Genomic DNA, 56,665 nt, shown 5'->3' with positions numbered 1-56,665 from the left:
GACGCCGGCCGCCCGTTCCTGGAACTGATGAAGCTGGCGGGCTATTGCGGCATCGAGAATCCGGACCCCGCCACCAGCGTGCCGGGCGCCGCCATCATCGCCGGCGTGGGCGAGGTCTGCGGCGTGCGGTGCATGATCGTGGTCAACGACTCCGGCATCAGCGCCGGCGCCATGCAGGCCATGACGGCCCAGAAGGTGATGCGCTGCCAGGAGATCGCGCTGGCCAACCGGCTGCCCTTCATCCAGCTGGTCGAGAGCGCCGGCGGCAACCTGAAGAAGTACCGGGCCGAGCGCTTCGTTCACGGCGGCGGCATGTTCTACAACCTGGCGAAGCTGTCGGCCGCCGGGATTCCGGTGATCTCGCTGGTGCACGGTTCTTCGACCGCGGGCGGCGCCTATCTGCCCGGCCTGTCCGACTACGTCGTCATGGTGCGCAACCAGGCCCATGCCTTCCTGGCCGGCCCGGCCTTGCTGCAGGCCGCGACCGGAGAGGTCGCCACGGAGGAAGAGCTGGGCGGGGCGGCGATGCATGCGTCGGTGTCGGGCCTGGCCGATTATGTGGCCGAGAACGACCGCGAGGCCATACTGCAGGTGCGGGACATCGTGCGCGCCTTCGGTTGGGCGGAAACGGAGCAGGACCGCCCCGAGGTTCCGCCCCGGCACGACGTCCAGGACCTGCTGGGCATCATGCCGGCCGACTACCGGGTGCCGGTGGAGATGCGCGAAGTGATCGCGCGCCTGACAGACGGCTCGGACTTCCACGAGTTCAAGCGCGACTACGGGCCGGCCACGGTGTGCGGCTATGGCGTGCTGCACGGCACGCCCATCGGGCTGCTGACCAACAACGGTCCGCTCGATACGGCCGGTTCGGCCAAGGCCGCGCAGTTCATACAACTGTGCTCGCAGCTGGGCAGGCCCATCGTGTTCCTGCAGAACATCACGGGGTTCGTGGTGGGGCGCGCGCACGAAGAGGCGGGCATGATCAAGCACGGCGCCAAGCTCATCCAGGCGCTGTCCAACGCCGGCGTGCCCCGTCTGACCGTGCTCTGCGGCGCCTCGTTCGGCGCCGGCAACTATGGCATGTGCGGGCGCGCATTCAAGCCGGACTTCCTGTTTTCGTGGCCGAACGCGCGCACCGCCGTCATGGGCGGCGAGCAGGCGGCCATGACCATGCGGCGGGTGGCCGAGAACAGCGCCAGGCGCGCCGGCGCCGAGCCGGACCTTGCCGCGCTGGAAGCGGAAAGCCGGGAAATCGTGCAGACCTTCGATTTGCAGTCCAGCGCCGTGCACACCAGCAGCCTGCTGCTGGACGACGGCGTGATCGACCCGCGCGCCACCCGGGACGTACTGGGAGTGGCGCTGGCCGCATGCACGCGGTCGGCAAAACGCGACGTTCATCCGATCCAGTTCGGCGTCGCCAGATTCTAACGAGGAGATTCCATGTTTACCCACGAGCACATCGCGTTGCAGGACGGCGTACGCCAGTTGATCGACAAAGAGATCAATCCCTATCTGGACCAGTGGGAAGAAGCGGAGATTTTTCCTGCCCATGAAGTGTTCAAGAAGCTGGGCAAGGCGGGATACCTGGGCGTGAACAAGCCCGTCGAATTCGGCGGGATGGGGCTGGACTACTCCTATGAGATCGCGTTCTGCGAGGCGATAGGCTCGGTGCGCGCCGGCGGCGTCGGCATGGCGATCGCCGTGCAGACCGACATGGCCACGCCCGCGCTTGCGCGCTTCGGCAACGACGCGGTGCGCGAGCAGTTCCTGCAGCCGTCCATCGCGGGAGACTACGTGGCCTGCCTGGGCGTGTCCGAAACCGGGGCGGGCTCGGACGTCGCGTCGCTGAAGACCACCGCGCGCAAGGACGGCGACGACTACGTCATCAGCGGCTCCAAGATGTGGATAACCAACGCCACGCAGGCGGACTGGATGTGCCTGCTCGCCAATACCAGCGACGACAAGCCGCACCGGAACAAATCGCTGATCTGCCTGCCGCTCAAGCAGGACAACGGCAAGCCCGTGCCCGGCGTCACCATGAACAAGATCAAAAAGGTGGGCATGTGGTCCTCGGACACCGCGCAGGTGTTCTTCGATGAAGTGCGCGTGCCGCAGCGCTACCGCATCGGCGAAGAGGGCATGGGCTTCACCTACCAGATGCGCCAGTTCCAGGAAGAGCGCCTGAGCGGCGCGACGCGGCGCGTGACCGCCCTGACCGACGTGATCAACGACACGATCGACTACACGCGCCAGCGCCAGGTCTTCGGCAAGCCGCTGCTGGACAACCAGGCCGTGCATTTCCGGCTGGCGGAGCTGAAGACCGAGGTCGAAATGCTGCGTGCCATGGTTTACCGCGCGGCGCGCGTGCACATGGAAGGCGGCGACATGACGGAGCTGGCGTCGATGGCCAAGCTCAAGGCGGGCCGCCTGTGCCGCGAGGTCACGGACTCCTGCCTGCAGTACTGGGGCGGCATGGGCTTCACCTGGGAGAACGCGGTCTCGCGCGCCTGGCGCGACCTGCGCCTGATCTCCATTGGCGGCGGCGCCGACGAGATCATGCTCACCATCATTTGCAAGCACATGGGCATCCTGCCCGCGCGCGCGGCCTGAGGCCGCAGGGGTGGACAGATGAGATTCGATACCTTGCTCGTCGCCAACCGGGGCGAAATCGCGCTGCGGGTGATCCGGGCGGCGCGCGCCCAGGGCCTGCGCACGGTCGCGGTGTACTCGGACGCGGACGCGGAATCGCGCCACGTGCGCGAGGCCGACATGGCGGTGCACATCGGCGCGGCGCCGGCCCACGCCAGCTATCGCAACGTGGAGGCCCTGCTGCGCGCCTGCGCGCTGAGCGGCGCGCAGGCGGTGCATCCCGGCTATGGTTTTCTGTCCGAGAACGCGGCGTTCGCCCGCGCCGTGACGCAAGCCGGCCTGATCTTCGTGGGGCCGTCCGCCGAGGTCATCGACCTGATGGGCAACAAGGCGCGCGCCAAGGAGGCGCTGAGGCATGCCGACGTGCCGACCGTGCCGGGCGCGCAAGGCCTGAGCGACGACAGGGAACTGGCGGCGCGCGCCCGCGCCATAGGCTATCCGGTGCTGCTGAAGGCGGCCGCCGGCGGCGGCGGACGCGGCATGCGGCTGGCCCGGGACGAAGCAGAGCTGGCGCAGGCGCTGCCGCTGGCCCGCTCCGAAGCGCTGGGGGCGTTCGGCTCGGACGAGCTGATCCTGGAGAAGGCCATTCTCGGGGCGCGCCACGTCGAGATCCAGGTGCTGTGCGACGAACACGGCAATGCCCTGCATCTGGGCGAACGGGATTGCTCGCTGCAGCGGCGCTACCAGAAGCTGGTGGAGGAAAGCCCGTCGCCGGCCGTGTCGCCGGCGCTGCGCGAGCGCATGGGCGCGGTGGCGGTGCGCGCATGCCAGGCGATCGGCTATGTGGGCGCGGGCACGCTGGAATTCCTGGTGGACGCGGCGGGCGACTTCTACTTCATGGAGATGAACACCCGGCTGCAGGTCGAGCATGGCGTGACCGAACTGGTCACCGGCATAGACCTGGTGCAATGGCAGCTCAGGGTGGCCCAGGGCGAGCCGCTGGGCCTGCGGCAGGAGGACGTGCGCAGCCGCGGCCACGCGATGGAGCTGCGCGTCTGCGCGGAAGACCCGGGCGCGGGCTTCGTGCCGCAGGTCGGCACGGTGCTCAGGTGGGTGGAACCTCCCGGCCTGCGCGTAGATACCGCGCTGGAGGACGGGCTGGAGATCACGCCGCACTATGACTCGATGCTGGCCAAGTACCTGGCATGGGGCGAAACGCGGGAGGAATGCATCCGCAAGCTGATGCGGGCCTGCGAGGCCGGCGGCCTGCTGGGCGTCCGGTCGAACCTGCATTTCCTGGCGCGCGCCATCGATCATCCGGAATTCCGCGACGGCGGCGTGACGACAGGTTTTCTGGCCGGCCAGGACATGACGTCCGGGCATTGGCGCGCGCAGCCTTCCGAGCATGCGCTGGCCGCCGCGGCGCTGGCGCTGGCCGGATGGCCGGCGGCGCACGCCCGTCCCTGTCTTGCGGCGCAGGGCGAGGTGGCGCTGGACGACGCCTCGGACGGGGCGTCGAGGCTGCTGCGCATTTCGCAGCAGGCCGATGGCGGCCTGTCGGTGGATGCGTGGGAGGGGCACGTCGCCGAAGGCGAATGCAGGCGGGTCCGGATCGAGGCCGCGCATCGGCGCGGCGACGATCTTGCCCTGGTCGTGGGCGGTCTGCGACGCAGCCTGCGCGTGGCCATGGAAGGGGCGGACGCGGCCTGGGTGCAGGACGGCGCAAGCGTCTGGCGCTTCCTGCGGGCCACGCGCTTCGCCGGCCGCGACGACGGGCAGGCCGGGCAGGCGCGGACGTTGCGCGCGCCGATGAGCGGAAGGGTGATCGGCGTCGAGGTCCGCGACGGCGACCGCGTGACGGCGCAGCAGACCGTGCTGGTGCTGGAGTCCATGAAGATGGAAATGTCGATCGCCGCGGGGGCGGCGGGCATCGTGGCAAGGGTGGCCGTCGCCGCGGGCGACCAGGTCAGCACCGGACAGGTATTGATGGAGGTGCAGCAATGAGCGCGAACCACAACCCGGCCGGCCAGCGCCGGCCCAAGGGCCCCGTGCACGTCGGGTGCGCATCGGGATTCTGGGGCGACTCCCAGATCGCGATTCCGCAACTGCTCACCGCTGAAAAGCTGGACTACATCGTCTTCGACTATCTGGCGGAAACGACCATGTCCCTGCTGCAGCGGGCGCGCATGCGCAGTCCCGAGCTGGGTTATGCGACCGACTTCGTCAGCGTGCTGCGCCCGCACCTGAAAACACTGCTGGAGCGCGGCGTGCGGCTGGTGTCGAACGCCGGCGGCCTGAACCCCGAGGCATGCCGCGACGCCATCCTGGCCTATGCCCGGGAACAAGGCCTGGCGCCGCGCATCGCCGTCGTCACCGGCGACGACGTGACCGCGCTGCAGGCCGAATTCACCGATGCGCAGGGCCGCCACCTGCCCGACCTGGACGGCTTCGGGCCGCTGCTGTCGGCCAACGCCTATCTGGGCGCCTATCCCATTGTCCAGGCGCTGGCCCTGGACGCGGACATCGTGATCACGGGCCGCGCCGTGGACAGCGCCTGCGCGCTGGCCGTGGCGATACACGAGTTCGACTGGACCGCTTCGGACTACGACAAGCTGGCGCAGGCCAGCCTGGCGGGCCACCTGATCGAATGCGGTCCGCAGGCGACCGGCGGACTCTTCACCGACTGGGAGACGGTGCCGGACTGGGCCAATATCGGCTATCCGATAGTGGTGCTGGACCGGGACGGCGGGTTCGACCTGACCAAGCCGCCGGCGACCGGCGGCCTCGTGAGTCGGGCCACGGTCGCCGAGCAGCTGCTGTACGAGATCGGCGATCCGTCCGCGTACGAGCTGCCCGACGTGATCTGCGACCTGCGGCAGGTTTGCATCCGAGAGACGGGGCCGGACCGCGTGCGCGTCGAGGGCGCGCGCGGGCGGGCGCCGTCCACCCGGTACAAGATCACCGCGACGGGCCATGCCGGCTACCAGATCGGCATCATGATGGCGATCCGCGGGCAGCGGGCGCGCGCGAAAGCGCTGCGCACGGCCGACGAGCTGCTGCGGCGCACGCGCAGGCTGCTCGCGGCCAACGGCATGTCCGACTACATCTCGACCGTGGTGGAGCTGCTGGGGGCGGAAGCCATGTACGGCGGCAATGCGCGCGAGAACGACAGCCGCGAGGTGATCTTGCGCATCGCCGCCTCGCACGCCGAGCGCAGAGGCCTGGAATTCCTGCAGAAGGAGTCCGCGTCGGCCGGCACCTCGATGGGGCCGGGCACGCGCAGCCACTTCGGCGGCCGCGCCGATATCCAGGCCATCATCAAGACGGGATCGTTCTACATCGCCAAGCAGTGCGTGCCGATCTGGCTGGACTGCGGCGACGTGCATGCCGAGGTCGCCGTGCCGGACAACGGCGAGGACCGTCCCGTCGCCGCGTCCGGTACGCAGCCGGCGGCTGCGCCGGCGCCGGCAGGCGCGAACAGCGTGCGGGTGCCGCTGGCCCGGCTCGCCTACGCCCGCAGCGGCGACAAGGGCGACGATTCGAACATCGGCGTGATCGCGCGCCGCGAGGCTTACTGGCCCGTGCTGCTGCGCGAGCTGACCGCCGAACGGGTGCGCGAGTACTTCAGCCATCTGGTCCAGGGCGAAGTGTCGCGCTTCGAGCTTCCGGGAACGGGGGCGGTGAACTTCGTGCTGCGGCGCGCGCTGGGAGGCGGCGGTTCGTCCAGCCTGCGCTCGGACCCCTTGGGCAAGTCGTACGCCCAGATGCTGCTGGACCTGGAGATTCCTTGTCCCGGCGAAATCCTGCAATAGCGGGAGCCAGAGAGTGGGAGGAGACTACAAATGGAACAGACCCGCAGGGCATTCATCCAACTGGCCGGAGCCGGCGCGCTGCTGGCGGTTTGCGGCGGCGCGCGTGCGCAGGCGCTGGACCGGACCGTTCACGTGACCGTGGCCTACGGCGCGGGCGGCGCCACCGACACCATCATCCGCTACGTTGCGGACAGGATACGGGACCAGGTGGGCAGCCCCATCATCATCGAGAACCGGCCCGGGGCCGACGGCAATATCGCGGCCGAGTATGTATTGCGGCAGGGCGGCGACGGCTACAACCTGCTGGTGTCCGGGCCGTCCACGCACGCGGCCAACGCCAGCATCTACAAGTCCCTGGCCTACGACCCCGAGCGCGACTTCACGCCGCTGACGACGCTGGCCACCACGCCGTACTTCCTGGTGGTTAACCCGCAGCGCGTCAAGGCGCAGACCCTGCAGGCCTTCATCGCGGACGCGCGGGCTTCCAAGGGCAGCCTGAGCTTCGCCAGCGCCAACGTCGGCGGCCGCATCGCCGGCGAGCGCTTTCGCGCGATGGCCGGCCTCAATGCGGTGAACATTCCGTATCGCGCCAGCACGCAGGCCATGACCGACCTGCTGGGCGGCCAGTACGACTTCTATTTTTGCGACGCCGTGACCGCCAGCCCGCAGTTGCGCGCCGGCAAGATCCGCGCCCTGGCGGTGTCTACCGCCGAGCGCGTGCCCGCCTTTCCGGACGTGCCGACCGTGGCGGAGCTCGGCTACCCGGGCTTCGACGTGTCGTCGTGGATCGCGATCTGGGCCGCCGCCTCCACGCCGCCGGCGGTCGCGCAGCGCCTGGCGGCCTGGATCAACGGCGCGCTCGACAACCCGGAAGGCCGCCGCTTCCTGACCGACCGCGCGCTGGTCCCGCAGCCGGGATCGCCCGAGGATCTGCGCGCGATCCAGCGGCGGGACACGGTGGAGTGGGGCAAGGTGATCGTGGCCGCCGGGATGCAGCAGCGCTAGGCAACCGGTCAGGACGGGACGAAGAGTTCGCTGAGCTTGCGGGCGCCGTCGGAGGTGTCCCCCGCGCGCATGTAGAGGTGGTAGCTGGCCGAAGGCAGGGTGGGCAGGCCGAGCTCTTCACCCACCACTTTGAGGCCGGGCGTGAGCATCTCGATAGTGCGCGGCGTGATGCCCAGGCCGGCCCGCAAGGCGGCGCGCACGCCGGCCAGCGTGGGCGTTTGGAAGGCATTGCGCCAGGGGCGGTTCTCCTGTTCCAGGCGGTTGAGCGCCATGCGACGGAAGACGCAGGGCGCGTCCACCAGCACCAGAGGCAAGGGGAGGTTTTGTTGATGATGGAAATGCGTGCCCGAAATCCAGACGACGGGCGAGGTCCGAAACGTGATGCGAGGGAACTCGTCGAACTGTTCGAGTTCCAGCAGCAGGTCGATGTCGCCGCGGCGCAGCGCCGAGGCCAGCCAGCGACTGCGATTGACCTGAATCTCGATGCGCATGCCGGGGTAGGTGCGCGCGCACAGCGCCAGATAGTCGGGCAGGATCGTGTCCACGGCGTCGGCGCAGACGCCGATGCGCGTGGGCGCGGCGAAGACGCTCTGGTTCATCGCGCGGCAGGTCTCGTCGTTCAGCGCCAGCATGCGCCGCGCGTACTCGCGCAGGCGCACGCCCTGTTCGGTGAGGCGCTTGTGCCGTCCCACGCGCACCAGCAGCTTGCAGTCCAGCAGCCGTTCGAGCCGCTGCATCTGTTGCGAGACGGCGGCCTGGGTGCGGAATACCTGGTCGGCCGCGCCCGCGAAATTCTCGCGGTCGGCCACCGCCAGGAACGTCCTGAGCAAGCCTATGTCCAGATCGCGCACCGCCATGAGATTTCCTTATGTGCCAGTGTACGCAGACGATTATCCGGGGCGCCGGGCGTCGGGCACAAGCCCAGCCTTTCCCCCAATCCAGGGAGACTGCCGTGAATGCCTTCATCGATCCGAATCCTTTGCACGAGGTCTATGAGGGCCTGCACGTGCTCGACCTGTCGCAGGGCATCGCAGGCCCTTATTGCGCGCAGATCCTGGGCCAGATGGGCGCGCAGGTGACGAAAGTGGAGCCCTTGCACGGAGACTGGGGACGCAGCATGGGCGTGCCGCGCGGCGGCTTCAGCGCCATTGCGCTGGCTTTCAACCGGGGCAAGCGCAGCCTGGCGCTGGACGCGCAAACCGATGCCGGGCGCGAGGTGCTGCACAGGCTGGCGGCGCGCGCCGACGTCGTGGTGCAGAGCTTCCGTCCCGGCGTGGCGGACCGGCTGGGCCTGGGCTATGCGACGCTGCGCGACCTCAATCCGCGCCTGGTCTATGCCTCGATCTCGGGATTCGGCCTGTCGGGACCGTATGCCGACCGCCCGGGCACCGATTCCGTCGTGCAGGCGCTGACCGGCCTGACCACGGCGAACTGCGACGGCGCGGGGCTGCCGCAGCGGGTCAAGCCGTTCATCGGCGACCTGTCCTGCGGCGTCTACACCGCCAATGCGATCGGGGGCGCCTTGTTCGCGCGCGAGCGTGGACAATCCGGCCGGCACATCGACGTCAGCCTGCTGGCCACCATGGCGGCGCTGCAGAACAGCTCGCTCATCGACCACGCATTGCGCCGCGGCGAGCCGGCCACCAGCGTCACCTATCCCCAGGGGATCTTCAGCACGCAGGACGGCTATGTGCTGGTGTTCGCCATGAACAACGCCATGTTCGCGGCCATCTGCCGGGTGATCGGGCGCGACGACTGGCTGACGGACCCGCGCATGGACACGCCGCAGCGCCGCATACAGGTCGGCGACGAGATCAACGCGGGGGTGGCGCAGATCCTGCGCACGCGTTCCACCGCCTACTGGACCCAGTGCTTCCGCGACAACGACATCCTGTATGGCGAGGTCAAGGACTACGACCAGTTCCAGGAGGACGAGCAGGTGCGGCACCTGGGCCTGGTGCAGACCCTGAGCCAGCCCGGCCTGGGCGACGTGCCCTTCGTCGGCCTGCCGGGCGTGCATCCCGCGAGCGGTTCGGCCGGCGGGCGCGTGCCGGCGGTGGGCGAGGACACGCAGGCCGTGCTGCGGGAACTGGATTACTCGCCGGCCGACATCCGCGCGCTGGCGCAGCAGGGGATCATTCAACCGGCGGCGCAGGCCGCCGCAGCGCACTGAAGGAGCCGTACACATGAACCTGGCGCAATCTAACGGGGCGGCCGACGCGCCGCTGCTCACCCGGCGCGACGGCGCGGTTTTCCACCTGACCCTGAACCGGCCCGAGACGCGCAATCCGCTGGGCGGCGAAATGGTCGAGCGGCTGGAGGACGCGCTCGGCCAGGCCGAAGCCGACCCGGCCGTGAGGGTCGTGGCGATCGGCGCGGCGGGGCCGGCGTTCAGCGCCGGCGGCAACCTGGGCAACGTCGCGGACCGGATCGCCGCGCGTCCCGACGCCGACGGACAGGACCCGGTGGCGCTGGGCAACCGGCGCTATGGACGCTTCCTGGAACGCTTCGCCGGCTGCTCCAAGATCACCGTGGTGCTGGCGCAGGGGGCGGCCATGGGCGGCGGCGCGGGCCTGGTCTGCGCCGCCGATATCGCCGCCGGCTTGCGCGGGGCGCGCTTCGGCTTTCCCGAAGTCTCGATCGGCCTGGTGCCGGCGCAGATCCTGCCGTTCGTCGCGGCCCGCATCGGCGTGCAGGCGGCCCGCCGGATGATGCTGACCGGCGAGCGCATCGACGCCGATGCGGCGCGCGCCATCGGCCTGCTCGACTACGTTTTCGATGCCGGGCAGGACTGGGAGGAGGGCGTGGCCGGCATGCTGCGGCGCTGCGTGGACGCCGCGCCCCGCGCCGCCGGGCAGACCAAGCGGATGCTGCGGGGACTGTTCGGCCAGCAGCGCTGGCACGAGGAAGAACTGGGCGCCTATCTGGATTCGGCGTCGCGGTGTTTCGCCAGCCAGCTGCGCAGCGAGGCGATCGAGGGAATCGCTGCGGCCAAGGCCAGGCGGCGGCCGGATTGGGACGCGGCGCCGTCGGTTTCCTGACGCTTTCGACGGTATTGCTTTGTTACCATCTCCGCGGCCTGGAGTATGCTACTGACCGCAATCATTCCAGAGCGAGGAGAACAATCAATGAAGCCCACCCCCCGCAGCGCGATGCGCCGCGCCCTGCTGCAAGGCGCCGTGGCGCTGGCCGCGACCCTGCCTTTCTGCGCGCCCGCCGGCGCCGCCGCCGACTTCCCGACCAAGCCGCTGCGCTTCGTCGTGCCCTATCCGCCCGGCGGTCCGCTGGACACCATGGCCCGCATGCTGGCCGAGAAGGTGCGCGGCTCGCTGGGCCAGCCCGTCATCGTCGAGAACCGCTCGGGCGCGGGCGGCAATATCGGCGCCGACCTGGTGGCCAAGGCGCCGGCCGACGGTTATACGCTGGTGATGGGCGCGGTCGCGACCCACGCGATCAACCCCTGGCTGTTCGCCAACCTGCCGTACGACCCGGTGAAGGACTTCGCGCCCGTCACCATCGTGGCCTCGGTGCCCAACGTGCTGGTGATGAACCTGGAGTTCGCCCAGAAGAACAAGATCGAAAAACTGTCCGACCTGATCGCCTACGCCAAGCAGAATCCCGGCAAACTGAACTACGGCTCGGGCGGCAACGGCAGCGCCGGCCACCTGTCGGGCGAGCTGCTGAAGGCGCGCGCCGGCATCAAGGTCGAGCACATTCCCTACCAGGGCGCGGCCCCGGCCCAGCTGGCGCTGCTGTCGGGCCAGTCGGACTTCATGTTCGACAACCTGGCGGCCTCGGCGCCGCTGATCAAGGACGGCAAGGTCAAGGCGCTGGCCGTCACCACGGCCCAGCGTTCCTCGCTGCTGGCCGACGTGCCGACGGTGGAGGAATCGGGCGTCAAGGGCTTCGACCTGGGCACCTGGTTCGGCGTGTTCACCACGGGCGGCACGCCCGCCCCGGTGGTCGCCAAGCTGAACCAGGCCTACGCCGAAGCGATGCAGCAGCCCGACGTCAAGCAGCGCCTGCTGACGATGGGCTCGGAAGCCGGCCCGATGACGCCCGAGGCGTTCGCCGCCTTCGTCAAGAGCGAGAAGGCGAAGTACCAGGAGATCGTGAAGATCTCGGGCGCCAGCCTGAACTGAGCGCTGGGGGGAGCTGATGGGTTTCGCGCGATTCGCGTCGGCATTTTTGCCGGCGGCTGGCCGCGCTACACCCATCCTACGCCTTCGGCCCCCCTGACGTAGGATGGGTGTAGCGCGAGATCCCTTGGGCAAGAACCCGAATGCAGCGCGCGCGAAACCCATCGGACGCCGCCACGACTACACCCCCAGATACCGCTGCGCCAGCTCCGGCTGCGCGGCGAGTTCCGCGGGGCTGCCCTGCCAGACCACGCGGCCTTTTTCCAGCACGTGGTGGCGGTCGACCAGCGTGGCCATTTCCTTCAGGTTCTTGTCGATCACCAGGATGGTCTGGCCTTCCTCTTTCAGGCGGCGCAGGCAGTTCCAGATTTCCTGGCGGATCAGCGGCGCCAGCCCCTCGGTGGCTTCGTCCAGCACCAGCAGGCGCGGGTTGATGAGCAGCGCGCGGCCCACGGCCAGCATCTGCTGTTCGCCGCCGGACAGGGTGCGGGCCGACTGCGCGCGGCGTTCCTTCAGGCGCGGGAACAGCTCGAATACGCGCTCCACGTGCCAGCCCGCGCGGGTATTGCGGGCGGTGGCGACCAGGTTTTCCTCCACCGACAGCGAACCGAAAACGCGGCGGCCTTCGGGCACCAGGCCGATGCCCAGCTGCGCGATGCGGTGCGGGGGCAGGCCGGCGATGGGCTTGCCGTCGAGCAGGATGGCGCCGTCCTGGGCCGGCAGCATGCCCATGAGGGTCTTGACCGTGGTGGTCTTGCCCATGCCGTTGCGGCCGATCAGGGACACGACCTGGCGCGGCGCGATCTCGAGGTCCACGCCGAACAGCACTTTGCTTGCGCCGTAGCCGGCCTGCAATGCCTGGATTTGCAGCATCATTCCTCCTCGCCCAGATAGGCGGCGCGCACGTCGGGGTGGCGGCGCACCTCGTCCGGCGTGCCGGTGAAGATCGTCTTGCCGTAGACCAGCACGGTGATGCGGTCGGCCAGCGCGAAGACCGCGTCCATGTCGTGCTCCACCAGCAGGATGGCGTAGCGGCCCTTGAGTTCCCGCAGCAGCGCGGTCATGCGCTGCGATTCCTCCGCGCCCATGCCGGCCATGGGCTCGTCCAGGAGCAGCACCGACGCGTTCAGTGACAGCGCCATCGCCAGCTCCAGCTGGCGTTTCTCGCCGTGGGCCAGCGCCGAGACGCGCACGTCGCCGCGTCCGCCCAGGCCGACGCGTTCCAGCGCCTGGCGCGCGGGCTCGCGCAGCGGCGGCAGGCGGCGCGCGTTCTTCCAAAGATTGAAGCCGCCCGGGCTGTGCGCCTGCACCGCCATGGCGACGTTGTCCTCGGCGCTGAAGTCGGGATAGAGCTGGCTGATCTGGAAGGAACGGGCCAGCCCGGCGGCCGGCCGCTTGTGCGCCGGCATGCGGGTGATGTCGTGGCCGTCGAGCAGGATGCTGCCGGCGTCCGGCAGGATCTCGCCGCTGATCTGCGACAGCAGCGTGGTCTTGCCCGCGCCGTTGGGGCCGATCAGCGCATGCAGTTCGCCCGGCCGCACGGCCAGGTTGACGCCCTGCGTGGCGTGCACGGCGCCGAAGCGCTTCTGCAGGTCGCGGATCTCGAGTTTGGGTTGCTCAGCCATGATGCTTGCCTCCCGCCAGCCAGCCGTACACGCCGCGCTTGCCGAACAGCACCACCAGCACCAGCACCGGGCCCAGGATCAGCATCCAGTGCTCGGTCCAGGCCGTGGCGACCTGCTCCAGCCCCAGGTACACGGCCACGCCCAGCACCGGCCCGAAGATCGAGCCCATGCCGCCCAGGATGACCATGGCCATCAGTTCGCCGGATTTCTGCCACGCGGCCATGTCCGGACTGACGAAGAGCGCGTAGTTGGCCCACAGCGCGCCGGCCAGGCCGGTGCCGGCGGCCGACAGCACGAAGGCGGTGAGGCGGTAGCGCAGCGGCGCCAGGCCCAGGCCGACGCTGCGCCGCGGGTTCTGCTTGATGCTCTGCAGCGCCATGCCGAAAGGCGAATCGACGATGCGCCGGCAGGCCAGCACCCAGGCCGTCAGGAGCGCCAGGCAGACGTAGTAGAACGTGGCGGGATGGTTCATGTCCAGCCCGGGCAGGGTATTGCGCGCGTCGATCGACAGGCCGTCGTCGCCGCCGTAGACCATCAGGCCCACGAGGATGAAATACAGCATCTGCCCGAACGCCAGCGTGATCATGATGAACTGCACGCCCGAGGTGCGCAGCGACAGGAATCCCACCACCAGCCCGGCCAGCGCCGCGGCCGCGACGGCCAGCGGCCACATCACCAGCGCGGCTTCGCTGCCGCTCCAGCCGAACAGCGTATCGCCCTGGCTCATGTGAAAGCCGACGATGCCGATCACGTAGCCGCCCAGGCCGAAGAAGGCGGCGTGGCCGAAGCTGACCATGGCGCCGTAGCCCAGGATCAGGTCCAGGCTGACCGCGGCGATGGCGTAGATGAGAAAGCGGGTCATCAGGTTGACCAGGAAGGTCTCGCCCGTGGCCGACGCGATGGCCGGCACCAGGGCGAACAGCAGGAACCCGATCGTGTTGACGATCATTTTTCGAGTCATGGGTTTCGTTCCTAACGCTGGGCGGGCACCAGCCCGCGCGGCTTGAACAGCAGCACGATGGCCATCAGGATGTAGATGCTGGCCGACACCAGGCTGGAGCTGGCGGAATCGGACAGCTCGGGCGGCAGCAGCCGCGACATCCAGAACGGGATGTAGGCGCGTCCCAGCGCGTCGGTCATGCCGATCATGAGCGAGCCCGCCAGCGCGCCGCGCACCGAGCCCACGCCGCCCACCACGATGACCACGAAGGTCGTGATCAGGATGCGTTCGCCCATGCCGATCTCCACCGCCAGCAGGGGCGCGGCCATGACGCCGGCAAAGCCGCACAGCAGGGCGCCCAGCGTGAAGATCAGCGTGAACAGGCGCTGGATGTTCACGCCCAGCGCGTCGACCATCTCGCCGTCGTCGGCGCCGGCGCGCACCAGCATGCCGACGCGGGTGCGCGAGATCAGCAGCCACAGCCCGATCGCCACCAGCACGCCGGCGCCGATGAAGGCCAGCCGCATCACCGGATAGTTCAGGCCCGGCAGCAGCGCCACCGACCCCGACAGGAACGGCGGGATGTCCATGAAGGGCGGGCTGCGGCCGAACAGCACCGTGACCAGCTCGTTGGTGAACAGCGTCAGGCCCAGCGTGGCCAGCACCTGGTCCAGGTGGTCGCGGCGGTACAGGTGGCGGATCACCAGCAGCTCGACCACCAGGCCGTACAGGGCCGCGCCGGCGAGCGCGGCCAGCAGCGCCGCGGCGAACGAGCCGGTGGCGGCCGCGGCGCTGGCCGCGCAGAACGCGCCCACCATGTAGAACGAGCCGTGCGTGAGGTTGATGACGTTCATGATGCCGAACACCAGCGTCAAGCCCGCCGACAACAGGAACAGCAAGGCGCTGTATTGCAGGCCGTTCAAGACCTGCTCCAGGAACATCAGCATGGAAACTCCTTGTGGAGCGGGGCGGGGGGCGGCCGCGGCCGGCCCCCGTCCTGGCCTACATCTTGCATTGCGCCGCGTGCACGTCGGTGTGGTCGCGGGCGATGACCTTGAGGTTCTTGTAGGTCAGCTTGCCGTCCGGCCCGGCTTCGATGTGCAGCAGATACCAGTCCTGGACCGGATGCTGGTTGGGCCCGAACTTGAACTTGCCGCGCACGCTGGGGAAGTCGGCGCGGCGCAGCGCGGCGCGGAAGTCGTCGGCGCGGCCGGCGACGTCGCCGGCCACGGCCTTCAGCGCCGAGCCGATCAGGTTGGCGGTGTCGTAGGCCTGCGCGGCGTAGGCCGTGGGTGCGCGGTTGTAGGCCTTGGTGAAGGCTTCGACGAAGTGCTTGTTCTGCGGATTGTCCAGGTCGGCGCTCCACAGCGAGCTGAGGTAGAAGCCCGCGCCGGCGTTGCCGGTGGCGGCCAGCATGCGGTCGTCCATGGAGTAGATCGGCGTGATCATCTTGATCTGGCCGGCCAGTCCGGAATTGGCGAACTGCTTGGTCAGGTTGATGCCCGCGCCGCCCGGATGGAACTGGAAGATGGCGTCGGGCTTGAGCGAGCGGATGCGCGCCAGCTCCACCGAGAAGTCGGCCTGTTCCAGCTTGGTGTAGATCTCGTCGGCGATCTCGCCCTTGTAGGTGCGCTTGAAGCCGGCTACCGCGTCGCGTCCGGCCTGGTAGTTGGGCGCCATGATGACCACCCGCTTGGCGCCCAGCTCATTGGCCGCGATGCCCGCGGTGTCGGCGTAGGAGTCGTTCTGGAAGGCCACCGAGAAGTAGTTCGGGTTGCAGGCCTTGCCGGCGTAGTTCGACGGGCCGGCGTTGAGGCTGACGTAGAAGGCGCCGGCGTTCAGCACGGTGGGGCCGACCGCCGCCATCACGTTCGAGAAATTGATGCCAGTGAACAGGCGCACGCCGCTTTGCACCATCTTGTCGGCGATCTGCTTGGCGTTGGCGGGCTTGAGCGCATCGTCCTCCACGCGCAGGTCGACCGGCACGCCGCCCAGCTTGCCGCCGCCTTCCTTGATGGCCAGCATGAAGGCGTCGCGCTCGTCCTCGCCGATGTAGCCGGCCGGCGTGGACAGCGTGCCGATGAAGCCGATCTCCACCGGCTTGGTCTGCGCGGAGGCGGCGAACGAGGACAGCGCCAGCGCGAGGGCGGCGGCCGCGCCGCCTAAGGTCTTTTTCATGGTTGTCTCCTGAGTCTGTTTTTGTGTTTACTGCGCCGTATTCCCCGCGAGGCAGTTTTCCACTTTCCAGCCGTACAGCCACTGCAACGCGTCGTAGAACTGGGACTGGCTGCGGCCGGTCCACAGCATGTTGCGCACGGTGCGTTCGACGCCCCGCGCGTGATAGAGCCTGCCCATCTCGCGGGTGGACCACACCACGCGCGCGCTGCGCGGGATGCGGACCGACTCGTAGAGGCGGAAGGCGGCTTGCAGGTCGTGGCCGCATCGGCGCACGGCCTCGCCCAGCGTCACCGCGTCCTCCAGCGCCATGCAGGCGCCCTGGGCCATGTACTGGGTCATGGGGTGGGCGGCGTCGCCCAGCAGCGTGGCGCGTCCCTGGCCCCAGCGTTCCACGGGCTCGCGGTCGGCGGTGGCCCAGCGTTTCCAGGAGGTGGGGCGGTCCAGCATCTGGCGCGGGCGCGGATGGATGCCCTCGAAGTAGGACAGCACCTCTTCCTTGCTGCCCTCGCGCACGCCCCATTGCTCCTGTTCGCGGCTGTGGAAGGTGACCACCAGGTTGTATTGCAGCCCGCCGCGCAAGGGGTAGTGCACCAGGTGGCAGTGCGGGCCGGCCCACAGCACCGGCGCGTTGATGCGCAGCTCTTCGGGCATGTTCTCGCGGTCGACCACGGCGCGGTAGACGACGTGGCCGGTCACGCGGGCCGGGTCGCCCACCATGTGTTCGCGGATCACGGACTTCACGCCGTCGGCGCCCACCAGCGCGTCGGCGCGGTAGCGGTTGCCTTCGGTGTCCGTCACTTCCACGCCCTTGCCGTCCTGCGACATGGCGGCGATCTGGGTGGAGGTGCGAAAGCGGATCAGCGGATTCTGCTGCACCGCCTCCAGTATCGACAGATGGATGTCGGCGCGGTGGATGACGGCGTAGGGGCCGCCGAAGCGCTCGCGGAACGCCTCGCCGGTGTCGATGCGCACCACTTCGTGGGCATCGACCGCGTCCATCATGATGATGTGGTCGGTGAACACGGCGCGTCCGCGCGCCGCCGCGCCCACGCCCAGCGCGTCCAGCGCCGCGAAGGCATTGGGGCCGAGCTGGATGCCGGCGCCGATCTCGCCGATATGGGCGGCCTGCTCCAGCAGCTGCACCGCGACGCCCTGGCGGGTCAGCGCCAGCGCGGCGGCCAGGCCGCCGATGCCGCCGCCGACGACGATGACGGATTGTCCGGTGGCTTGAGGGTTATTGCTTGCGTTCATGTTCGGCTTGCGCTCCGTTCAGTCCTGGCCGCCCAGGAAGGCGCCTTGCTGCCGCAGCTGGGCCTGCAGGGCGGAAATGGATATATCGGCCGGCGCGACGCCGGCGCGCAGCGCCATCGCCGCGGCGGTGCCCGCCGCTTCGCCCATCACGAAACAGCTGCCGCTCACGCGCGCGGCGGATTGGCCTTCGTGCGTCATGGACGCGCAGCGCCCGGCCACCAGCACGTTGTCCGCCACGTCCGGGCCGGGGCGCGGCACCAGCATGCGAAACGGCAGCTGGTTGTAGCCGCGCGATTGCGGAATGGGCGGCCACAGCCACTGCACGTCGCCGGCGGTATGCATTTCCAGCGGCCAGCCGTTGACGCCGATGCAGTCCTCGAAGTCGGCGCAGCCCAGCACGTCGTTCTTGCTCAGCACCGCGGCGCCCACGAGCCGGCGCGTTTCGCGGATGCCGAGCTGGGGCGCGATGTCCAGCACATAGGCCTGCTCGAAGCCGGGCACTTTGGCGCGCAGGAACGCGAGGTACTGCACGATCTGGCGGCGGCCTTCCAGCTCGCCGGCCGACAGCGAGTCGGCGTCGGTGCCGTCGGCCGCGCTGCCGTCGGCGTTGGCCAGCTGGGTGACGTTGACGCGCCATTCGTAGTCGTGCTTTTGCGGCCGCACGATGGCGCCGCGGCGCGGAAACGTGAACTCGCCGCTGGCGGCGGCCTGGTCCATCAGCTGCGGAATGGTTTTCCACGCCTCCCGGGCGCGCGCGCCGTCCACGTTGCCGACCTTGAACATCAGCGTGGGATAAAGCATGCGGCCGCGCTCATCGCCCTTTTCGAAAGGCAGGCCGGCCCAGCGCGCGATCTCGGCGTCGCCGGAGCAATCGATGAAGATGCGGGCCCGCACCGCGCAGCGCCCCGACTTGGTTTCCAGGAACAGCGCATCGGCCCGCCCGTCCTCGCCGCGCGACAGCCCCGTGGCCAGGGCATGGAACAGCACCTGCGCGCCGCTGGCCTGGACCATGTCGTCGGCGGCGCATTTGAAGGCCGAGATGTCGTAGGCCTGGGCGTGGATCTTGCCGAGGATGAGATGCGGGTCGTTCAGGCCGTCCATGGCGCGCATGCGGTCGAGCAGCTCGTCGGTCATGCCGTGCACGACCTGGCGGATGTCGCCGCGGACATTGGCGTGCAGCCCGCAGAAATTCGACACGCCGGCGGCCGTACCCATGCCGCCGAGAAATCCGTAGCGCTCCGCCAGCAGCACGCGGGCGCCGTTGCGCGCCGCGCTGGCGGCGGCCAGCAGGCCGGCCGGTCCGCCGCCCAGCACGACGACGTCGAATTCGCCGTACAGCGGGGTCTGGCGGGCGGGTTCGGTGATGACCATCTGGTTCTCCTTGCGGGGGCCGGCGGCGCGTCCGTCGCCTTACTGCGCCTTGATGCCGAGCTTGCGGATCAGCGGCGCCCAGCGATTGAGCTCATCGTCCATATAGGCGCGGAATTCGGCCGGCGTGTCGCCCACCGGGTCCATGAACTGGGCCTGCAGCCGCTTGGCGACTTCGGGGTCGCGCACTGCCTGGATCAGGGCGTCGGACAGCTTCTTGCGCACGTCGGCGGGCGCCCTGGACGAGATCACGAAACCGATCCACGCCGAGCCTTCGATGTCCGGCACGCCGGCCTCGGCCAGCGTCGGGATGTCGGGCAGCAGGGCCGAGCGTTTGGAGGAGGTGACGGCCAGCGCCTTCAGGCGGCCGTCCTTCACCATGGGCATGACGGCGATGGGCGGCAGCGCGGCGAATTGCGTATCGCCCGACAGCAGCGAACTGAGCGCGGCCGGCGAGGACGGATAGGGAACGTGGGTGGCGCGCGCGCCGATTTGCTGCAGCATCAGCTCCACGGCCAGGTGCGAAACCGTGCCCGCGCCCGGCGACGGAAAGTTGTACTTGTCGGGGTTCTGCTTGAGCGCCTGCAGCAGCTGGCCCACGCTGCCGATGCCGGCCGCGGCGGGCACCACCAGCACGTTGGGCTGGTGCACCGCCAGCGTGAGCGGCGACAGGTCGGTGGCCGGCGCGTAGGGCAGCTTGTCGAAAAGCAGCGTGTTGTTGACCAGCGGCCCCGTGATGGACACGCCGAAGGTGTAGCCGTCGGGCTTGGCGTTGGCGATGGCGTAGGTGCCGATGTTGCCGCTGGCGCCCGGCTTGTTCTCGATGACGATGGCCTGGCCCAGAATGGCGCCGGCCTTCTCGCCGACGATGCGGGCCACCTGGTCGGGGCTGGAGCCCGGGCCGAACGGCACGATGGCCTTGAGCGGCTGGGCCGGCCAGGTTTGCGCATGCGCCGCGGCCAGCGGCGCCAGGGCGGCAAGCGCAAGCGCCAGCGCGCGGCGGGCGATGCGGCGCACGGGCAGGGCGAGGGCGGCCGGCGTCGAGAACTCAGGCATGGGTGTCTCCTCCCAGGTCTTGCATGGTGTCGAAGTACGTCTGCTCGTTGGCGATGAAGGCGGCGACCATCGCGCGGTAGGTGGCGTCGACCACCTGTTCCAGATTGGCGAAGCCCCGGTTGTGCGTCACGGCCAGCCGCCGCGCCTTGTCGTAGACCTGGGCCTGGCGGGCCGGCGCGCTGACCTGGAAGGCGTCGCGCTTGAAGCGCGCGGCGTCCTTGACGTACATGGCGCGTTCGGCGATCAGCTTCACGATCTCCTCGTCCAGCCGGTCGATGTTGGCGCGCACCTCGGCCAGCGTGGCGCACAGCGGCCGGTAGGCGGGATCGGTGTAGGCGCGCAGCGGCGCGCCCTGGGCGTCGGGTTCCCGGTTCGTCACTGGATGTAGTCCGGTTGGCGCGCCGGCGCGGCCTGCTGGAAGGCCGGGTGCGCGTTGCAGTGTTCGTGGACGCGCAGCACGCGCGGGTAGGGCGACAGGTCGCAGCCCATGCGCTGGGCGTTCGCCACCTGCGGCACCAGGCAGCAGTCGGCCAGCGTCGGCGCATCGCCGAAGCAGTACGCGCCGTGGCCGTGGCGGGCCAGCAGCGCCTCCACGGCGCCCAGGCCTTCGGCGATCCAGTGCCGGTACCAGTCGTTCCTCTGCTCCTCGGTCGCGCCCAGCACGTCCTTCAGATAGCGCAGGATGCGCATGTTGTTGACGGGATGGATGTCGCAGGAGATGGCGTCGGACAGCTCCAGCACGCGCGCGCGCTGCACGGTGTCGGCCGGGATCAGGCGCGGCTCGGGATGCGTGGCGTCCAGGTAGTCGATGATGGCCAGCGACTGCGACAGCCGGAACTCGCCGTCGACCAGCAGCGGCACGCCGGCCGAAGGATTCAGGGCCACGTAGTCGGCGCCGCGCTGTTCCAGCTTGCGCAGGTTCACGGCCAGGTAGTCGTAGGGCAGCCCCTTGAGCGCCAGCGCGATGCGCACGCGGTAGGAGGTGGAGCTGTTGAAGAAGCTGTGGAGTTGCATGGGATGGGTAGGGTCGAGTGGGTGGTCCGTGGAAGGATCGGGGCCGGCGCCGCTATTGCGCGGTGATTCCGGTTCGGGCGACGACGTCGTCCCAGCGTTTGGCGTCGCGGGCGATCAGGGCGCCGAACTCGGCCGGGGTCGAGGTGGCGGGGACCATGCCCTGCGCATCGAATGCGGCGGCGGTGGCCGGTGTCTTGAGGATGCCGTTGATCTCGCGGTTCATGCGGTCGAGGATGGCCGCCGGCGTGCCCCGGGGCGCCAGCACGCCGTACCACATGTCCACGTCCGCGCCTTGCAGGCCGGCCTCGGTCAGGGTGGGCGTGTCGGGCAGCTGCGGCAGGCGCCTGGGGCTGCCGGTGGCGATCACTTTGAGCTTCCCGGCCTGCACCTGCGGCAGCGCCACGTGCACCGGCAGGAACATATAGTCCAGCCGGCCGCCGAGCATGTCGGTGACCGCGCCCGAGGTGCCTTTGTAGGGGACGTGCAGCATGGCGGCGCCGGTGCGGTCCAGGAACAGCGCCATCGACAGGTGATGGGGCGTGCCCACGCCCGGCGTTCCGTAGCTGAGCTTGCCGGGCGCGGCCTTGGCTGCCTGGACCACGTCGGCAACCGTGTTGGCGGGATTGGAAGGATGCGTCACCAGCAGCAGGGAGCCCCAGGATGTCAGGCCCACGGGCGCGAAATCCTTCAGCGGGTCGAACCGCAGCTTGCCCTTGTAGAGGCTGCTGTTCATGACGAACGTGTTCACCGTCACCAGGAAGGTGTAGCCGTCGGGGGCGGCGCGCGCCGCTTTTTCGGTGCCGATGTTGCCGCTGGCGCCCGCCAGGTTTTCGACCACGACGGGCTGGCCCAGCGTCCGCGGCAGGCTGGCGGCCAGCTGGCGGGCGATCAGGTCGATGCCGGTGCCCGGCGTGAAGGGCACGATCAGCGTGACCGGGCGCTCAGGCCAGGATGCGGCGTGGCCGGCGGCGCAGCCGAAAGCGAATGCCGCCGTGGCCAGGATGCGTATGAGCTTGCGCATGGTTCGTCTCCATTCTTTCGGCCGGTCGGGCGCCGGCTTGGGGCGCGTACTACACGTAGGGAGGCCGCGCTTTCAGCGCGGCCGGGTCGAAGCCCGCCACCTCCTTGTAGCGGCGCGATATTCCTTCCAGTTCTTCGCGGCCGATGACGTCTTCGATCCTGGCGTAGGGCCGGTCCGCCGAACGCAGGTGGACTTCGCGCAGGATCGCGTCGGGCGGGTTGCTGCGGTTGGTCAGCACGACCCGGGTGGTGGCCTCGACGCGGACACGGTCGTAGTGCTGCAAGGCTTCGGGCTCCAGGCCGACGCGCTTGAGCTGGCCGGTCAGGTAGCGGGCGTCGACCACGGCCTGGCCGGCGCCGTTGGAGCCGCGCGGCACCATGGGGTGGGCGGCGTCGCCGAGCAGGGTCATGCGGCCGCGCGTCCAGGTGGGCAGCGGGTCCTGGTCCACCATCGGATATTCCAGGATCGAGTCGGCGTCCTGGATCAGGCGCGCGACGTCCAGCCAGTCGAAATGCCAGTCGGCGAAAGCCGGGAAAAAGTCTTCCAGCCGGCCGCTGCGGTTCCAGTCGCGCACGGCGGGTTCGGCAGCCTCGATCTCGGCCACCCAGTTCACCAGCTGGTTGCCCGCCGCGTCGATGTTGTCGCGGATCGGATAGATCACCATCTTGCCGGTGGACAGCCAGCCGGCGCGCACCATGCTGGCGCCGGACAGAAAGGGCTTGCAGCGCGTGGTGCCGCGCCACATGTTCACGCCGGAATAGCGCGGGGCGCCTTCCTGCGGATAAAGCTGCTTGCGCAGGGCCGAGTGGATGCCGTCGCAACCCACCGCGATGCGGCCGCGCACCGGGGGCAGGGCATTGCCGTCGTTGTCCTGGAAGCGCGCCGTGACGGAATCGGCGTCCTGTTCCACGCCGGTGCAGCGCGCATCGACGACCACGCTATCGTGGCCCAGGCGCTCGCGCACGGCGCCCAGCAGCGCCATTTGCAGATCGCCGCGGTGGATGGAATATTGCGGCCAGTCGTAGCCGGCGTCGATGCCGGCGGGCTCGCTGTAGATGAATTGCCCGTGCCGCGTGTAGAACACCGATTCGCGCGTGCGCACGGCGATGCGGTCGAGCACGGGCAGCAGGCCCAGTTCGTCCAGCTCGCGCGTGGCGTGGGGCAGCAGATTGATGCCCACGCCCAAGGGCCTGATTTCGCGCACCGCCTCATAGACGCGGCAGGCGATGCCGGCCTGGTGCAGGCTCAGCGCCAGGACCAGGCCGCCGACCCCGGCACCGATGATGACCACATCGGTATCTGTTTTCATGGCTACGCCACCTGCACGCTGAGCGTGCCCAGGCCGTCGACGCCGCCGACCATGCGGTCGCCGCGCACCACCGGGCCCACGCCCTCGGGCGTGCCCGTGTAGATCAGGTCGCCGGGCTCCAGGCGGAAGTAGCGGGAAAGATAGGAGACCGTTTCGGCGACCGACCAGATCAGCTTGCCGATGTCGCTGCGCTGCTTGTCGGCGCCGTTGACCTGCAGCCAGATGGCGGCGCGGCCGATGTCGGGCACCGAGGCGGCGGGGTGCAGCGGGCCGATGGGGCCGCTCTGGTCGAAGGCCTTGCCCAGTTCCCAGGGGCGGCCGGCTTCGCGCATTTTCATCTGCAGGTCGCGGCGCGTCATGTCCAGGCCCACGGCATAGCCCCAGACGTGTTCGAGCGCCTGTTCGACCGGGATGTCCGCGCCGCCGCGGCCGATGGCCGCCACCAGTTCGATCTCATAGTGGAAGTTGGCGGTCTCGGGCGGGTAGGGCAGCGTGAGCGTGCTGCCTTCGGCCACCGGCACCACGGCGTCGGCCGGCTTGCAGAAGAAGAACGGCGGTTCGCGGTCGGGATCGAAGCCCATTTCGCGGGCGTGGGCGGCGTAGTTGCGGCCCACGCAATAGACGCGGCGCACCGGGAAGCGCTGGTCGCTGCCGGCCACGGGCACGGCGACGGGAGCGGCGGGATCGAAGACGTAAGACATGGATCACCCAAGGAATGGATACGGATACGGGAAGGCCGCCGCCGGCGCGCCGGGCGCGGTGGCGAGGAAAATCTCAGCCGTTGCGGGCTTCGCGCCAGACGCCCAGCGCGTCCTGCACCGGACGGTCGGAGTAGCTGAAGAGCGTGGCGTCTTCCAGCGCGGCCAGCTCCACCGGCGCCCACGACGGCGCGACGAACACGTCGCGCGGACCGAAGTGGAACTCCTGCTCGCCGATGCGGGCGGTGCCGCGGCCCTCGACCACGCTATAGACGGTGGAATCGGTGCTGCGGTAGGGCTTGCCCTGGAAGCCGGCCGGCAGCAGCTGCATGAAGGTCGCCATCGTCGGCATCGGATAGCCGCCGGTGGCCGGATTCAGGTAGCGCAGCTTCACGCCGTCCCAGGGGTCGAGCTCGCCGTGGCGGTAGAGCTGGTCCAGCGCCTCGCGGCTGCGCTCGTAGGGATAGTTGAAGATGGGCGAGGTGCCGCCGGCGGCCTGGTGGCGCACCGGCATCATGTTGTGGCCGTAGCGCGCCATGCTGTCGCCTTCGGGGCGGGTCACGGGCTGGGTGGCGGCGGGATAGTTCTCGGCGAAGCCCGCGTCCAGGAAGCGCAGCAGCGGGATGTCCAGGCCGTCGAGCCACACCACCGGCTCGCCGCCCTCGGCGGTCTCGGCGTTGCCGTGGTCGTGCCAGGTCCAGGACGGCGTGATGATGAAGTCGCCCGGGTGCATGGTGGTGCGTTCGCCATTGACGGCCGTGTAGGCCCCGCGGCCTTCGACGATGAAGCGCAGCGCCGATTGCGTGTGGCGGTGGCTGGGCGCGATTTCGCCGGGCAGGATCAGCTGCAGGCCGGCGTACAGGCTTTGCGTGATGCTGGCCTGGCCGGGCAGGCCGGGGTTTTCCAGGATCAGCACGCGCCGCACCGCTTCCTCGGCGCTGATGAGCGAGCCCGAGGCCATGACGTCGTCGCGCACTTCATCGTATTTCCAGATCGCCGGCACGCAGCGCGGCGCGGGTTCGCGCGGCACCAGGTTGTGCAGCGACTCCCACAGGGGAGCCATGTTCTTCTTGGCGATGCGCGCGTAATACGCGGCGCGATCGGCGGCGGGAAGGCGGCCGTCTTGCATGTCTCGTCTCCGGAATATCCGGCTGGCGCCGGGCCGCTCGTGTGGCGGCTGTGTCCTTATATGGAAACGATTATGCGCAAGGCAGCTATGTGTTTTGAAATGAATTTATCTTATTATCCATACAAAGAAGAATATACATACCGAGACAAACGAGGGCCTGTATGGACTGGACCCATCGATTGCGCCTGCGCAATCTGAAAATGCTGCTCAGCCTGGCCCAGACCCGTAACATCAGCCACTCGGCCGCGATGCTCAACACCACGCAGCCGGGCCTGTCCAAGTGGCTGAAGGATCTGGAAGACGACATCGGGCTGCCGCTGTTCGAACGCCACGCCCGCGGCCTGCGGCCGACGCCGCACGGCGACGTGCTGATCGCGCACGCGCAGCGGGTCGAGGCCCAGCTCGACCGCGCCAGCGCGGACATGGCGGCGCTGCGCGAAGGCGGCGGCGGCCGGGTGGTTATCGGCGCGTCCGGCGCATCGGCCTCGGACACCGTGCCGCTGGCGGTCCTGAAACTGCTGGAGCGCATGCCGCAGGCGCGCGTCAAACTGGTCGAGGGCACCACCGACCTGCTGCTGGGCCAGCTGGCGCAGGGCGACCTGGACATCGTGGTGGGCCGCTCCGCGCCCGAACACCACGACCCCGCCATCCGCTTCGAGGCCCTGTACCTGGAGCCTATCCACCTGGTGGCGCGGCCGCGCCATCCGCTGTTCTCGATCGAGCAGCCGTCCTGGCAGGACCTGCTTTCGTATCGCTGGATACTCTGGCCCAAGGGCACGCCGATCCGCAACGCCGTGGACGCGGCGCTGGCGGCGGCGGGGCAGGCGCCGCCGCCCGATCACGTGGAATCCAATTCGGTGACCGTCAACCTCACCCTCATCAACAACAGCGACATGATAGGCGTGGCCTCGCATCGCGCCGCGCTGCGGTTTACGCAGATGCGGGCCATGCGCGTCATTCCGGTGCGGCTGTCCGGCTTCGGCTCGGTGGCGATGTACTGGCGCGAGGACCAGTTCCGCCCGCTCGCGGTGCAGCAGGCCATGGCCGCGCTGCGCAGTACCGTCGCGGAACACGCTTCGGGCGCGGCGAGGGTGTGATGGACCGCCCGGCCGCGGGCCTGAACGCGCTGATCGCGCAATGCCGCAGGCTGGAGGCTGCCTTGTCCGGACGCGAAGACCCGGCCGCCTCGGCCGCGATGCACCGCTTCGTCGAGGCCATGGACGCCTACCGCGCGCCGCCGGGCATGTGGTCGCCGCTGGCGCTGGCGGTGCTGGTGATGACCGGCGGGCTGGGCGTGGGGATCGGGCTGCTGGACCTGCTGCTGCATGGCGCAGGATCGGCGCTGGCGGCCTTCGCACTGGTGCTGGTCTGTGCCTGTATGGCGCTGGCCCTGGCGATCGGCGTGGTCTCGTTCATGGGCGGCTACGCATACGGCCTGGTGCTGCTCAGGCGGCTGGCCCTGGGCCTGATCGTCGTCGGTCTGCTGGGCGTGATCGCCTGGATGCAGGGCGACATGCACGCGGTCGGCCCGGTGGTGGCGCTGCTGGGCGGACTGGGCGCCTGGCTGGTGCTGAATTGCAACGGCTTTTATGTGTTCGTCGGGTACCAGATGGCGCGGCGTTATCTGGAGCGGCGGCGGTAAGGGTAGTGCGGGAACGTGTCGGGCGGTCAGGCGGGCCATCGCTACATCATGGTCAGGATTCCCAGCGCCTTCATGACGGCAAGCCTTGGGCGCGCGCGACCACACCGATGGCCTTGTCGATATAGCCGGCGTCGCCTGTTTCCAGGGCGTCCGTTAGGAATTCCACGATGGCCTCCGGACTGGCGAGGTAGTCGGCGGGATCGAATTCAGTGAATGTTTCAGTCATGCTGCGCTCTCCATGTCTGCAAAATCCGATGTTGCCTCAACCGGGCAGTGTTTGGCGGTCATATTTAGCCGGGTCACAGCCAGGCGATGACGAATCGGTCGGATAAAGGTGCTTGCTAAAAAAGACCTGGATCGTCTTGCCAAAAAGGGACTGCTGGTTTTCGACCCGGACCGACCGCTCGCGCCTACTTCGCCGCCACCTGCTCCGGCGGCACGGGGTTGTCCCAGCCGCCGCCGATGGCGCGGATCAGGCCTACCGCCGAGCGCGCCTGTTCGCCGCTGAGCTGCACCGCCACGCGCTGTTGCAGCAGCACGCTGCGGTCGGCTTCGATCACGTCGAGGTAGCTGATGGAGCCTTCGCGGTACTGGGTGTGCGAGAGCCGGGCGGCGCGCGCGGCGGATTCGACGGCGGCGTCCTGGGCGCGGGTCTGGTCGGCCAGGATGCGCAGGTTGGCCAGGTTGTCTTCCACTTCGCGGAAGGCGTTGAGCACGGTCTGGCGATAGCTGGCGACGTCTTCCTCGTAGACGGCGCGGGCGCGGTCCAGGCCGGCCTGGCGGCGTCCGCCGTCGAAGATCGGCATGGACAGCGCGGCGCCGACCAGCGGGCCGAGCAGGAAGGTGCGGCTGGACCACTGGAAGAGGTTGCCCAGTTCCGAGGACTCATAGCCGAAGGCGCCGGTGATGTCCAGGCGCGGGAAGAACGCCGACTTGGCCGCGCCGACGCGGGCGTTGGCGGCCGCCATCGCGCGTTCGGCGGCGGCGATGTCGGGGCGCCGCTCAAGCAGGGCCGACGGCAGGCCGGCCGGGATGGACAGCGCCACTTTCTGGATCGGCTGCGGCGGCATGGTGAATTCCGACGGCGCGCGGCCCAGCAGCACCGCCAGCGCATGCTCGGACGCGGCGCGGCGGCGTTCGATGCCGAGCGCTTCCGATTGCGCGCTGGCCAGTTCGGTCTTGGCGCGGGCCAGGTCCAGTTCGCTGATGTCGCCGGCGTCGTAGCGGCGCTGGATCAGTTGCAGCGTGTCCATGCGCAGCTTGACGGTCTGGCGGTAGAGCTGCGATTCGGCGTCCTGTTCGCGCACCAGGAAGTAGGTGGTGGCGACGTCGGCCTGCAGCGCCAGCAGCACCGAGCGGTACAGCGCTTCGCTTTGCTGGGCGTCGGCGCTGGCGGCGTCGTAGGTCGAGGCCACGCGGCCGAACAGGTCGGCCTCGTAAGAGACCATGCCCTGGGCGCGCCAGGTGGTCACCGGACTGGTGTCGGCGCCGTCGGGCAGGCCTTGCGAGACGGCCGAGGGACGCTGGCGGTTGGGGCCGAAGGCGGCGTCCAGCGTGGGGAAAAAGCCCGAGCGGGCTTCGCGCTGCAGCGCGCGCGCCTGGGTCAGGCGCGCGGCGGCGGCCTGCAGGTTCTGGTTGGCGCGCTGGGCTTCTTCTTCCAGCTGGTTCAGGCCTTCGTCGTTGAATACCTTCCACCAGGCGCCGCGCAGCGCCTCTTCCGAGGGCTCGGCGGGTTTCCAGGTGCCGGCCTCGGAGGCGGGCAGGGCGGCTTCCTTGTAGGCCGCGGGCACCGCGGCCGAGGGCCGCTCGTAGGTCGGGCCCACCGCGCAGCCGGCCAGCGCGAGCAGGAGGGCAAGCAGGGCGGAACCGCGGGTCAGTCTTTGGATCATGATGGCTAATCTCTTGAGAACTCAGGCGTGGGGCTGCGGAGCGGGCGGCGCTTGCGGGTCCAGGTGCGGCACGCAGACGGGGGCCTCGTGCGGCGCGGCCGAGTGCAGCGGCTTGCCGCCCAGCGTGCGCAGCAGCACGTAGAACACCGGCGTCAGGAACAGGCCGAACAGCGTCACGCCCAGCATGCCGAAGAACACCGCGACGCCCATGGCGTGGCGCATCTCCGAGCCGGCGCCGGAGGACAGCACCAGCGGCACCACGCCCATGATGAACGCGATGGAGGTCATCAGGATGGGGCGCAGGCGCAGCCGGCTGGCCTCGATGGCGGCTTCCAGCGGACCGCGGCCGTTCATCTCCAGTTCGCGCGCGAATTCCACGATCAGGATCGCGTTCTTGGCCGACAGCCCCACCAGCACCATCAGGCCGATCTGCGTGAAGATGTTGTTGTCGTTGCCGGTCAGGTAGACGCCGGTCAGCGCGGCCAGGATGCTCATGGGCACGATCAGGATCACGGCCAGCGGCAGCGTCAGGCTTTCGTACAGCGCGGCCAGCACCAGGAACACCAGCAGCACGCTGATCGGGAACACCCACAGGCCGGCGTTGCCCGCCAGGATCTGCTGGTAGGTCAGGTCGGTCCATTCCATCTTCATGCCGCGCGGCAGGGTCTCGGCGGCCACGCGCTCGGCCGCGGCCTGCGCCTGGTCGGACGAGTAGCCGGGCGCCGGGCCGCCGTTGATGTCGGCGGCGGTGTAGCCGTTGTAGCGCACCACCATTTCGGGGCCGAAGGTCTGCTTGACCGTGACCAGCGACGAGAGCGGCACCATGTCGCCGGCGTTGTTGCGGGTCTTGAGCTGCAGGATGTCGTCGGCGTGCGCGCGGAACGGCGCGTCGGCCTGCGCGCGCACCTGGAACACGCGCCCGAAGCGGTTGAAGTCGTTGACGTACATCGAGCCCAGGTAGATCTGCATGGTGTCGAACACTTCGGTCACGGGCACGCCCAGCTGCTTGGCCTTGACGCGGTCCAGGTCCACGTCGAGCTGCGGCACGTTAATCTCGTAGCTGGAGAAGGCCGGGCCGAGCTCGGGCGTCTGGCGCGCCTTGGCCAGGAAGGCGGCCTTGGCGCGGTCCAATTCGGCGTAGCCGGCGGCGCCGCGGTCCTCGATCTGGAACTTGAAGCCGCCCAGCGTGCCCAGGCCCATCACCGGCGGCGGCGGGAACACCGCGATGAAGGAGTCCTGGATGGCCGCGAACTTCTGGTTCAGCGAGGCCGCGATCGCGTCGCCCGACAGCGCGGCGCTCTTGCGCTCGTTGAAGGGCTTGAGCATCACGAACACGATGCCGGCGCTGGAGCTGTTGGTGAAGCCGTTGATCGACAGGCCGGGAAAGGCGATCGCGCTCTGCACGCCGGGCTCTTTCAGGGCGATGTCGCTCATGCGCCGGATCACCGCGTCGGTGCGGTCCAGCGAGGCGCCGTTGGGCAGCTGCGTGAAGCCGATCAGGTACTGCTTGTCCTGCGCGGGCACGAAGCCGCCCGGCACCAGGTACGAGACGCCGATGGTGGCGGCCACCAGCACGGCGTACACGCCCATCGCGCCGGCCTTGCGCCGGATCACGCCGGCCACGCCGGTGCCGTAGGATTCGGAGGCGCGGCCGAACATGCGGTTGAACCAGTCGAAGAAGCGGCCGAACACGCGGTTCATGCCGCGGGTCAGCCAGTCGGGCTTCTCGTGGTGGCCCTTGAGCAGGATGGCCGACAGCGCCGGCGACAGCGTCAGCGAGTTGAAGGCCGAGATCACCGTCGAGATGGCGATGGTCATGGCGAACTGCTTGTAGAACTGCCCGGTCAGGCCGGTCATGAAGGCCAGCGGCACGAACACCGCGCACAGCGTCAGCGCGATGGCGATGATGGGCCCGCTGACTTCGCGCATGGCGCGGTAGGTCGCCTCGCGCGGCGTGAGCCCGGCCGCGATGTTGCGCTCCACGTTCTCGACCACCACGATGGCGTCGTCGACCACGATGCCGATGGCCAGCACCATGCCGAACAGCGACAGCGCGTTGATCGAGTAGCCGAAGATCAGCAGCAGCGCGAAGGTGCCGACGATGGAGACCGGCACGGCCAGCAGCGGGATGATGGAGGCGCGCCAGGTCTGCAGGAACAGGATCACAACCAGCACCACCAGCGCGATGGCTTCGAGCAGGGTGTGCACCACCGCCTCGATGCTGGCGCTGACGAACTGGGTGGGGTCGTATTCGATGCGGTATTCCACGCCCGGCGGGAAGTCCTGGGCCAGCTCGGCCATGGCCGCGCGCACCTTGGTGGAGACGTCCAGCGCGTTGGCGCCGGGCGACTGCATGATGCCCATGCCGACGGCCTGCTTGTTGTCCAGCAGCGAGCGCAGGCCGTATTCCTGGGCGTCCAGCTCCACGCGGGCGACGTCGGACAGGTAGGTCACGGCGCCGTCCGGCGAGGTCTTCAGGATGATGTCGCGGAATTCGTCCTCGGTCTGCAGGCGGCCGCGCGCATTGACGTTGAGCTGCAGCGGCACGTCGCCCAGCGTGGGCGAGGCGCCGATCACGCCGGCGGCGACCTGCACGTTCTGTTCGCGGATGGCGGCCACCACCTCGCCGGCGGTCATGCCGCGCTGGGCCACCTTCTGCGGGTCCAGCCAGACGCGCATGGAGTAGTTGCCCGAGCCCCACACCGTCACTTCGCCCACGCCCGAGATGCGGGCCAGGCGGTCCTTGACGTTCAGGATCGCGTAGTTGCGCAGATAGGTGATGTCATAGCGGTCGTTGGGCGAGATCAGGTGCACCACCAGCGTCAGCGTGGGCGAGCTCTTGGCCGTGGTGACGCCCAGGCGCTGCACGTCCGGCGGCAGGCGCGGCAGCGCCTGCGACACGCGGTTCTGCACCAGTTGCTGGGCCTTGTCGGGATCGACGCCCAGCTTGAAGTTGACCGTCAGCGTCAGGTTGCCGTCGCTGTTGGCCTGCGACTGCATGTACAGCATGTCCTCGACGCCGTTGATGGATTCCTCCAGCGGCGAGGCGACGGTCTCGGCGATGACCTTGGGGTTGGCGCCGGGGTACTGCGCGCGCACCACGACCGACGGCGGCACCACTTCCGGATACTCGGAGATGGGCAGCTGGAACATGGCCAGCAGGCCCGCCAGCAGCACCAGGACGGACAGCACGCCGGCGAAGATCGGCCGGTCGATGAAGAATTTCGAGATATTCATGGACGTTCTCGTTGCGCCTGATGGTTCGGGCCGCTTACTGGCGGGCGGCCGAGGCGGTGGCGACCGGCTTGCGCTGGGCCACGTTCATGGGGACGACGGTGGGGGTGACGGCGTCGCCCGGGCGGATGCGCTGCAGGCCGTTGACGACGATGCGCTCGCCGGCGGCCAGGCCGGAATCGACCACGCGCAGGCCGTCCTGGTTGGCACCCAGCCTGACCTGGCGGTAGACGGCGTGGTTCTTGTCGTCGAGCACCAGCACGTAGCGCTTGTCCTGGTCGGTGCCGATGGCGCGTTCGTCGATCAGCACGGCCTCGCGCGGTTCGCTGCCGCCCAGGCGCACGCGGGCGTACAGCCCCGGCAGCAGCGAGCCGTCGGCGTTGTCGAACTCGGCGCGCACGCGGATGGTGCCGGAGGTGGCGTCCAGGCGGTTGTCCACCGAATGCACCACGCCGCTGCGCGAATAGCCTTCCTCGTTGGCCAGGCCCAGCTCCACGGGCACGGCGCCGCCGCCGCCGCCGTTGCGCACCGGATTCACGTAGCGCAGGAAGGTCTGCTCGTCCACGTCGAAGGAGGCGTACATCTTGGACACCGACACCAGCGTGGTCAGCGGCACCGAGGTGGCGCCGGCCGCCACCACGTTGCCCACCGTCACTTCGGCGCGCGACACGCGCCCGTCGACCGGCGCCTCGATGCGGGTGTAGCCCAGGTTCAGCCTGGCGTAGTCCAAAGCCGCCTGCGCGCCCTGCAGATTGGCCGCGGCTTCGCGCGCGGCGTTCTGCTTTTCCTCGAAGTCGCGGCGGGCGATGGCGTTGTCGGCCAGCAGCCGCTGGCCGCGCGCCAGTTCGCTGGCCGTGTAGGAGACGCGGGCCTTGGCGGCGGTCAGGGCGGCGGCGGCGCGGTTGACTTCGGCCTCGTAGGGGCGCGGGTCGATCGTGAACAGCACGTCGCCCTTCTTGACGATGCTGCCGTCCTGGAAGTGCACGGCGGTCAGCGTGCCGGACACCAGCGGGCGGATGTCGACGCGGTCGATGGCTTCGAGCCGGCCGGAATAGCGCTGCCAGTCCACGATGGTCTTGTTGACGACCTCGGCCACCTCCACCGGCGTGGCCGTGGGAGCGGCCTGGGCCTGGGCGGCGTTGGCCCCCGCGGGGGCGCGGAACAGGGCATAACCGCCGCCGGCCGCGATGACGGCTGCGAAAACGGCGAGCACAGCAATACGATGACGCGAAAGCATGGTGTTTCCTCAAGTGGTATCGGGGCGGAGTGCCTGCCGGGCGCCTGCGGAACGGGAGGCGGCTTGCGGCGTTCCCTGGGCAATGCCGCCCCTCGGGAGCCGGTAGTCATGCTGCGGTGCAGCATGAGACGCTGTCGCGTCTTCCAGGCAGTGGCGCCCGGGGAAGGGCGGTCATTGCGATGGCCGGAAACTGAGGAGCGACATGCCCTTACGGGGTGCCGGGCGGGGGAGCCGGGCGGCAAGGGCACTTCAAGATGGTTTGCATTCTGAGTGTTTTGCGACAGCGGATAAACCCGTATGTTTCGGCAACACTAGTCGGCATAAACGACTAATCGGCGGCGAAATCGGGTTATGCTGCACGCACCCCCTTTTGTCTATCCCAAGGACACCGTCGCCATGGATCGCTTTCAGGCTATGCAGGTGTTTGTGCGCGTCGTGGACGCCAACAGCTTCACCCGGGCGGCCGACAGCCTCTCGCTCCCGCGCACCACCGTCACCACCATCATCCAGAACCTCGAACGCCTGCTGGGCGTGCGCCTGCTCAACCGCACCACGCGCCGTATCGGCCTGACGCCGGACGGCGCCGGCTATTACCAGCATTGCGTGCGCATCCTGGCCGACGTGGAAGAAACCGAGGCCTGTTTCCAGGAAGCGGCGCTGCGCCTGAAGGGCCGGCTGCGCATCGACGTGCCCACGGCCATCGGGCGGCTCATCCTGATTCCCGCATTGTGCGATTTCCACGACAAGTACCCCGACGTGGAGCTGGTGCTGGGCCTGAGCGACCGGCCGGTCGACATGGTGCAGGAGGCCGTGGACTGCGTGATCCGCGGCGGCGAGCTGGAAGACTCCAGCCTGGTGGCGCGCCGCATCGGTTCGCTGCAGACCGTCACCTGCGCCGCGCCCGCCTACGTGGCGCGCCACGGCCTGCCGCAGACCATCGAAGCCCTGCGCGACCACCAGGCGGTGCACTACTTCTCCAGCCGCACCGGACGCAACTGCGCCTGGGACTTCAACGTGGACGGCAAGCACCAGGAAGTCGACATGAAGGGCGTGGTGGCCGTGAACGAATCCGGCGCCTACCTGGATTGCGGGCTCAAGGGCTTCGGCCTGATCCAGGTGCCGCGCTTCATGGCGCTGCCGCACCTGCAGGCGGGCGAACTGATCGAGGTGCTGCCCCAATGGAAACCCAGCGCCACGGCGATTTCGGTGCTGTATCCGCAAAGCCGCCAGCTCTCGCCCAAGGTGCGCGCGTTTTCCGACTGGGTGGCGGAACTGTTCGCCGGCTGCCCGCTGCTGAGCGGCCGCGACGAAAACGATCCCGCCGCCGCCCACTGCGGCATCTATGCGCGCGGCCAGGCCTCGCAGGCCATCGCCGCCATGGGCGCGCCCCTGCCGGCCACGCCGGCGCGCCGCCGCAGCGCGCGCGAGGAAGCGGCGGAATACGCCCTGTAAACGCGGGCGCGGGGCGGCGCCGCAGGCCGGTTCCGCCCCGGTATGCACGGGTAACCCCGTAGTAAATACAGGCCTTGTGTCCCTCGTATCGCACGAAACGTCTGTATAGTCCGACAGTCTGAGCCTTACAACTTACTGTCGATCCGCTCCATGCAGCCCGTACTTCCCGCCTACCTGATCGCCCGTTGGCTTTTGCTGCTCGTGTTGTTGGCGGGGGTGTATTTCCTTAGCGGCTTCCTGGTGCCGGCGCTGGCGGCGCTGATCATAGGCCTGGCCAGCTGGCCGCTGTACCAGCGGCTGGTGGCGCGCTGCGGCGGACGCACCACGCTGGCCGCCTCGCTGGCGCTGCTGATGGTGGTGGTGGTGCTGATCGTGCCGATGTCGCTGGCGCTGTCCTACGCCATCAAGGAAGCCAGCGCCTTCTTCGCCTGGGCCATCGCGGCCAACCGGCATGGCGTGGCGGTGCCCGCCTGGATCACTTCGATGCCGGTGGTGGGCGAACGCCTGGGCCAGTACTGGACGACCTATATCGGCGAGCCCCACGCGCTGGGCGCGCTGGTCGAGGCCGTCAGCGGCGAGCACCTGGGCAATATCTACCGCATGATCCTGGCGGCCACGGGCAACGTGTTCCAGCTGCTGCTGACCGTGCTGTTCATGCTGATCACGCTGTTCTTCGTCTACAAGGACGGCGCCCGCATGGTGGCGCAGCTCGACGTGCTGGGCGAGCGCATCCTGCCGGCGCGCTGGCTGCGCTTTTCGCGCGTGGTGCCGGCCACCATCAACTCCACCGTCACCGGCATGGGCCTGATCGCGCTGGGCGAGGGCGTGGTGCTGGGCATCGCCTACTGGATCGCGGGCGTGCCCTCGCCGGTGCTGCTGGGCGTGGTCACCGGGTTCATGGCCCTGATTCCGGGCGGCGCGCCGCTGTCGTTCACGCTGGTGTCGCTGTACCTGGTCGGCTCGGGCCACGTGGTGGCGGGCATCGCGCTGATGGTGTGGGGCAGCGTGGAACTCTTCATCGTCGACAAGACCCTGCGTCCGCGCCTGGTGGGCGGGCCGGTCAAGCTGCCGTTCCTGCCGACCTTCTTCGGCCTGGTGGGGGGCGTGAAGACCATGGGCATCGTCGGCCTGTTCGTCGGCCCGGTGCTGATGGCCCTGCTGGTGGCCGTATGGCGCGAATGGGTGCACCATGAGGTGCAGGAGCGCGACGCGGCCCGGGTGAATCCGCCGGCGGCCTAGGACGCGGTTTTGGTAATCTAGCCGTCCCCGCGCATGCCGGCGCCTGTCCGGTACGCAGACGCCTTGCGGCTCGTGATGCGGGTTGAGGATCGACATGTCTGGATTACTGATTGATGATCAGATCGCCGTCCTGCGCGAGCAGGGCTTCGTGGTGCTGCGCGGGTTCGCCAGCCCCGAACAGGTGGCGGCGCTGCGCGCCGTGGCCGAACGCCATTTGCGCGACCACGTCGCGCCCATCGAATACGAGGCCGACCTGCGCTATCCGGGCGCGCCCGAATCGCGCGCCGCCGAGGGCGGGCTGACCGTCAGGCGGCTGCTGGGCGCCTACGCGCGCGATCCGCTGTTCGCGCGCTGGGCCACCGATCCGCGCATCGGACGATGGCTGGGGCGCTATTTCGGCGAAACGCCGGTGCTGTCCACCGTGCACCACAATTGCGTGATGACCAAGCATCCGGCCTATGGCAGCCTGACGGGCTGGCACCAGGACATCCGCTACTGGTCGTTCTCGGACACCGACCTGGTGTCCTGCTGGCTGGCGCTGGGGCCGGAAACCCGCGAGAACGGCGGGCTTTCCTTCATTCCCGGATCGCACACGGCTTCGTATGCGCCGGAGCAGTTCGACGCCCAGAAATTCTTCCGCGACGACGAGCCGCGCAACGCCGAGTGGATCGCGCGCGCGGTCTGTCCGGCGCTGCAGGCCGGCGACGTGGTGTTCTTCCATTGCCGCACGCTGCACGCCGCCCAGGGCAACCGCAGCGAGCAAGTGAAGCTGTCGGTGGTGCACACCTACCATCCGCAGTCCTGTCATCCGGTGGCCGGCACGCGTTCGGCGTCGCAGCCGGGCGTGCCCTTGGAGGACCCGGCCGGATAGGGAAACTGATTGGAATCTGCTATTAATAATTGAATTACAATTAATATTAGCGCACTGCGCATGGCCCGATCGGCCGTGCGTGATTTCTCGCGCCGCATCCCTAGAACTCGAATAGGCTGTTTCCTGTGCGCAATCAACCCCCTGCCGATACGGAAAAAACGCGGGCGGCGACCGAGACCCGGTCGTCGCTCTTCGTGGGCTCCACCGAAAAGGCCTTCCAGGTCCTGCATGCGTTCGACGGTCCGAAGCGCCATATGACGCTGGCCGACATCGCCCGCGCGTCGGGCCTGGACCGCAGCGCGACGCAGCGCCTGGTCTATACGCTGGAGACGCTGGGCTATCTGCGCCGGATTCCCGACACGCGCAATTACGGGCTGACGCCGAAGGTGCTGCAGTTTTCGTACAACTATGTGCGCGCCAACGAGCTGATCGACAAGGCCTCGCCGTATCTGCTGGACATCAGCCGCACGCTGGGCGAGACCACCAATCTGCAGGAGCTCGACGGGCACGAGATCGTGTTCGTGGCGCGGTTTCCGGGGCACCACCTGGTGAATGTGGATATCGCGGTGGGGAGCCGGCTGCCGGCCTATTTCACGGCGTCGGGGACGGCGATCCTGTCACGACTGTCGGAAGAGCAGCGGCGGGAGATCCTGGCGCAGACCAGGCTGGAGCCGATTACGCCTTATACCGAGGTGGACCCGGAGAAGCTGCTGGAGCGGGTGCGGCGCGTGGCCGAGAAGGGGTACGCGATCATCGTGAACGAGACGGTGCTGGGGGATATTTCGGTGGCGGCGCCGGTGATCGATCATCGGGGGTTGGCGGTGGCTGCGATCAATATTGCCGTGCCTACGACCCGGTGGACGGTTGCCCGGGTGGAGGCCGAGTTGGCGCCTCATGTGCAGGTGGCGGCGACTTCTATTTCCAAGTCCAAGTTTTCGGCTTATTCGAGGTAGGTCGTTGTTGTACGGCCTTGCTGTCGGGCTTCGTAGGTCGCCCGGCGGCGCGGGCGGCGTGGCTGTTCGCGCCCGCGATTGCGGTCCGGAGCGTTCGCTCCGGACTGCCCCTTCGTCATCCTCGTCCGCCTTCGGCTCCCTACGGATTCCCTCGGGCGCAATCGAGGTTGCTCACAGCCACGCCGCCCACACCGCCGGGCTGCCGGCGTCTTGGGTCCGGCGTTTGGACCTGTGGTCGGGGGAAGAGCTTGCGGGGCCGCCCATGGCAGCCGCGCGGGCGGCTGCCATGGGCATCCGTGGTGGGTTGATTTGGGCGGGTGGTCGCGGCGCGGTGGGGTGGGGGTGACGATGGGCGTTAGGGGTTGATGCCCTCGAATTCCTTCAGCAACGGAATCAGTTCCTTGCGCAGCGCGGCCTGCAGGCCGTCGGCGGGGGGGACCAGGGGGTCCAGGACTTCGGGGGCGTTTACGCCGATCAGGTCCATGACCGACTTCATCGGGCCGGGGTTGGTCTCGGCGAAGGCCAGGTTCATCAGGGGGATCAGGCGGCGGTGCAGTGCCATCGATTCGCGGGTGTGGCCCTGGGAGGCGAGTTCGTAGACCTTGCGCCAGGCGGTGGGCAGCAGGCTGGCGGTGACGACGATGCCGCCTTTTGCGCCGGCGGCCAGGTGGACGGGAAGCAGGGTGTCTTCGCCGCTGAAGACGGCGAAGGAGTCGTCCACGCCGGCCACGGTGCGCAGGAAGTGGTACATGTCGGTGTTGCAGGCCTTCATGCCGATGATGTTCTCGTGGCGTGAAAGTTCGTGCAGCACTTCGGGGGCGATGGCGATGCGGGTGCGGTAGGGGATCTCGTAGATCATCACCGGCAGCGGCGAGGCGTCGGCGTAGCGCAGGAAGTACTCGCGGATGCCGGCCTGGGTGGGGGTGGTGTAGTAGGGAGTCAGCACCATCAGCGCGTCGGCGCCGGCGTCGGCGAATTCCTGGCCGGCCTGCAGCGCGTCGTGAAAGCCCGGGTCCAGCACCCCGGGGATCACCGGAATCCGGCCTTGTACGGCGTCCACGGTCAGCTTGCACATGCGGATGCGTTCGGCGCGGGCCAGCGCGCCGTATTCGCCGGTGCCGCCCAGCGGCACGATGCCGTCTATGCCTTGCTTGAGCAGGTAGGCGATCAGGGCCTGCGCGGCGGCGGCGTTGATGGTGTCGTCGGCGTTGACGGGGGTGGGGATGGCGGGGAAGACTCCGCGCAGTCGGGTTGCGTTCAGCATGAAACCTATCCAGTTAGGTGAAACGGGCGCGGATCAGTTGGCCAGGCTGCGGCGGCGCAGCCGGTCGGCCAGCCAGATCAGCACGGCAATGAAGATGAAAAGGCAGGTCGAGACCGCGGCGATCACGGGCGAGATCTGCAGGGTCACTTCGTCCCAGAACTGTTTGGGCAGCGTGGCGTTCAGGCCGCCGGACGCGAACAGGGCGATGGTCAGTTCGTCGAACGAGGTGGCGAAGGCGAACAGGAACGACGACATCAGGCCCGCGCCCAGGATCGGGAAGGTGACGAAGCGCAGCGTGGCCCAGGGGCTGGCGCCCAGGCTTTGCGCCGCCAGGTCCAGCCGCGTGTCGTAGTTGCGCAGCACGGCCATCATGGTGATCACCACGTAGGGCACGGCGACGACGGTGTGCGCCAGGATCAGGCCGACGGCCGACCCCACCAGGCCGACGCGGGCGAAGAAATAGAACATGCCCACGGCGATGATCATGCGCGGCACCACGATGGGCGACAGCACGAAGGCCAGCATGGCCGACTTGCCGCGCATGTTGGCGCGCACCAGCAGGAACGCGGCCGGGGTGCCGATCAGCATGGCCAGCAGGCCGGTGCCCACGCCGACGATGAGCGAACGGGTGATCGCCTGCATCCACACGGGCGAGGTGAACATCTGTTCGTACCATTGCAGCGAGAAGCCTTTGGGCGGCCAGGTCAGGCCCGAGCCGGCATCGAACGACAGCGGGATCATCAGGAAGGCCGGCGCCGACAGGAAGGCCAGCACCAGCAGCACGACCCACCACAGCGTGCGCGACTGGCCGGTGCCCGACACCGAGCGCCGCAGGCGCCTGGGCAGGAGGCCGAACAGGCGGTCCGAGACGTCGGCCAGCAGCGTCAGCGCCGCGTCGCCGGCGCGCCGGCCCAGGCCAGCCCGGCCCGAGGCGCGCACGCGGGTCGAGGCGGCGCCGGTCATGGTCGACAGGCCCAGCACCTTGTCGTAGATGGCGAACACCACCAGCACCACCACCAGCAGCAGCACCGACACCGCGCCGGCGAATTCCCAGTTCATGGTCTGCTGGACCTGGTCGATGATGATCTGGGTGATCATCGTTTCCTTGCGCCCGCCCAGCAGGGCCGGCGTGATGAAGAAGCCGATGGCGGTCACGAACACCATGATGGCGGCGGCGGCCACGCCGGGCATGGACAAGGGGAAGTAGATCTTCCAGAACGCCGTGCCGGGACGCGCGCCCAGCGTGGAAGCGGCGCGCGGCAGGTTGCGGTCGATGTTTTCCATGACGGACAGCATCGTCAGCACCGCCAGCGGCATCAGCGCGTGCACCATGCCCACCAGCACGCTGCCGAAGTTGTAGAGCAGGTTGGCCGGCGCATCCAGGATGCCCAGCGCCTGCAGCAGCTGGTTGACCACGCCGTTACGGCCCAGCAGCACCACCCAGGCGAAGGTGCGCACCAGGAAGCTGGTCCAGAAGGACAGCAGCACCCAGAACAGCAGCGAGGTCTTGCGCCGCGCCGACAGGCTGGAGATCAGGTAGGCCACGGGGTAGCCCGCGACCACCGAGAAGAACGTGGTCCACAGCGAGATCTTCAGCGTGATCAGCAGCACGTTCACGTACACGGATGAGTCGAAGAGCCGCTGGTACTGCGTCAGCGAAAAGCCCTGGTCGCCGTAGACGCTCAACAGCAGCAGCTGGCCCACCGGGTAGATGAGCAGCACCAGCAGCAGCACGACCAGCGGCGCCGCCATCAGGAAGTGGCGGCGGCCCTGGCCCATGCGCTTGCGGGGAGTGGCGAGGGTCGTCATGGGCTTACTCCGGGATGGCGACGGCGTCGGCGGCCTGCCAGCTGACCGACAACGGCTGGCCGATGGCGTACTGCTCGGCCTGCCGCTGCGTCGGATGGGCGGCGACGATGGGCGCCGCGTCGGCCACGCCCGTGTCCAGGTAGAGCTTGGTCAGGCTGCCGGTGACCATGACGTCCAGCAGCTTGCCGCCCAGGGCCGGGCCCTGGGCGCCGGCCCCGCTCACGCGCAGGTTCTGCGGGCGCAGCATCACGGTGACCTTCTGGCCGGCGCGCAGCGGCGCGCCATTGGACAGCGCGGGGCCGGTCACGCCTTGGTGTTCCAGCCTGACCGAGACGGTGTCGCCATCCGCCGATTCGACCACGCCCCGCAGCAGATTGGATTCGCCCAGGAAGTCGGCCACGAACAGGGTGCGCGGGCGGAAGTACAGGTCGGCCGGCGTGCCCAGCTGTTCGATCGCGCCGCCGTTCATCAGGCAGATGCGGTCGGACATGGTCATCGCCTCTTCCTGGTCGTGCGTCACGTAGACGATGGTCGTGCCCAGTTCGCGGTGGATGCGCTTGATCTCCAGCTGCATCTGGTCGCGCAGCTTCTTGTCCAGCGCGCCCAGCGGTTCGTCCATCAGGATGATGGCGGGGCGGTAGACCATGCAGCGCGCCAGCGCGATGCGCTGCTGCTGGCCGCCGGACAGTTCGCGCGGCAGGCGCGCCGCGACGTGCGGCAGGCGCACCATCTCCAGCGCCTCCATCGCGCGGCGGCGCGCTTCGGCCGCCGGCACCTTGCGCATCTTCAGCGGGAACGCGATGTTCTCTTCGATGCTCATGTGCGGGAACAGCGCGTAGTTCTGGAACACCATGCCGATGTCGCGTTCGTACGGCGCGCCGTAGGTCACGTCGACGCCGTCGATCAGCACCTGGCCCTCGTCGGGCTGGGCCAGGCCCGCGATCAGGCTCAGCAGGGTGGTCTTGCCGGAGCCGGACGGCCCCAGCAGCGTCAGGAATTCGCCGCGCGCGACGTCCAGGTGGGTGGGGGCCAGGGCGACGAAGTCGCCATAGCGTTTGCCCAGGCCCGAGATTTGCAGATTGGAGGAGGACATGATGTTCGACGAGGTAGGGATTACTTCAGGACCCAGCCGTTGAAGCGCTCGATGACGTCGCGCTGCTTCTCCAGCCAGTAGGCGGCGTTGATGTGCAGGCCCGTCTTGATGTTGTCGGGGTGGGTCGGGCAATTGCGCGCCACCTCGGGCTTGATGTGGTCGAAGGCGGCGGGCTGCGTGACGCCGGCCGCGAAATACTCGACCAGCGCGGCCTGGCGCTTGGGGTCCGAGGCGAACTTGATGAATTCGCGGCAGGCGTCGGCGTTGGGCGTGCCCTTGAGGATCGACCAGTTGTCGCAGCCCCAGATGTTCTGGTCCCACACGATCTCCACCGGCGCGCCGTTGGCGATGGCCGATTGCGCGCGCGACACCCAGGTGGCGATCATGTCGACCTCGCCGGAGCCCAGCATCTGCTCGACCTGGGCGCCGGTGTTCCACCACACCTCCACCGCCGGCTTGATCTTGTCCAGGCTGGCCAGGGCGCGGTCGATGTCGCAGGGGTAGACCTTGTCGGTCGGCACGCCGTCGGCCATCAGCGCTTCCTCGATGGTGTCGAACGGATGCTTGCGCAGGCCGCGGCGGCCCGGGATGTTCTTCACGTCCCAGAAGTCGGCCCACGACGCCGGCGCACGGCGGCCCTGGAACGCATCCTTGCGGTAGGCCAGCACGGTGGAATAGACGTTGTTGCCGACGCCATACGGCGACATGTACTGCTTGGGAATGCTGGCCACCACCGGGTCGGATTCCAGGCCGTGCTTTTCCAGGTAGACCTTGCCGCCTTCGGTCAGCATCAGGATGGCGGGCTGGCTGATCTTGGCCATGTCCCAGGTGTAGTTGCCGGTCTCCACCATGCTGCGGATCTGGGCGGTGGGCTCGGCGTTGGCCTGCACGCCCACCACCTGGATGCCGGTGGCCTCGGTGAACGGGCGGTAGAACACGGCGCCGTAGGCCTTGCTGTAGATGCCGCCGTCGTCGCGCACGACGATGCGCTTGGAGGCCGCGCGCGACGGCGTCCAGATCATGGGCATGGCCAGGGCGGCGGCGCCGGCGGCCACGGTCTTGAGCGCGTTGCGGCGCGAGGCGTTATGGGAGATCGGTTTCATGGAAGGCTCCTACGGATTGAGAACGGCTCAAGGCAGCAAGCGGCCGGGGTTGAAAAGCTGGGCGGGATCGAAAGCCTGTTTCACCGCGCGCATCATCGCCAGCTCCACCGGCGACTTGTAGTGCGCCATTTCGGCGAGCGAGCTGCGGCCCACGCCGTGTTCGGCGCTGAAGGTGCCGCCCAGCGCCGCGGCCACGTCGTTGACCGCGCGCCGGATGGCGGCGGCCATCGCGTCGCGGTCGGGCAGCGCGTTCCAGGCATCGAAGGTGAAAAACGGAATGAAGTGCACGTTGCCGTCGCCCAGGTGCGCCACGATCAGCACCGGCAGTCCCGGCGCCAGTTCGCGCACGGCCCGGGTGGCTTCGTCGATGAAGCGCGGCACGGCGGATACGGGCACGGCGGTGTCGGTGGTCAGGCCCACGCCGGCCTTCTTGTTGCCTTCCGACACGCTGTGGCGCACTTCCCAGAGGGCGGCGCGCTGCGCGCCGTTGGCGGCCAGCACGGCGTCGTGCAACAGGCCCTGGGACGCGGCCTGCTCCAGGATCTGCTGCAGCAGTTCCTGCAATCCGGCGTCGTCGCCGGTGTCGGACAGTTCCACCAGCACGTGCCAGGGATGGGCGCCGGGCAGCGGATTCTTGCGGCCCGGCACGTGCGCCATCACCACGTCCAGCTGGTTGCTGTCGATCATTTCGAAGGCCGACAGGCGCGAGCCGCAGGCCCGCTGGAACAGGCCCAGGATGTCCAGCGCGGCCTGCGGGCTGTCCGGCGCCAGCCAGGCCACGGCGTGCGCGCTGGGCAGCGGATGCAGCTTCAGCACGGCGGCGGTGACGATGCCCATCGTGCCTTCGGCGCCGATGAACAGGTGCTTGAGGTCATAGCCCGTGTTGTTCTTGCGCAGCGCGGTCAGGCCGTCCCAGATGGAGCCGTCGGGCAGCACCACTTCCAGCCCCAGGATGTTGTCGCGCGTGTTGCCGTAGCGCAGCACGCCGGTGCCGCCCGCGTTGGTGGCGATGGTGCCGCCGATCTGGCACGAGCCTTCCGCGCCCAGGCTGATCGGGTACAGCCGGCCTTGCGCGGCCGCCGCTTCCTGCACTGCGGCCAGCACGCAGCCGGCCTCGACTTCCATGGAATTGTTGGCCGCGTCCACGCGGCGCACGCGGCGCATGCGCGCCAGGTTCACGATCACGGGCGGGCGGCCTCCGGCAGCGGGCACGGCGCCGCCGCACAGGCTGGTGTTGCCGCCCTGGGGCAGCACCGGCGCGCCGTGCGCGTGGCACAGGCGCACCACCTCGGACACCTGCTGCGTGCTGCCGGGCAGCGCCACGCACAGCGCCGGGCCCTTGTAGCGGCCGCGCCAGTCTTCGGTGTAGCCGGCCATGTCGGCTTCGCTGTGGAGGATGGCGTCCGCGCCCAGGGCCTGGGTCAGCGCGTCTAGCAGGGTGTTGCCGTTGGTCATGTCTGTGGTCCCGATGGGCGCTGGAGTCCCAGCGCGTTCGGGCACAGCATACGATTACTTAAATTGCTTTTCGATTTAAATAATCGAATTGCAATTGACTTTAGGGTATGTCCTAGGCTTGCGCGCCGCTCGCCCAGGCCCGTGCGCCGGGCGTAATCGCGGATTAGTGGCGATCCGGATTGCGGCGCCCAAAATGATCGAAATACAATTATATTATTCTGTATTCGATTTATTTTAAACACCGCCAGGCCATGGAAAACAAGGAACTGCAATGCTGCCGTGCGTGATGGACTATCGGCGCCACGCGCAAAAACGCCTGCCCTGGCTGGCGTTCGATTACCTCGAAGGCGGGGCGGAGGACGGCCTGACGATGGCGCGCAACGTATCGGCCTACGCCGCGCTGGAATTCCGCCCGGACGTGCTGGTCGACGTCTCCGAATGCCGGCTGGAAACGCCGCTGCTGGGCGCCACCGCCGCCATGCCGGCCGCCGTCGGCCCCACCGGCCTGAACGGGCTGTTCTGGCCCGACGCCGACGTCCACCTGGCGCGCGCCGCGCACCGGGCCGGCCTGCCCTTCGTGCTGTCGACCGCGTCCACTTCCCTGCTGGAAGACGTGCGCGCGGCGACCTCCGGCGAGCTCTGGCTGCAGCTCTACGTGCAGCGCGACCGCCGCATCGCCGAGCACCTGATGGACCGCGCCTGGCAGAACGGCTATACCGTGCTGTTCCTGACCGTGGACGTGCCGGTCCACGGCAACCGCGACCACGACAAGCGCAACGGCTTCAAGCTGCCGCTGCGGCCGTCGCCGCGCCTGCTGCTGGACCTGGCCGCGCATCCGGGCTGGTGCTGGCGCATGCTGCGCCACGGCGGCCCGCAGTTGAAGAACCTGGCCGTCAGCTCCAACGCGCGAGAGAACATCACCGAACAGGCCTCGGCGCTCAGCCGCCAGATGGACCTGGCGCTGAGCTGGGACGACGTCGCCTGGCTGCGCCGCGTCTGGCGCGGGCGCATCGTCATCAAGGGCATCCAGGGGCTGGCCGACGCGCGCCGCGCCCGGGCGCGCGGCGTCGACGGCATCGTCCTGTCCAACCACGGCGGCCGCCAGCTCGAAAGCGCGCCATGCCCGCTGGAAATCCTGCCGGAGGTGGCGGCCGAACTGGGACGCTCGCTGGAAATCATGGTCGACGGCGGCGTGCGCCGCGGCAGCGATATCGCCAAGGCGGTGGCGCTGGGCGCGCGCGCCGTGCTGCTGGGCCGCGCGCCGCTGTACGGCCTGGCGGGCCGCGGGCCGGCAGGTGCGCACGAGGTGCTGGCGATTCTGCGCACCGAACTCGAAAACACCCTCAGGCTGCTGGGCCGCAGCCGCATCGACGCCCTGAACGCGGGCGCGGTGCGGCGGCGCTGAGCTCCAGGCTTGCAACCTTCATCGGAACATCCATGCGCGAAAAAATCGTTTTCATCGGCGGCGGCAACATGGCCTCGGCCATCATCGACGGCCTGCTCGGCCAGGGCAGGGCGTTGGAAGACTTCCTGGTGGTGGAGCCCTACGCGCCCACGCGCGAGGCCCTGGCCGCGCGCGGCCTGGCCTGCGTGGAGCTGCCCGGTCCCGGCCTGGGCGACGCCGCGCTGTGCGTGCTGGCCACCAAGCCGCAGGTGCTGCGCGAGGCCTGCGCGCAGGTCCGGCGTCATCTGCCGGCCGAGGCCGTCGTGGTCAGCATCGCGGCCGGCGTCGAACTGGCCGCGCTGTCGGACTGGCTGGGCGGCCATGCTCGCATCGTGCGCGCCATGCCGAACACGCCGGCCAAGGTGGGCCTGGGCATGACGGGTCTGTACGCCACGCCGGCCTGCGGGCCGCGCGAACGCGCGCTGGCCGACGCCCTGTTCGCGGCGGTGGGCGAACGCATCTGGACCGCCAGCGAAGCCATGATCGACGCCGTCACCGCGGTGACCGGCAGCGGGCCGGGCTACGTCTTCCATTTCATGGCCGCGCTGGAGCAGGGCGCGGTCGAACTGGGCTTCGCGCCCGCCGAAGCGCGCCGGCTGGCGGTATCGGCGTTTCGCGGCGCGGCCGCGCTGGCCGCCGCCGAAGACGCCGCCTTGTCCGAGCTGCAGGACCGCGTCACCTCCAAGGGCGGCACCACCCACGCGGCCCTGTCGCACATGCGCGAAGCCGGCGTGGCCGAGGCGATCGCCCGGGCCGTGCATTGCGCCCGGCAACGCGCGCGGGAACTGGCCGCGGGATAGGGCGCCCGCGCCCCGGGCTTGACGGAAGGCCTATCGGAACTATATCGTACGATATATATCGTAAGATACGTTCCGAGGAGGTCCCATGCGTCAACCCCAATTCCTGACCGCGTTCCCGCGCGGCCCGCGCCGCGCGCGGAACAAGGCTCACGAGGCCGTGCGGCCGCAAGACCACGACGGCCGCCACGCCCATCACCAGCGCCATGCCGGCGCGGGCAGCGACTGGTTCTCCGGCCCGCCCGGCGGGCGCGGCGAGCCGGACGGCCTGGGCGGCGACGGCGGCGGCTGGAACCGCAGCCGCAAGGTCTCGGGCGACGACCTGCAGCTGATGCTGCTGGGCCTGCTGGAACAGAATCCCAGCCACGGCTATGAACTCATCAAGGCGCTGGGCGCGCTCAGCAACGGCTTCTACACGCCCAGCCCCGGCATGGTCTATCCGGCGCTGACCTATCTGGAAGAGCTGGGCTACGCCACGGTCGAGCAGGCCGGCGCCAAGAAGCGCTACCACCTGGCGCCGGCGGGGCGCGAGCGCCTGGACGCCAACCGCGAGCGCCTGTCGCTCATGTTCAACAAGTTCAAGCACGTGGCGCGCAAGATGGACTGGATGCGCCAGGCCTGGAGCGGCCAGCCGCGCAGTACCGGCCCGGAGGGCGAGGACGCCGCCACCGGCTGGCTGCCGGAATTCGTCGAGGCCCGCCAGGCGCTCAAGCGCGCGCTGCTCGAACGCACCGACGCTGCGCCCAAGGAACAGCGGCGCATCGCGGCCATCCTGGCGCGCGCCACGGCGGAAATCACGGGCTCCTGTTCCTGATTCCGTACCTTCCTGGAGTATCCATGACCCGCACCGACCTCAATGTCGAACGCGTCCGCCACGAACTGAAGGCGCGCGTGCTGACCGTGGCGCACGTCGAGCGCATCGCGGGCCTGCTGGCCCGCGTCACCTTCACCGGCGACGACCTGCACGACTTCGTCTCCGCCTCGTTCGACGACCACGTGAAGCTTTTCTTTTCGCCCGACCCTTCGCTGCCGCCGGTCCTGCCCAGCTTCGGCCCGGACGGCATCAAGTTCCCCGAAGGCGCGCCCCGTCCAGCCGCGCGCGACTACACCCCGCGCCGTTATGACGCGGCGCGCAGGGAACTCGTAATCGACTTCGTGCTGCACGGCGACGGCCCCGCCTCGACCTGGGCCGAGCAGGCCGCGCCCGGCCAGCGGCTGGGCATAGCCGGGCCGCGCGGTTCCTTCGTGGTGCCCACGGGCTTTGACTGGCACCTGCTGATCGGCGACGAAACCGCCTTGCCCGCCATCGCGCGCCGCCTGGAAGAGCTGCCCGAGACCGCGCAGGCGCTGGTCCTGATCGAAGTGCCGCATGCCGCCAACGAGATCGCGCTGGCCAGCCCCGGGCGCGCGACGGTCCGCTGGCTGCACCGCGACGGCGCGGCGTCCGGCGACGGCGCCGCGCTGCTGGACGCGGCGCGCGAACTGCGTTTGCCGCCGGGCGAAGGCTATGTGTGGATCGCGGCCGAGTCCGCCGTGGCCAGGGCGCTGCGCGAAATCATGGTGGCGGGCCATGGCGTGGACAAGCGCCGCATCCGCGCCGCCAGCTACTGGAAGCGCGGCGCGGCCGCCGTGCACGAGTCGCACGAAGACTGAACGGCGGCCTCAGGCCGCGGCCAGCGCCAGCAGGTTGCGCACGCGCGCGCCCGCGCCGGGCTGGCGCACCGCCAGGCCCAGCACGGCGCGCGGCCAGTCCAGCGCGAACGGACGGTACACCACGCCGTCGGGGCGCAGATGGCGCAGCGAATCCGGCACGATCGCCACGCCCATGCCCGCCGCCACCAGGTTCACCGCCGAAGACAGCTGCGGCGCGCGCTGGCCGATGCTGGGGTTGAGCCCCTGCTGCCGGCAGGCCGCCATGATGTCCGCGCTCAGCCCGTAACCTGACTTGCGCGAATACAGAATGAAGCGCTCGCGCGCCAGGTCGGCGGGCGCCAGTTGCGCCGCGCCGGCCAGGCGATGGCCCAGCGGCAGCGCCACCACCAGCGGCTCCTGCGCCAGCTGCGTGAAGGCCAGTCCGCCGTCCAGCGCGAAGGGCGGCCGCACGAAGGCCGCGTCTATCGCGCCGCTGCGCAGCTGCGCCACCAGCGTTTCGCTATCGCCTTGCGACAGCGTCATCTCCACTTCCGGATAGCGTTGGCGGTATTGCCGGATCAGCCCGGTCACCACGCCGTTGAACGAAGCCGATTCCGTGAACCCCAACGTCAGCTCGCCGACCTCGCCGCGCGCCGCCCGCTGCGCGGTCAGCACCGCCGCCTGGGCGCGCTGCAGGATGTCCTGCGCGCAGGCCAGGAAGGCGCGGCCCGCGTCGTTCAGCGCCACGCCCCGGCCGTTGCGGTCGAACAGCGGCGTGCCGACTTCCTGCTCCAGCTGGCGGATCTGCTGCGACAGCGGCGGCTGCGCCATGCCCAGTTGTTCGGCGGCGCGGGTGAAGTGTTCGGCCTCGGCGGTGGCGACGAAATAACGCAGGTGGCGCAGTTCCATATCGGTATCTAGAAAGTATTAATTATCAATTTTCCATATATTGGACATTCTAGTGCCGCGGAACGATCATGGACGCATCCGATACGTCCTTCAAGGAATCCGCATGAACGCCCCAGTCAAACCCAGCACCCTGTTGCGCCAGCGCCTGGCCGCCGACGTCGTCGTGGCGCCCGGCGCCTATGACGGCATGTCGGCCCGCCTGGTGGCCGCGGCCGGCTTTCCGGCGGTCTACGCCAGCGGCGGCGCCATCGCGCGCGCCGCGGGCTACCCCGACATCGGCCTGCTGAGCTTTACCGAAGTGATGGACCGCGTGGAAAAAATCGTCGACGCCAGCGGGCTGCCGGTGGTGGCCGATGCCGACACCGGCTTCGGCGGGTCGGCCAACGTCGAGCGCACCGTGCGCATCATGGAGCGCGCCGGCGTGGCCGCCTTCCACATCGAGGACCAGTCGTTTCCCAAGCGCTGCGGCCACCTGGACGACAAGAGCCTGGTCGACGTGGAGGAAATGTGCCGCAAGGTGCACATCGCGCGCCAGACCGTGAGCGACCCCGACGCGCTGGTGATCGCGCGCACCGACGCCATCGCGGTCGAGGGCTTCGACGCCGCGCTGGCGCGCGCGCAGCGCTACGTGGAAGCGGGCGCCGACATGCTGTTCGTGGAAGCGCCCGAGACGCGGGAGCAGATCCAGGCCATCGCCGAGCGCCTGCCCGGCCTGAAGCTCATCAACATGTTCTACGGCGGCAAGACGCCGCTGGTGCCGCTGCCCGAACTGGCGGCAATGGGCTATCGCCTGGTCATCATTCCGTCGGACCTGCAGCGCGCCGCCATCCATGCCATGCAGGCCACGCTGGCGGCCATCCGCCAGACCGGCGACAGCAGCGCCCTGGCCGAGCGCCTCACCAGTTTCAAGGAGCGCGAGGAGATCGTGCAGACCCGCCGCTACCTGGCGCTGGACGCGCAATAGCGGCGGGGGGCGCTATCCGGGGCAGCGCCGCGGCAGGGTCAGCGGCCACAGCCGCTGGCCGTACGAGCCGTACAGCGTGCGCACGCCGCATTCCATCGCCACGCGCGCCACCGGCCTGCCGGTGCGGTCGATGATGGAAGACCATTCCATGGTCGAGACCACGGCGCGCCCGTCCCGGAACGGCGAGACGGTTTCGTAGGCGGGCAGCAGCGCCATCTCGCCGGCGGCGTTGACGTAGCCATAGGCGCTGTCGGCGTAGACCGGCGCCAGGCCCTCGCTCAGGCGGCCCAGCGCATCGAACGCGGGTCCGGTGAGCGCGCCGCGGGCGTCGACCGCGCGCATCGCGCGGCTCGACAGCTGCGACACGGCATAGCCTTCCGAGTAGGCCGACGCAAGGCCCTCGGCGCTCACGCGGACCTTGCCGTCCAGGCCGACGTAGTCGGTCTTCTGCCTGCCCTGGTCGATGTAGCGCCGCAGCAGCGTGGGCGAGCCGGCCGGCCAGCTCCAGTCGCCATCGGGCAGGACGGCGACGGTCTTGCCCTGCGCGTCGATCACGCGGTCGCCGTCGTCGTCGCTCACCAGTGCGCGGGCCGGCGCGCCGCGGAAGGTGCCGCCGATCACGGCGGCGGGCGCGATCTGCCACCGGCCCTGCGCGTCCAGATAGCCGCTGCGCAGGGCGCGGCGGATCTCCATCCAGTCGCCCAGGCGGGTGTAGCGCGCATCCTCCATGTCCAGCGCGTCGGCGCCGTCGGGCGAGATGATCCAGCGGCGCTTGCCGTCGTCGGCGGTAATGGCGCCGGTCTCGTCGGCGTGGGCCTGCAGGTTGGGCAGGAAGGCGGTCAGCGCGCGGCCCTCGGCGTTGAACAGGGCGGAGGGGCGTTTGTATTCCTCCTGCTGCGGGCCGGCCTGCTGCACCTGCCACAGCTGCGCGTTGACGCGCCTGGCGGCATGGTGGCTGGCCGGCACGATCCAGCGGCCCTGCAGGTCGATGACGCCGCTGCGGTCCGGCCCCAGCGAGGCCACGGCCTGGCCGTGCTCGAATTCGCCGATGCTGCGATAGCGCGCCTCGGCGATGACCTTGCCGGCCACGAAGTCGTACAGGCCCCAGGGCGCGTCCTCGGCCGCGGTCTCCACGAAACGCACCACGCCGGGCGCGACGATTTCCGTGTCGAAGTAACCCGCCGGCAGCGCATAGGCCTTGCCGTCGCGGTCGATCATGCGGCTTGCGCCGCCGCCGTAGGCCAGCGCATAGCCGTGGCGGAATTCCCCGATGTATTGCTGCGCGGGCAGGTCGATGGGCTTGCCGGCCGCGTCCAGCAGGCGCATGCCGTCGGCCGTGTGGGCGGCGTAGCGCAGGTGCCGCGCCTCCAGTCCTGCGGGCGGCTCGCCGTCGTACCGGCCGACGACGTCCAGCGGGGTCACCTCGGTCCAGGCGGCGTCGCTCACGATGCTGCCGTCGGCCAGCACCAGGCCGGCGCCGGTCTCGGTGTTGCAGTGGCAGTAGCCGTGGCTGAGCAGGCCCAGCGGGCCGCCGGGCATGTCCAGCGCCAGCGGCCGCAGCGCCATCTGCTGCGCGGCCTCGACCGTCTCGGGCTTGAGCAGCGCGCGGCCATCGGCGTCGATCACGTTGAGCAGGCGGGTGTCCTGGAACAGCCACAGCCTGCCCTGGCGCACCTCCATGCGGCTGAACTCGCCCAGCCAGGCCGGCGCGCGGTCGCCGTACAGCCAGGCGCCGGAGGGCGTCAGCAGCCCGGCCGACGTGTTTTGCGCGTCGGTGAAACGCACATAGCCGTCCAGATCGCCGACGACGGCCAGGTCCGCGCCCAGCTCCACCGGTTCGCCGCGGCCCGGAATCAAGGCCATCACCTTGTTGCCGGAGGGATAGAGCAGCGTGTCGCCAAAGCGCTGCGAACCATAGGCCTGATCGCCCTTGAGCCTGGCCACGGGCTTGCCCGCGGCGTCCAGCACCGCATAGCTGCCGCGCTCCAGCTCGGCGCTCCAGAATGCATTGCCCAGTTGCCTCAGTTCGCGGTAGCGCTGGCCCTCGTCCAGCACCGACCGGCCCTGCGGGTCCAGCAATTCCGCGCCGCGCGGCCCGTAGGCCAGGGCCAGCGCGCCTTCCTCGGACGGCTCCAGGATGTCGTCGTAGACCGGCTCCAGCGCCCAGTTCCACTGGCCGTCCACCAGGCCGTAGCGGCCCTCGTCGTTGCGCGCCACGTACAGCTGCTTGCCATAGGCGCGGATCAGATGGATGCCGGCGTCGCCGTAGCGGCGCTCGCCGCTGGCGGAGCGGTACTCCAGCTTGTATTCCAGCGTGGCCAGGGCCGGCACGCCGTCCTGCAGGCGCAGCGAGGCCACGCTTTCGTCCAGCGGCTCGCCCACGTAATTGCCCTGGCGGTCGATCAGATGGTGGCGGCCGTCCAGCGTGGCCACGGCCAGGCCGGCCTGCGTGAAGTTCTGCACGGCGTCGAACTGCGGGCGCACCGCCATGCGGCCGCGCGTGTCGATGAAACCCCAGCGGCCCTGCCACTTGACGGCGGCCAGGCCGTGGCGGAAGTCGCCCACGGCCTCGAATATCGGGTCGATCGCCAGCCTGCCGTTCTGGTCCAGGAAGCCCCAGGCATGGCGGCGCAGCGACCGGTCGCCGGGCGCCGGGCCGGCGCTTTTCAGTGCGCTGGGCAGCAGCACCGCCGCGCGCTTGTCCGACAGCGTGCGGATGCAGCCGTTGGCGTAGGGGCTGCCGGCGCTCGTGTCCAGTTCGGCGTAGCTGTCGTACGGGGCGTTCTCCAGGCAGCCGGCGTCTCCGTACTGCGCGTGGGCGGACAGGGACGCGCCCAGCGCGGCCAGCGCGCAGGCGAGACGGGTGATGCTGAATGCGCGTGACTTCATTGTTGTTCCGCTTTGGCGTTGTCGGGGGCGAGCTCGAACTTCCCGGCCGCGGGGCAGCTCATCTTCTGCTGCGGCCAGCTGATGCGGCCGAGGCGGTCCAGGATGGTCAGCGTGTCGCAGACCATGACGAAGGTCGCCAGCGGTTCTCCCTTTGTGTCGATGAACTGCGTGTATCCGTCCTGGCGCACCAGCGCGCGTTCCTCGTGGAAGTCGCCGGCCCACGAGAACAGCGGCGGGATCGCATAGCGCCCGCTCAGGTCGATGTAGCCGAACTGCTTGCCGGTACGCTGCTTGCGCTGCGCCACGGCCAGGCCGTTCCTGAGCGGTCCCAGCCAGTCGAAGTGCGGCCCCACGATGCGCTTGCCGGCGGCGTCGACGAAGCCGTAGCGGTCGTTGCCGCCGTCGCCGCTGTAGGGCACCACGCCTTCGCTGGCGAAGCGATAGCGCACGCTGTAGCTGCCGGGCACGCGCGCGATCTCGTTGCCGCGCAGGTCCGTCATGACGCTGCCGCCGTCGTTCTGGTACGCGATGCGCTGCATGCCGGCCAGCGGCGTGCCGTCGCCGCGGCCATCCAGCAGCGTCTTGCCGTTCTGGTCGATCAGGCGGTAGCCGGCGCCGTCGTAGGCGCGCGCCAGGCCTTCGGGCTGCACGAAGAAGGGATTGAATTCGCCATACAGGGCGGGCACCTTCAGCTCGCCGCGGGCGTCGATGGCGCCTTCGCGCTCGTCGCCCTCCATGTAGATCCAGTCGCCGTACACCTCGTTGCGGCGCTGCCGGCTGTCGGCCAGGCGCAGGCCCGCGCCGTCCGCGTCGAACAGCATCAGGCCGGCGTCCTCCAGCTCGGCGATGTAGCGTCCGTCCTTCAGGGCGGTGGGCTTATTGGCCAGCGCCGGGCTGGACTTGCCGCTGCGCAGGTTGACGAGCCGGTAGCCGCGCGACGAGTCGGAAGCGCGCGGGCCGGTGTCGGGAACCAGCATGAGGCCATTGCCCAGGTATTCCAGTTCGTACGCGCTCTGGTAGGCGGGGCGCAGCGCCCATCGCCCCTTGCTGTCGATCACGCCCCACTGGCCCCGTTCCTGCACCAGGGCCCAGCCGTCGCGGAACGCTTCGATGCCGTCGTACACCGGCTTGAGCACCGGCGCGCCGGCGCGCAGGTTCCAGACGCCCCAGCGGCGTTCGCGGTTCTCGTCCGGCGCGCGGTAGTGGAGCATGTCGCCGTCCAGGCCCTCGGCGCCGTCGAGCACCGCGTCGGGCACGGCCACGGTCTTGCCCCGGGCGTCGATCAGCACCTCCTCGCCGCGCTGCGAGCCCGCCGGCCGCGCCCAGGCGTAACCGCCGCGGAACGGGCGCAGATTGCCGAAGCGCGGCGGGACCGCCCACTTGCCCGCCGCGTCGATCGCGCCGGCCTTGCCTTCGCGGGTGCGCACCGGCAAGGGCATGGACACGTCATAGGCCGAGATGTCGTCCCAGTCCGCGTTGGTCACGATCTTGCCGGCCGGCGTCAGGATGCCGATGGGCTGCCCATAGGCATGCGGACGCAGCAGCGCCAACGGCATCGGGGCCGTGCCGGCGGCGCCGCGCCTGCTTTCGTCGCGGCGGCTGAAGGCGGTGACGTCGTAGGCCCGCAGCCGCGCGACGGTGGCGTCGTCCAGCAGCGGCCTGCCGTCGGCGGCGTAGATCTGCACCAGCCCGCCCTGGCTGATTTCCGCGCCGCTGGCCGCGGCGGCGGCCGCGGCTTCGGCGGCTGCCGCCGCCGCATCGGCCGCGTCGGCGGCATCGGCGGCCGCTCCCGCCTCGGACGCCGCCGAGACCGGCGGCATGGGAATCATCGGCGGCGGCGGCGCGTCGGCCGGCGCCGCCGCCGGGATGGCGGCGTCGCTTGCGATCATCGCGCCCGCGTCGTCGGCTGCCGGTTCGCCGCCGATGTCCTCGGCGGCTTCGGCTTCGACCGGGGCGGAGGCGTCCTCGGCCCGGGCCACCGCGTCCTGGCCCGGCTGTTCGGCGGCCTGGGCCTGCGGGGCGTTGCCGGGCTGGGCGCCGGAGATCCAGGCCTGGCCCTCGCGCACGTCCACGCGGCCCTGGCCGACGGGCACCCGGATCAGCCTGTCGGCGGCGTCGATCAGCAGCACGAGGTCGTCGTCGACCATGAAGCGCCAGCCTTCGCGATCCTGCACGCCGGCGTAAGGAGATTTGAAGCGATGCAGCACCTGGCGCTGGCCGTCCAGCAGCTGGGCCGGCCCGCCGTCGTCGGGACGGGCCAGCCACAGGCCGGGCGCCACAGACTGCAATTGCCGGTAGCGCTCGGAAGAAAGCGCCAGGCCGGCCGCGTCCACGAACAGCCAGCGCTCGTCGCGGCGCACCGCCAGAAGCGCGCCGTCGCGCAACGGCGGCTCCTGCGACTGCAGGGCCTGCGGCGTCACGGCCCAGCCGCCCGCCTGGTCCAGCAGCCCCCACCAGCCGCCATAGCGCGTGTCGCGCAACTGGGCCGGCAGATAGCCGCCGGTCGGCGCCGCCAGCCGCATCACGCCTTCGGGCAGCGTGGCCGCCTTGCCGGTCGCGACGTTGAACAGCCGCGGCGGCTGCGGGATTTCCATCGCCGCCAGCTTCTGGCCCGGCCGGAAACCCCAGCTGCGCGCGCCCAGCGCAAAGGTCTTGAGCGTCTTGCCCTGGCGGTCGATCAGCACGTCGCGGCCGTCCGCTTCCACCACCGCGCTGCCTTCGGCGTTGAAGCCGCTGGCGCGCGCGTAACGGGGTTCGATGGCCCAGCGGCCGCCGCGGTCGATATAGCCCCAGCGCCCGTCCTTGTTCACCGCGGCCAGGCCGTTCTGGAACGGCTCGGCCTCGTCATAGGCGGGCGCGATGGTCATGCGGCCCTGCTTGTCGAGGTAGCCCCAGCGGCCCGCGGCGTCGCCGGCCGAGCCGGTCAGCACCGCGGCCAGGCCTTCGCTGTAGGGCTGGTGGCATTCCGGACGCGCGCCCGGTTCGAAGAAGTCGCCGAGGCAGCGCGCGATCCAGCTGGATTGCGCCTGGGCCGGCGCCTGCACCGCGGCCAGGCTGGCCAGCGCCAGGGCGAGCGCCAGCGGCTTGAAGTCGAACGAGGCCCTCGCCGCGGGGCGGGGCGGGACGCAACCGCCGGAACGTAAGGGCCGGGCGCAATGCCGCATGGTCGTATGCCTGCCAAGAAGATGGGAAGGCAGCACTGTAACCACCCGTAGCAGGCAATAACTCGGGAAATGTAACCATCGAAAACCAAGCGTTAACAAGCGCCCGGTCTGCGCGGCGGCCGGCGCGCTACAGCGGGCGGTGCTGGGTGCCCCCGCCCATGGTCACGTGCAGCATGCGACAGGGCTCCAGCACCTTGACCGTGTGCCACGCGCCCTTGGGTATCACGTAGGCGTCGCCCGCCTGCATGCGGATTTTCTGGATGCCGGTGGGCCACTCCAGCTGCAGCTCGGCCGCGCCCGACAGCAGGCGCACGACCTCGTCGGCCTGCGGGTGCATTTCCCATTGCGGCCAGTCCGAGGCGAAGCTGAACTCCGACAGCAGCCAGCCGCGGCCGTAGCGATCGAGTTCCTCGGGCGGCTGCGACCAGAACGCGTCGCCGCCTTCGACGGTGGTGCTGGCGCCCGAGGCGTCCAGCAGGACATAGTGCGAT

The 56,665-nt window shown here is 69.4% G+C and carries 47 protein-coding genes (2 of these 47 only partly in view); 19 read left to right on the top strand and 28 right to left on the bottom strand.

Features of this window, described 5'->3' with window-relative positions; genetic code table 11:
• The 5 genes in view from A6B37_RS13385 to A6B37_RS13365 are tightly spaced (at most 30 nt apart) and all read left to right on the top strand, a layout consistent with a single transcriptional unit that may run on beyond the window.
• A protein-coding gene (locus tag A6B37_RS13385) for a carboxyl transferase domain-containing protein (protein WP_111826032.1) crosses the window boundary here: on the top strand, positions 1 to 1,428 show its 3' portion. The gene continues 189 nt to the left of window position 1, outside the view; 1,428 of the gene's 1,617 nt are visible here — the last part of the coding sequence; its start codon lies off the left edge, out of view; the stop codon is at positions 1,426 to 1,428.
• Positions 1,429 to 1,440: 12 nt separating this feature from the next.
• Positions 1,441 to 2,610, top strand: coding sequence for an acyl-CoA dehydrogenase family protein (locus tag A6B37_RS13380; RefSeq protein ID WP_102773335.1), 1,170 nt, complete (start codon positions 1,441 to 1,443; stop codon positions 2,608 to 2,610).
• A gap of 18 nt (positions 2,611 to 2,628) precedes the next feature.
• Complete coding sequence (locus A6B37_RS13375; RefSeq protein WP_111826031.1) at positions 2,629 to 4,593, top strand: biotin carboxylase N-terminal domain-containing protein; 1,965 nt, start codon at positions 2,629 to 2,631, stop codon at positions 4,591 to 4,593.
• Positions 4,590 to 6,401 (top strand): acyclic terpene utilization AtuA family protein, encoded by a 1,812-nt coding sequence (locus A6B37_RS13370; protein ID WP_111826030.1) that lies wholly within the window; start codon positions 4,590 to 4,592, stop codon positions 6,399 to 6,401. The genes A6B37_RS13375 and A6B37_RS13370 overlap by 4 nt, the downstream gene beginning before the upstream one ends.
• 30 nt (positions 6,402 to 6,431) lie before the next feature.
• Positions 6,432 to 7,406 carry a tripartite tricarboxylate transporter substrate binding protein gene (locus A6B37_RS13365; protein WP_102773338.1) on the top strand — a complete coding sequence of 325 codons (975 nt, stop codon included), beginning with the start codon at positions 6,432 to 6,434 and terminating at the stop codon, positions 7,404 to 7,406.
• 8 nt (positions 7,407 to 7,414) lie between these two features.
• Here the strand turns inward: A6B37_RS13365 and A6B37_RS13360 are convergent, their stop codons facing one another.
• Entirely contained in the window at positions 7,415 to 8,263 is an 849-nt protein-coding gene (locus tag A6B37_RS13360) for a LysR family transcriptional regulator (protein ID WP_181390947.1), read from the bottom strand.
• Between the two features lie 95 nt (positions 8,264 to 8,358).
• Here A6B37_RS13360 and A6B37_RS13355 point away from each other — a divergent pair, with 95 nt between their 5' ends.
• From A6B37_RS13355 to A6B37_RS13345, 3 genes are all read left to right on the top strand, one after another.
• A complete protein-coding gene (locus A6B37_RS13355) occupies positions 8,359 to 9,579 on the top strand; it encodes a CoA transferase (RefSeq protein WP_111826029.1) in 1,221 nt (406 codons plus the stop codon).
• Between the two features lie 13 nt (positions 9,580 to 9,592).
• Positions 9,593 to 10,447, top strand: a complete 855-nt coding sequence (locus tag A6B37_RS13350; protein WP_102773340.1) for an enoyl-CoA hydratase/isomerase family protein — start codon at positions 9,593 to 9,595, stop codon at positions 10,445 to 10,447.
• Positions 10,448 to 10,534: 87 nt separating this feature from the next.
• Positions 10,535 to 11,548 carry a tripartite tricarboxylate transporter substrate binding protein gene (locus tag A6B37_RS13345; RefSeq protein ID WP_102773341.1) on the top strand — a complete coding sequence of 338 codons (1,014 nt, stop codon included), beginning with the start codon at positions 10,535 to 10,537 and terminating at the stop codon, positions 11,546 to 11,548.
• 177 nt (positions 11,549 to 11,725) lie between these two features.
• Here the strand turns inward: A6B37_RS13345 and A6B37_RS13340 are convergent, their stop codons facing one another.
• From A6B37_RS13340 to gtdA, 14 genes are all read right to left on the bottom strand, one after another.
• Positions 11,726 to 12,418, bottom strand: a complete 693-nt coding sequence (locus A6B37_RS13340) for an ABC transporter ATP-binding protein (protein WP_111826028.1) — start codon at positions 12,416 to 12,418, stop codon at positions 11,726 to 11,728.
• Positions 12,418 to 13,170: an ABC transporter ATP-binding protein gene (locus A6B37_RS13335; protein WP_102773343.1), complete on the bottom strand. Its 753-nt coding sequence runs from the start codon at positions 13,168 to 13,170 to the stop codon at positions 12,418 to 12,420. Before A6B37_RS13335 ends, A6B37_RS13340 begins: the two co-directional genes overlap by 1 nt.
• Entirely contained in the window at positions 13,163 to 14,131 is a 969-nt protein-coding gene (locus A6B37_RS13330) for a branched-chain amino acid ABC transporter permease (RefSeq protein ID WP_111826027.1), read from the bottom strand. Before A6B37_RS13330 ends, A6B37_RS13335 begins: the two co-directional genes overlap by 8 nt.
• An 11-nt stretch (positions 14,132 to 14,142) precedes the next feature.
• Positions 14,143 to 15,057 carry a branched-chain amino acid ABC transporter permease gene (locus A6B37_RS13325; RefSeq protein ID WP_102773345.1) on the bottom strand — a complete coding sequence of 305 codons (915 nt, stop codon included), beginning with the start codon at positions 15,055 to 15,057 and terminating at the stop codon, positions 14,143 to 14,145.
• Positions 15,058 to 15,112: 55 nt separating this feature from the next.
• Positions 15,113 to 16,288 carry an ABC transporter substrate-binding protein gene (locus A6B37_RS13320; protein WP_111826026.1) on the bottom strand — a complete coding sequence of 392 codons (1,176 nt, stop codon included), beginning with the start codon at positions 16,286 to 16,288 and terminating at the stop codon, positions 15,113 to 15,115.
• A gap of 27 nt (positions 16,289 to 16,315) precedes the next feature.
• The gene (locus A6B37_RS13315; RefSeq protein ID WP_111826025.1) at positions 16,316 to 17,539 is read right to left on the bottom strand and encodes a 3-hydroxybenzoate 6-monooxygenase; all 1,224 of its coding nucleotides are present in this window, start codon (positions 17,537 to 17,539) and stop codon (positions 16,316 to 16,318) included.
• An 18-nt stretch (positions 17,540 to 17,557) separates the two neighbouring features.
• Positions 17,558 to 18,910 (bottom strand): FAD-dependent oxidoreductase, encoded by a 1,353-nt coding sequence (locus A6B37_RS13310; RefSeq protein ID WP_111826024.1) that lies wholly within the window; start codon positions 18,908 to 18,910, stop codon positions 17,558 to 17,560.
• 39 nt (positions 18,911 to 18,949) lie between these two features.
• Positions 18,950 to 19,963, bottom strand: coding sequence for a tripartite tricarboxylate transporter substrate binding protein (locus tag A6B37_RS13305; protein ID WP_111826023.1), 1,014 nt, complete (start codon positions 19,961 to 19,963; stop codon positions 18,950 to 18,952).
• Positions 19,956 to 20,342, bottom strand: a complete 387-nt coding sequence (locus A6B37_RS13300; RefSeq protein WP_111826022.1) for a chorismate mutase — start codon at positions 20,340 to 20,342, stop codon at positions 19,956 to 19,958. Before A6B37_RS13300 ends, A6B37_RS13305 begins: the two co-directional genes overlap by 8 nt.
• Positions 20,339 to 20,977, bottom strand: a complete 639-nt coding sequence (gene maiA / locus A6B37_RS13295) for a maleylacetoacetate isomerase (protein ID WP_102773351.1) — start codon at positions 20,975 to 20,977, stop codon at positions 20,339 to 20,341. The genes A6B37_RS13300 and maiA overlap by 4 nt, the downstream gene beginning before the upstream one ends.
• A gap of 52 nt (positions 20,978 to 21,029) precedes the next feature.
• Positions 21,030 to 21,998, bottom strand: coding sequence for a tripartite tricarboxylate transporter substrate binding protein (locus A6B37_RS13290; protein WP_102773352.1), 969 nt, complete (start codon positions 21,996 to 21,998; stop codon positions 21,030 to 21,032).
• A 49-nt stretch (positions 21,999 to 22,047) separates the two neighbouring features.
• Positions 22,048 to 23,307, bottom strand: a complete 1,260-nt coding sequence (locus A6B37_RS13285; protein WP_102773353.1) for a flavin-dependent oxidoreductase — start codon at positions 23,305 to 23,307, stop codon at positions 22,048 to 22,050.
• A gap of 2 nt (positions 23,308 to 23,309) precedes the next feature.
• On the bottom strand, positions 23,310 to 24,008 hold the full coding sequence (locus tag A6B37_RS13280; RefSeq protein ID WP_102773354.1) for a fumarylacetoacetate hydrolase family protein: 699 nt from the start codon (positions 24,006 to 24,008) through the stop codon (positions 23,310 to 23,312).
• 73 nt (positions 24,009 to 24,081) lie between these two features.
• Entirely contained in the window at positions 24,082 to 25,134 is a 1,053-nt protein-coding gene (gene gtdA / locus A6B37_RS13275) for a gentisate 1,2-dioxygenase (protein WP_111826021.1), read from the bottom strand.
• A gap of 161 nt (positions 25,135 to 25,295) precedes the next feature.
• On the opposite strand from gtdA, the gene A6B37_RS13270 reads away from it, so the two are divergent.
• Together A6B37_RS13270 and A6B37_RS13265 are read left to right on the top strand one after the other, a co-directional pair.
• The gene (locus A6B37_RS13270) at positions 25,296 to 26,231 is read left to right on the top strand and encodes a LysR substrate-binding domain-containing protein (RefSeq protein WP_111826020.1); all 936 of its coding nucleotides are present in this window, start codon (positions 25,296 to 25,298) and stop codon (positions 26,229 to 26,231) included.
• Positions 26,231 to 26,776, top strand: a complete 546-nt coding sequence (locus A6B37_RS13265; protein WP_102773357.1) for a hypothetical protein — start codon at positions 26,231 to 26,233, stop codon at positions 26,774 to 26,776. The genes A6B37_RS13270 and A6B37_RS13265 overlap by 1 nt, the downstream gene beginning before the upstream one ends.
• 70 nt (positions 26,777 to 26,846) lie before the next feature.
• On the opposite strand, the gene A6B37_RS13260 is transcribed toward A6B37_RS13265, so the two are convergent.
• The 4 genes from A6B37_RS13260 to A6B37_RS13245 form a co-directional block, all read right to left on the bottom strand.
• On the bottom strand, positions 26,847 to 27,002 hold the full coding sequence (locus A6B37_RS13260) for a transcriptional regulator (RefSeq protein WP_210405797.1): 156 nt from the start codon (positions 27,000 to 27,002) through the stop codon (positions 26,847 to 26,849).
• A gap of 184 nt (positions 27,003 to 27,186) precedes the next feature.
• The gene (locus A6B37_RS13255; protein WP_111826019.1) at positions 27,187 to 28,665 is read right to left on the bottom strand and encodes an efflux transporter outer membrane subunit; all 1,479 of its coding nucleotides are present in this window, start codon (positions 28,663 to 28,665) and stop codon (positions 27,187 to 27,189) included.
• A 21-nt stretch (positions 28,666 to 28,686) separates the two neighbouring features.
• Positions 28,687 to 31,902, bottom strand: coding sequence for a multidrug efflux RND transporter permease subunit (locus A6B37_RS13250; protein WP_102773359.1), 3,216 nt, complete (start codon positions 31,900 to 31,902; stop codon positions 28,687 to 28,689).
• A gap of 34 nt (positions 31,903 to 31,936) precedes the next feature.
• Entirely contained in the window at positions 31,937 to 33,136 is a 1,200-nt protein-coding gene (locus tag A6B37_RS13245) for an efflux RND transporter periplasmic adaptor subunit (protein ID WP_111826018.1), read from the bottom strand.
• Between the two features lie 396 nt (positions 33,137 to 33,532).
• On the opposite strand from A6B37_RS13245, the gene A6B37_RS13240 reads away from it, so the two are divergent.
• The 4 genes from A6B37_RS13240 (at position 33,533) to A6B37_RS13225 (ending at position 37,651) form a co-directional block, all read left to right on the top strand.
• The gene (locus A6B37_RS13240; RefSeq protein ID WP_102773537.1) at positions 33,533 to 34,588 is read left to right on the top strand and encodes a LysR family transcriptional regulator; all 1,056 of its coding nucleotides are present in this window, start codon (positions 33,533 to 33,535) and stop codon (positions 34,586 to 34,588) included.
• A 150-nt stretch (positions 34,589 to 34,738) separates the two neighbouring features.
• Entirely contained in the window at positions 34,739 to 35,827 is a 1,089-nt protein-coding gene (locus A6B37_RS13235) for an AI-2E family transporter (RefSeq protein WP_102773361.1), read from the top strand.
• 94 nt (positions 35,828 to 35,921) lie between these two features.
• Positions 35,922 to 36,698, top strand: coding sequence for a phytanoyl-CoA dioxygenase family protein (locus A6B37_RS13230; protein ID WP_111826017.1), 777 nt, complete (start codon positions 35,922 to 35,924; stop codon positions 36,696 to 36,698).
• A 125-nt stretch (positions 36,699 to 36,823) separates the two neighbouring features.
• Entirely contained in the window at positions 36,824 to 37,651 is an 828-nt protein-coding gene (locus A6B37_RS13225) for an IclR family transcriptional regulator C-terminal domain-containing protein (RefSeq protein WP_102773363.1), read from the top strand.
• A 355-nt stretch (positions 37,652 to 38,006) separates the two neighbouring features.
• Here A6B37_RS13225 and dapA read toward each other — a convergent pair whose 3' ends face one another.
• The 5 genes from dapA to A6B37_RS13200 are packed head-to-tail and all read right to left on the bottom strand — an operon-like array spanning position 38,007 to position 44,375.
• Positions 38,007 to 38,915 carry a 4-hydroxy-tetrahydrodipicolinate synthase gene (gene dapA / locus A6B37_RS13220; RefSeq protein WP_111826016.1) on the bottom strand — a complete coding sequence of 303 codons (909 nt, stop codon included), beginning with the start codon at positions 38,913 to 38,915 and terminating at the stop codon, positions 38,007 to 38,009.
• A 33-nt stretch (positions 38,916 to 38,948) separates the two neighbouring features.
• Positions 38,949 to 40,724 carry an ABC transporter permease subunit gene (locus tag A6B37_RS13215; RefSeq protein ID WP_111826015.1) on the bottom strand — a complete coding sequence of 592 codons (1,776 nt, stop codon included), beginning with the start codon at positions 40,722 to 40,724 and terminating at the stop codon, positions 38,949 to 38,951.
• Between the two features lie 4 nt (positions 40,725 to 40,728).
• A complete protein-coding gene (locus A6B37_RS13210; RefSeq protein ID WP_102773366.1) occupies positions 40,729 to 41,817 on the bottom strand; it encodes an ABC transporter ATP-binding protein in 1,089 nt (362 codons plus the stop codon).
• Positions 41,818 to 41,837: 20 nt separating this feature from the next.
• A complete protein-coding gene (locus tag A6B37_RS13205) occupies positions 41,838 to 42,920 on the bottom strand; it encodes an ABC transporter substrate-binding protein (protein WP_102773367.1) in 1,083 nt (360 codons plus the stop codon).
• Positions 42,921 to 42,947: 27 nt separating this feature from the next.
• Positions 42,948 to 44,375 carry an FAD-binding oxidoreductase gene (locus A6B37_RS13200; protein ID WP_111826014.1) on the bottom strand — a complete coding sequence of 476 codons (1,428 nt, stop codon included), beginning with the start codon at positions 44,373 to 44,375 and terminating at the stop codon, positions 42,948 to 42,950.
• Between the two features lie 271 nt (positions 44,376 to 44,646).
• On the opposite strand from A6B37_RS13200, the gene A6B37_RS13195 reads away from it, so the two are divergent.
• The 4 genes from A6B37_RS13195 to A6B37_RS13180 all read left to right on the top strand — a co-directional run bounded on the left by A6B37_RS13195 (position 44,647) and on the right by A6B37_RS13180 (position 48,269).
• Positions 44,647 to 45,780: an alpha-hydroxy acid oxidase gene (locus tag A6B37_RS13195; RefSeq protein WP_111826013.1), complete on the top strand. Its 1,134-nt coding sequence runs from the start codon at positions 44,647 to 44,649 to the stop codon at positions 45,778 to 45,780.
• 32 nt (positions 45,781 to 45,812) lie between these two features.
• A complete protein-coding gene (proC, locus tag A6B37_RS13190; RefSeq protein WP_111826012.1) occupies positions 45,813 to 46,619 on the top strand; it encodes a pyrroline-5-carboxylate reductase in 807 nt (268 codons plus the stop codon).
• Between the two features lie 85 nt (positions 46,620 to 46,704).
• Positions 46,705 to 47,430: a PadR family transcriptional regulator gene (locus A6B37_RS13185; RefSeq protein WP_111826011.1), complete on the top strand. Its 726-nt coding sequence runs from the start codon at positions 46,705 to 46,707 to the stop codon at positions 47,428 to 47,430.
• A gap of 23 nt (positions 47,431 to 47,453) precedes the next feature.
• Complete coding sequence (locus A6B37_RS13180; RefSeq protein ID WP_111826010.1) at positions 47,454 to 48,269, top strand: siderophore-interacting protein; 816 nt, start codon at positions 47,454 to 47,456, stop codon at positions 48,267 to 48,269.
• A gap of 9 nt (positions 48,270 to 48,278) precedes the next feature.
• Here A6B37_RS13180 and A6B37_RS13175 read toward each other — a convergent pair whose 3' ends face one another.
• Positions 48,279 to 49,157: a LysR family transcriptional regulator gene (locus tag A6B37_RS13175; RefSeq protein ID WP_102773373.1), complete on the bottom strand. Its 879-nt coding sequence runs from the start codon at positions 49,155 to 49,157 to the stop codon at positions 48,279 to 48,281.
• A 103-nt stretch (positions 49,158 to 49,260) separates the two neighbouring features.
• Between A6B37_RS13175 and A6B37_RS13170 the strand changes: the two genes are divergently transcribed.
• Positions 49,261 to 50,121 (top strand): isocitrate lyase/PEP mutase family protein, encoded by an 861-nt coding sequence (locus tag A6B37_RS13170; protein WP_111826009.1) that lies wholly within the window; start codon positions 49,261 to 49,263, stop codon positions 50,119 to 50,121.
• Between the two features lie 12 nt (positions 50,122 to 50,133).
• Here the strand turns inward: A6B37_RS13170 and A6B37_RS13165 are convergent, their stop codons facing one another.
• The 3 genes from A6B37_RS13165 to A6B37_RS13155 all read right to left on the bottom strand — a co-directional run.
• Positions 50,134 to 53,010, bottom strand: coding sequence for a WG repeat-containing protein (locus A6B37_RS13165; protein ID WP_111826008.1), 2,877 nt, complete (start codon positions 53,008 to 53,010; stop codon positions 50,134 to 50,136).
• Complete coding sequence (locus A6B37_RS13160) at positions 53,007 to 56,174, bottom strand: WG repeat-containing protein (RefSeq protein ID WP_111826007.1); 3,168 nt, start codon at positions 56,172 to 56,174, stop codon at positions 53,007 to 53,009. Before A6B37_RS13160 ends, A6B37_RS13165 begins: the two co-directional genes overlap by 4 nt.
• Positions 56,175 to 56,301: 127 nt before the next feature.
• On the bottom strand, positions 56,302 to 56,665 hold the 3' portion of the coding sequence (locus tag A6B37_RS13155) for a cupin domain-containing protein (RefSeq protein WP_102773377.1). 17 nt of this gene lie beyond the right edge of the window; only the last 364 of its 381 coding nucleotides appear in the window; its start codon lies off the right edge, out of view; the stop codon is at positions 56,302 to 56,304.

Source organism: Achromobacter sp. HZ01, assembly GCF_003267925.1.
GTDB lineage: Bacteria > Pseudomonadota > Gammaproteobacteria > Burkholderiales > Burkholderiaceae_B > Achromobacter > Achromobacter pulmonis_A.
Note: the sequence above shows the minus strand (reverse complement) of the source record. Positions and strands in the feature narration are given on the sequence as shown.

What these genes read in the sequence shown, in the direction of transcription:
- gtdA (WP_111826021.1), bottom strand. Translation starts at nt 25,134, where the DNA reads ATGCAAGACGGCCGCCTTCCCGCCGCCGATCGCGCCGCGTATTACGCG.
- A6B37_RS13210 (WP_102773366.1), bottom strand. Translation starts at nt 41,817, where the DNA reads ATGTCCTCCTCCAATCTGCAAATCTCGGGCCTGGGCAAACGCTATGGC.
- A6B37_RS13265 (WP_102773357.1), top strand. Translation starts at nt 26,231, where the DNA reads ATGGACCGCCCGGCCGCGGGCCTGAACGCGCTGATCGCGCAATGCCGC.
- A6B37_RS13360 (WP_181390947.1), bottom strand. Translation starts at nt 8,263, where the DNA reads ATGGCGGTGCGCGATCTGGACATAGGCTTGCTCAGGACGTTCCTGGCG.
- A6B37_RS13320 (WP_111826026.1), bottom strand. Translation starts at nt 16,288, where the DNA reads ATGAAAAAGACCTTAGGCGGCGCGGCCGCCGCCCTCGCGCTGGCGCTG.
- A6B37_RS13310 (WP_111826024.1), bottom strand. Translation starts at nt 18,910, where the DNA reads ATGGTCATCACCGAACCCGCCCGCCAGACCCCGCTGTACGGCGAATTC.
- A6B37_RS13285 (WP_102773353.1), bottom strand. Translation starts at nt 23,307, where the DNA reads ATGAAAACAGATACCGATGTGGTCATCATCGGTGCCGGGGTCGGCGGC.
- A6B37_RS13350 (WP_102773340.1), top strand. Translation starts at nt 9,593, where the DNA reads ATGAACCTGGCGCAATCTAACGGGGCGGCCGACGCGCCGCTGCTCACC.
- A6B37_RS13170 (WP_111826009.1), top strand. Translation starts at nt 49,261, where the DNA reads ATGAACGCCCCAGTCAAACCCAGCACCCTGTTGCGCCAGCGCCTGGCC.
- A6B37_RS13160 (WP_111826007.1), bottom strand. Translation starts at nt 56,174, where the DNA reads ATGCGGCATTGCGCCCGGCCCTTACGTTCCGGCGGTTGCGTCCCGCCC.
- A6B37_RS13215 (WP_111826015.1), bottom strand. Translation starts at nt 40,724, where the DNA reads ATGACGACCCTCGCCACTCCCCGCAAGCGCATGGGCCAGGGCCGCCGC.
- A6B37_RS13240 (WP_102773537.1), top strand. Translation starts at nt 33,533, where the DNA reads ATGGATCGCTTTCAGGCTATGCAGGTGTTTGTGCGCGTCGTGGACGCC.
- A6B37_RS13325 (WP_102773345.1), bottom strand. Translation starts at nt 15,057, where the DNA reads ATGCTGATGTTCCTGGAGCAGGTCTTGAACGGCCTGCAATACAGCGCC.
- proC (WP_111826012.1), top strand. Translation starts at nt 45,813, where the DNA reads ATGCGCGAAAAAATCGTTTTCATCGGCGGCGGCAACATGGCCTCGGCC.
- A6B37_RS13200 (WP_111826014.1), bottom strand. Translation starts at nt 44,375, where the DNA reads ATGACCAACGGCAACACCCTGCTAGACGCGCTGACCCAGGCCCTGGGC.
- A6B37_RS13335 (WP_102773343.1), bottom strand. Translation starts at nt 13,170, where the DNA reads ATGGCTGAGCAACCCAAACTCGAGATCCGCGACCTGCAGAAGCGCTTC.
- A6B37_RS13280 (WP_102773354.1), bottom strand. Translation starts at nt 24,008, where the DNA reads ATGTCTTACGTCTTCGATCCCGCCGCTCCCGTCGCCGTGCCCGTGGCC.
- A6B37_RS13315 (WP_111826025.1), bottom strand. Translation starts at nt 17,539, where the DNA reads ATGAACGCAAGCAATAACCCTCAAGCCACCGGACAATCCGTCATCGTC.
- A6B37_RS13250 (WP_102773359.1), bottom strand. Translation starts at nt 31,902, where the DNA reads ATGAATATCTCGAAATTCTTCATCGACCGGCCGATCTTCGCCGGCGTG.
- A6B37_RS13230 (WP_111826017.1), top strand. Translation starts at nt 35,922, where the DNA reads ATGTCTGGATTACTGATTGATGATCAGATCGCCGTCCTGCGCGAGCAG.
- A6B37_RS13185 (WP_111826011.1), top strand. Translation starts at nt 46,705, where the DNA reads ATGCGTCAACCCCAATTCCTGACCGCGTTCCCGCGCGGCCCGCGCCGC.
- A6B37_RS13270 (WP_111826020.1), top strand. Translation starts at nt 25,296, where the DNA reads ATGGACTGGACCCATCGATTGCGCCTGCGCAATCTGAAAATGCTGCTC.
- A6B37_RS13365 (WP_102773338.1), top strand. Translation starts at nt 6,432, where the DNA reads ATGGAACAGACCCGCAGGGCATTCATCCAACTGGCCGGAGCCGGCGCG.
- A6B37_RS13305 (WP_111826023.1), bottom strand. Translation starts at nt 19,963, where the DNA reads ATGCCTGAGTTCTCGACGCCGGCCGCCCTCGCCCTGCCCGTGCGCCGC.
- A6B37_RS13205 (WP_102773367.1), bottom strand. Translation starts at nt 42,920, where the DNA reads ATGAAACCGATCTCCCATAACGCCTCGCGCCGCAACGCGCTCAAGACC.
- A6B37_RS13375 (WP_111826031.1), top strand. Translation starts at nt 2,629, where the DNA reads ATGAGATTCGATACCTTGCTCGTCGCCAACCGGGGCGAAATCGCGCTG.
- A6B37_RS13195 (WP_111826013.1), top strand. Translation starts at nt 44,647, where the DNA reads ATGCTGCCGTGCGTGATGGACTATCGGCGCCACGCGCAAAAACGCCTG.
- A6B37_RS13345 (WP_102773341.1), top strand. Translation starts at nt 10,535, where the DNA reads ATGAAGCCCACCCCCCGCAGCGCGATGCGCCGCGCCCTGCTGCAAGGC.
- A6B37_RS13180 (WP_111826010.1), top strand. Translation starts at nt 47,454, where the DNA reads ATGACCCGCACCGACCTCAATGTCGAACGCGTCCGCCACGAACTGAAG.
- A6B37_RS13235 (WP_102773361.1), top strand. Translation starts at nt 34,739, where the DNA reads ATGCAGCCCGTACTTCCCGCCTACCTGATCGCCCGTTGGCTTTTGCTG.
- A6B37_RS13175 (WP_102773373.1), bottom strand. Translation starts at nt 49,157, where the DNA reads ATGGAACTGCGCCACCTGCGTTATTTCGTCGCCACCGCCGAGGCCGAA.
- A6B37_RS13330 (WP_111826027.1), bottom strand. Translation starts at nt 14,131, where the DNA reads ATGACTCGAAAAATGATCGTCAACACGATCGGGTTCCTGCTGTTCGCC.
- A6B37_RS13290 (WP_102773352.1), bottom strand. Translation starts at nt 21,998, where the DNA reads ATGCGCAAGCTCATACGCATCCTGGCCACGGCGGCATTCGCTTTCGGC.
- A6B37_RS13380 (WP_102773335.1), top strand. Translation starts at nt 1,441, where the DNA reads ATGTTTACCCACGAGCACATCGCGTTGCAGGACGGCGTACGCCAGTTG.
- A6B37_RS13370 (WP_111826030.1), top strand. Translation starts at nt 4,590, where the DNA reads ATGAGCGCGAACCACAACCCGGCCGGCCAGCGCCGGCCCAAGGGCCCC.
- dapA (WP_111826016.1), bottom strand. Translation starts at nt 38,915, where the DNA reads ATGCTGAACGCAACCCGACTGCGCGGAGTCTTCCCCGCCATCCCCACC.
- A6B37_RS13165 (WP_111826008.1), bottom strand. Translation starts at nt 53,010, where the DNA reads ATGAAGTCACGCGCATTCAGCATCACCCGTCTCGCCTGCGCGCTGGCC.
- maiA (WP_102773351.1), bottom strand. Translation starts at nt 20,977, where the DNA reads ATGCAACTCCACAGCTTCTTCAACAGCTCCACCTCCTACCGCGTGCGC.
- A6B37_RS13260 (WP_210405797.1), bottom strand. Translation starts at nt 27,002, where the DNA reads ATGACTGAAACATTCACTGAATTCGATCCCGCCGACTACCTCGCCAGT.
- A6B37_RS13340 (WP_111826028.1), bottom strand. Translation starts at nt 12,418, where the DNA reads ATGCTGCAAATCCAGGCATTGCAGGCCGGCTACGGCGCAAGCAAAGTG.
- A6B37_RS13245 (WP_111826018.1), bottom strand. Translation starts at nt 33,136, where the DNA reads ATGCTTTCGCGTCATCGTATTGCTGTGCTCGCCGTTTTCGCAGCCGTC.
- A6B37_RS13255 (WP_111826019.1), bottom strand. Translation starts at nt 28,665, where the DNA reads ATGATCCAAAGACTGACCCGCGGTTCCGCCCTGCTTGCCCTCCTGCTC.